The 57671-nt window shown below is 46.1% G+C and carries 40 protein-coding genes (2 of these 40 cut by a window edge); 33 read left to right on the top strand and 7 right to left on the bottom strand.

The window, feature by feature from the left end:
• The 9 genes from ftsA to NF543_RS13305 all read left to right on the top strand — a co-directional run.
• Nucleotides 1-36 carry the end of a cell division protein FtsA gene (ftsA, locus tag NF543_RS13345; RefSeq protein ID WP_257668640.1) on the top strand. It extends 1311 nt beyond the left edge of the window, so the window shows 36 of its 1347 coding nt (coding positions 1312-1347); the start codon falls outside the window, past its left edge; its stop codon occupies nt 34-36.
• A gap of 139 nt (nt 37-175) precedes the next feature.
• On the top strand, nt 176-1870 hold the full coding sequence (ftsZ, locus tag NF543_RS13340; protein WP_257668639.1) for a cell division protein FtsZ: 1695 nt from the start codon (nt 176-178) through the stop codon (nt 1868-1870).
• A gap of 219 nt (nt 1871-2089) precedes the next feature.
• A complete protein-coding gene (locus tag NF543_RS13335) occupies nt 2090-3334 on the top strand; it encodes an aminotransferase class I/II-fold pyridoxal phosphate-dependent enzyme (protein WP_257668638.1) in 1245 nt (414 codons plus the stop codon).
• Between the two features lie 286 nt (nt 3335-3620).
• Nucleotides 3621-3806, top strand: coding sequence for a BF3379 family histone-like protein (locus NF543_RS13330; protein WP_257668637.1), 186 nt, complete (start codon nt 3621-3623; stop codon nt 3804-3806).
• Nucleotides 3807-4209: 403 nt separating this feature from the next.
• Nucleotides 4210-4707, top strand: coding sequence for a T9SS type A sorting domain-containing protein (locus NF543_RS13325; RefSeq protein WP_257668636.1), 498 nt, complete (start codon nt 4210-4212; stop codon nt 4705-4707).
• Nucleotides 4708-4724: 17 nt separating this feature from the next.
• Nucleotides 4725-5891, top strand: coding sequence for a type IX secretion system outer membrane channel protein PorV (gene porV, locus NF543_RS13320; RefSeq protein ID WP_257668635.1), 1167 nt, complete (start codon nt 4725-4727; stop codon nt 5889-5891).
• Between the two features lie 17 nt (nt 5892-5908).
• Nucleotides 5909-6346: a hypothetical protein gene (locus tag NF543_RS13315; RefSeq protein WP_257668634.1), complete on the top strand. Its 438-nt coding sequence runs from the start codon at nt 5909-5911 to the stop codon at nt 6344-6346.
• Nucleotides 6347-6365: 19 nt separating this feature from the next.
• Nucleotides 6366-9431: a beta strand repeat-containing protein gene (locus NF543_RS13310; protein WP_257668633.1), complete on the top strand. Its 3066-nt coding sequence runs from the start codon at nt 6366-6368 to the stop codon at nt 9429-9431.
• A 68-nt stretch (nt 9432-9499) separates the two neighbouring features.
• Nucleotides 9500-10639, top strand: coding sequence for a sugar phosphate isomerase/epimerase family protein (locus NF543_RS13305; RefSeq protein WP_257668632.1), 1140 nt, complete (start codon nt 9500-9502; stop codon nt 10637-10639).
• A gap of 4 nt (nt 10640-10643) precedes the next feature.
• Here NF543_RS13305 and NF543_RS13300 read toward each other — a convergent pair whose 3' ends face one another.
• Complete coding sequence (locus NF543_RS13300; protein WP_257668631.1) at nt 10644-11285, bottom strand: response regulator transcription factor; 642 nt, start codon at nt 11283-11285, stop codon at nt 10644-10646.
• Between the two features lie 303 nt (nt 11286-11588).
• Between NF543_RS13300 and mscL the strand changes: the two genes are divergently transcribed.
• Nucleotides 11589-11996 carry a large-conductance mechanosensitive channel protein MscL gene (gene mscL / locus NF543_RS13295; protein WP_257668630.1) on the top strand — a complete coding sequence of 136 codons (408 nt, stop codon included), beginning with the start codon at nt 11589-11591 and terminating at the stop codon, nt 11994-11996.
• A gap of 28 nt (nt 11997-12024) precedes the next feature.
• Here mscL and NF543_RS13290 read toward each other — a convergent pair whose 3' ends face one another.
• A complete protein-coding gene (locus NF543_RS13290; RefSeq protein WP_257668629.1) occupies nt 12025-12903 on the bottom strand; it encodes a ChaN family lipoprotein in 879 nt (292 codons plus the stop codon).
• A 171-nt stretch (nt 12904-13074) separates the two neighbouring features.
• Here NF543_RS13290 and rpmH point away from each other — a divergent pair, with 171 nt between their 5' ends.
• From rpmH to tsaB, 4 genes are all read left to right on the top strand, one after another.
• Nucleotides 13075-13233: a 50S ribosomal protein L34 gene (gene rpmH, locus NF543_RS13285; protein ID WP_257668628.1), complete on the top strand. Its 159-nt coding sequence runs from the start codon at nt 13075-13077 to the stop codon at nt 13231-13233.
• A gap of 64 nt (nt 13234-13297) precedes the next feature.
• A complete protein-coding gene (locus NF543_RS13280) occupies nt 13298-13699 on the top strand; it encodes a ribonuclease P protein component (protein ID WP_257668627.1) in 402 nt (133 codons plus the stop codon).
• A gap of 46 nt (nt 13700-13745) precedes the next feature.
• Complete coding sequence (gene yidD, locus NF543_RS13275; protein WP_257668626.1) at nt 13746-14000, top strand: membrane protein insertion efficiency factor YidD; 255 nt, start codon at nt 13746-13748, stop codon at nt 13998-14000.
• Between the two features lie 115 nt (nt 14001-14115).
• Nucleotides 14116-14829, top strand: coding sequence for a tRNA (adenosine(37)-N6)-threonylcarbamoyltransferase complex dimerization subunit type 1 TsaB (gene tsaB / locus NF543_RS13270; protein ID WP_257668625.1), 714 nt, complete (start codon nt 14116-14118; stop codon nt 14827-14829).
• On the opposite strand, the gene NF543_RS13265 is transcribed toward tsaB, so the two are convergent.
• The gene (locus NF543_RS13265) at nt 14824-15726 is read right to left on the bottom strand and encodes a magnesium transporter CorA family protein (RefSeq protein ID WP_257668624.1); all 903 of its coding nucleotides are present in this window, start codon (nt 15724-15726) and stop codon (nt 14824-14826) included. The genes tsaB and NF543_RS13265 overlap by 6 nt on opposite strands.
• 245 nt (nt 15727-15971) lie before the next feature.
• Between NF543_RS13265 and NF543_RS13260 the strand changes: the two genes are divergently transcribed.
• Nucleotides 15972-17468 carry a glycoside hydrolase family 130 protein gene (locus NF543_RS13260; RefSeq protein WP_257668623.1) on the top strand — a complete coding sequence of 499 codons (1497 nt, stop codon included), beginning with the start codon at nt 15972-15974 and terminating at the stop codon, nt 17466-17468.
• On the opposite strand, the gene NF543_RS13255 is transcribed toward NF543_RS13260, so the two are convergent.
• From NF543_RS13255 to NF543_RS13245, 3 genes are all read right to left on the bottom strand, one after another.
• On the bottom strand, nt 17457-18467 hold the full coding sequence (locus tag NF543_RS13255) for a glycosyltransferase family 4 protein (protein ID WP_257668622.1): 1011 nt from the start codon (nt 18465-18467) through the stop codon (nt 17457-17459). The genes NF543_RS13260 and NF543_RS13255 overlap by 12 nt on opposite strands.
• Nucleotides 18418-20700, bottom strand: a complete 2283-nt coding sequence (locus NF543_RS13250) for a glycosyltransferase family 4 protein (protein WP_257668621.1) — start codon at nt 20698-20700, stop codon at nt 18418-18420. Before NF543_RS13250 ends, NF543_RS13255 begins: the two co-directional genes overlap by 50 nt.
• A gap of 523 nt (nt 20701-21223) precedes the next feature.
• Nucleotides 21224-21823 carry an OmpH/Skp family outer membrane protein gene (locus NF543_RS13245; RefSeq protein WP_257668620.1) on the bottom strand — a complete coding sequence of 200 codons (600 nt, stop codon included), beginning with the start codon at nt 21821-21823 and terminating at the stop codon, nt 21224-21226.
• 272 nt (nt 21824-22095) lie between these two features.
• On the opposite strand from NF543_RS13245, the gene gyrB reads away from it, so the two are divergent.
• On the top strand, nt 22096-24054 hold the full coding sequence (gyrB, locus tag NF543_RS13240) for a DNA topoisomerase (ATP-hydrolyzing) subunit B (protein ID WP_257668619.1): 1959 nt from the start codon (nt 22096-22098) through the stop codon (nt 24052-24054).
• Nucleotides 24055-24094: 40 nt separating this feature from the next.
• On the opposite strand, the gene NF543_RS13235 is transcribed toward gyrB, so the two are convergent.
• A complete protein-coding gene (locus NF543_RS13235) occupies nt 24095-24982 on the bottom strand; it encodes an AraC family transcriptional regulator (protein WP_257668618.1) in 888 nt (295 codons plus the stop codon).
• Nucleotides 24983-25309: 327 nt separating this feature from the next.
• Here NF543_RS13235 and NF543_RS13230 point away from each other — a divergent pair, with 327 nt between their 5' ends.
• From NF543_RS13230 to NF543_RS13150, 17 genes are all read left to right on the top strand, one after another.
• Nucleotides 25310-26860, top strand: a complete 1551-nt coding sequence (locus NF543_RS13230; RefSeq protein ID WP_257668617.1) for a sodium:solute symporter family protein — start codon at nt 25310-25312, stop codon at nt 26858-26860.
• Nucleotides 26861-27043: 183 nt separating this feature from the next.
• A complete protein-coding gene (locus NF543_RS13225; RefSeq protein ID WP_257668616.1) occupies nt 27044-30463 on the top strand; it encodes a HEAT repeat domain-containing protein in 3420 nt (1139 codons plus the stop codon).
• Between the two features lie 475 nt (nt 30464-30938).
• Nucleotides 30939-31874: a dihydrodipicolinate synthase family protein gene (locus tag NF543_RS13220; protein ID WP_257668615.1), complete on the top strand. Its 936-nt coding sequence runs from the start codon at nt 30939-30941 to the stop codon at nt 31872-31874.
• Nucleotides 31875-31949: 75 nt separating this feature from the next.
• Entirely contained in the window at nt 31950-35156 is a 3207-nt protein-coding gene (locus NF543_RS13215) for a glycosyl hydrolase (RefSeq protein WP_257668614.1), read from the top strand.
• Entirely contained in the window at nt 35143-36156 is a 1014-nt protein-coding gene (locus NF543_RS13210; RefSeq protein WP_257668613.1) for a zinc-binding alcohol dehydrogenase family protein, read from the top strand. The genes NF543_RS13215 and NF543_RS13210 overlap by 14 nt, the downstream gene beginning before the upstream one ends.
• A 119-nt stretch (nt 36157-36275) precedes the next feature.
• Complete coding sequence (locus NF543_RS13205; protein ID WP_257668612.1) at nt 36276-37826, top strand: MGH1-like glycoside hydrolase domain-containing protein; 1551 nt, start codon at nt 36276-36278, stop codon at nt 37824-37826.
• 214 nt (nt 37827-38040) lie between these two features.
• Entirely contained in the window at nt 38041-39621 is a 1581-nt protein-coding gene (locus NF543_RS13200; RefSeq protein ID WP_257668611.1) for a glycoside hydrolase family 28 protein, read from the top strand.
• Nucleotides 39618-42449 (top strand): glycoside hydrolase family 95 protein, encoded by a 2832-nt coding sequence (locus tag NF543_RS13195; protein WP_257668610.1) that lies wholly within the window; start codon nt 39618-39620, stop codon nt 42447-42449. Before NF543_RS13200 ends, NF543_RS13195 begins: the two co-directional genes overlap by 4 nt.
• A gap of 267 nt (nt 42450-42716) precedes the next feature.
• Entirely contained in the window at nt 42717-43388 is a 672-nt protein-coding gene (locus NF543_RS13190; RefSeq protein ID WP_257668609.1) for a DUF3826 domain-containing protein, read from the top strand.
• 198 nt (nt 43389-43586) lie between these two features.
• Nucleotides 43587-43988 (top strand): carboxypeptidase-like regulatory domain-containing protein, encoded by a 402-nt coding sequence (locus NF543_RS13185; RefSeq protein WP_257668608.1) that lies wholly within the window; start codon nt 43587-43589, stop codon nt 43986-43988.
• Between the two features lie 10 nt (nt 43989-43998).
• Nucleotides 43999-47430: a DUF3826 domain-containing protein gene (locus NF543_RS13180; RefSeq protein ID WP_257668607.1), complete on the top strand. Its 3432-nt coding sequence runs from the start codon at nt 43999-44001 to the stop codon at nt 47428-47430.
• 115 nt (nt 47431-47545) lie between these two features.
• On the top strand, nt 47546-49147 hold the full coding sequence (locus tag NF543_RS13175) for a DUF5123 domain-containing protein (protein ID WP_257668606.1): 1602 nt from the start codon (nt 47546-47548) through the stop codon (nt 49145-49147).
• A gap of 148 nt (nt 49148-49295) precedes the next feature.
• Nucleotides 49296-52508, top strand: a complete 3213-nt coding sequence (locus NF543_RS13170) for a SusC/RagA family TonB-linked outer membrane protein (protein ID WP_257668605.1) — start codon at nt 49296-49298, stop codon at nt 52506-52508.
• A gap of 18 nt (nt 52509-52526) precedes the next feature.
• Complete coding sequence (locus NF543_RS13165; protein WP_257668604.1) at nt 52527-54437, top strand: RagB/SusD family nutrient uptake outer membrane protein; 1911 nt, start codon at nt 52527-52529, stop codon at nt 54435-54437.
• A gap of 33 nt (nt 54438-54470) precedes the next feature.
• Nucleotides 54471-55433: a hypothetical protein gene (locus NF543_RS13160; RefSeq protein WP_257668603.1), complete on the top strand. Its 963-nt coding sequence runs from the start codon at nt 54471-54473 to the stop codon at nt 55431-55433.
• A 67-nt stretch (nt 55434-55500) separates the two neighbouring features.
• Nucleotides 55501-55950 (top strand): hypothetical protein, encoded by a 450-nt coding sequence (locus tag NF543_RS13155; protein ID WP_257668602.1) that lies wholly within the window; start codon nt 55501-55503, stop codon nt 55948-55950.
• A 386-nt stretch (nt 55951-56336) separates the two neighbouring features.
• A protein-coding gene (locus NF543_RS13150; protein ID WP_257668601.1) for a pectate lyase family protein crosses the window boundary here: on the top strand, nt 56337-57671 show its 5' portion. The gene runs 156 nt beyond the window's last position; the window shows 1335 of its 1491 coding nt (coding positions 1-1335); the start codon lies at nt 56337-56339; its stop codon lies beyond the right edge, outside the window.

The following is a 57671-nucleotide window of genomic DNA, read 5'->3' as shown; positions in this document are numbered from 1 at the left end:
GAAATCGATGATGAAACCTACTTAGGTAAGAAATAGTTTTCAACAAAAATTAATTTTTCCACATTATTAACACTTGTGGAAAACTATTGTGTAAAAAGTGCTAATATTACCCTACGAATATCGGGACAAAATGGATTTTGTATCACACTCTTTAGGAGTAAAATACGGTTGAGATATGTCATTTAAGTTTGAAATGTTAAAGGAACAATCGGCAATTATCAAGGTAATTGGCGTTGGAGGTGGTGGCGGAAATGCTGTCAACCACATGTATAAGCAAGGGATTAGCGGTGTTGATTTCATCGTTTGCAACACAGATGCACAGGCACTCGAACTGAGTCCAATACCTAATAAAGTGCAGTTGGGTGCAAGCCTCACCGAAGGAATGGGCGCTGGTGCAGATCCGGATGTTGGCGAAAATTCAGCGATTGAGAGTATCGAAGACATTAAACGCATGTTGGGATCCAATACCAAGATGTTGTTTATCACAGCAGGGATGGGAGGCGGTACCGGAACGGGAGCGAGCCCAGTATTGGCCAAGGCCGCTAGGGAATTGGGCATCCTTACCGTAGCAATCATCACCACCCCGTTTGCCTTTGAAGGCAAAAGAAGGCGCATGCAGGCAGAGGATGGGTTAGCTGAACTGAAGAAGTATGTAGACTCTTACTTGGTAATTTCCAATGATAGGCTACGTGATATTTTCGGAAACCTCACCATGACGGCTGCATTTGCCAAAGCAGATGATATCCTAACTACCGCAGCAAAAGGTATCGCCGAAATCATCACCATACCTGGATATGTCAACGTGGATTTTAAGGATGTACGTACCGTCATGAACGATAGCGGTGTGGCCATCATGGGGAATGACGTTGCTGAAGGCGAAGAACGCGCATTGCGTGCGGTGGAAGGTGCCCTTGCTTCACCCTTGCTCAAAGACAATGAAATAGAAGGTGCCCGATATATTTTGCTTAATATCACTTCCGGCAAGCAAGAAGTAACCATGGATGAGGTAACCATTATCACGGATTATATCCAAGATAAAGCAGGGCTGTCGGCAGATTTAATATGGGGCAATTGTATTGATGAATCCTTAGAGAACGAATTGTCGGTGACCATTATTGCCACCGGTTTCCAAACTTCGGAAGAACGTATTAAGGAGAGGGAAAATGAGCGGATTGAGATTCCGCTTACACCAGACGAACCCAAGACTCCTTATGTAAAACCGATCAATCAATTTGTGCAAAAGGAAACTGGAAGTACAGACATTGAACCGGTTGCCAAACCCATTCCTGATGGGATTCCAGAACCCCCTACTGTGCAACAAGCGGATTTGTTCAGTACAGCGTCATCAAAACCCCAATTGAGGAATAATACGCCTGACAAGGACGGCATTATCCGTCATACATTGGCCCCGCAAGGTGAGCAGTCTGGTGAAGAACAGGCCGATGATGGATATGAGGTAAAAACTACACCTTCGGCCTTCCATTTTGAGGTGCCAGCCGCTTCCAATGATAAGATACAAGAAGCTGAGCAGACACACGCTGAGTATGACGCAGGACGAGAAAATGACCCAGAACCTGCTGTCGAAGCGACCCACAGCATAGATGGGCACAAAACGCCTGAATATGTGGAAGAACAACTGTTGAAAACCAAGGAACGCATCCTCCGACTTAAGGAGCTGAGCATGAAATTAAAATCGGCAAATGGCCTTCAGGAACTGGAGACTGAGCCCGCATTTAGGCGCAAACAGATGGCGTTAGATGATGTGCCGCACTCATCGGAATCGCAGGTGTCGAGATTTACACTTTCTACAGAGGAAGGAATTACCGAGATTAAACCAAACAATTCATTTCTACATGACAATGTAGATTAGCGCATCTCCGCATACCTATCCAACAATCCACAACTGTTTGGTGAGGATTCACCGAGATTCCGAACCAAACAGTTTTTTGTTTTATGGGATTCCTTTATGTAAGTATTGCAAACAACATCTGTTTACCATCCTGGTAATGATTAGCGCATGTTGGTACGTTTTGATTTAAAGTTTATCTTTGCAACGATTTTTGTACAATTTAATATTTGAAGGACGATATTGGACTTATTTGATAAAATCGCGAAAAACCTTGGGCCAATAGGTAAGCACTATGAGTGGTCGCATGGCTATTTCTCCTTTCCTAAGCTGGAAGGAGAAATTGCACCTCGGATGCTATTCAATGGAAGAGAACACTTAGTCTGGAGTCTCAACAATTATTTGGGCTTGGCTAACCACCCTGAAGTAAGAGCAGTAGATGCCCAAGCTGCTGCAGAATATGGTATGGCATATCCCATGGGAGCTAGGATGATGTCCGGAAACACAGTATACCATGAAGAATTGGAACAGGATTTGGGTATTTTTGTAGGCAAGGAAGATGCTTTTTTGCTCAATTACGGTTACCAAGGAATGGTGTCCATCATCGATGCGTTGGTAGACCGCAATGATGTGATTGTTTATGATGCAGAATCACATGCATGTATTGTAGATGGGGTGAGGTTACATATGGGTAAACGGTTTGTTTATCAACATAACGACATTGAAAGTTGCGAAAGGCAATTGGTAAGGGCCACTAAACTCGCACGTCTTAATGGAGGCGCTGTTTTGCTGATTACCGAAGGGGTGTTTGGTATGTCAGGTATTCAGGGCCAACTTAGGGAAATCGCCGCCTTGAAAAAACAATATGGATTCAGGATGTTGGTCGATGATGCGCATGGTTTCGGTACAATGGGCGCGACTGGGGCGGGTACACATGAAGCTCAGGGCTGCATGGAAGATATCGATATCTATTTTGGCACATTCGCCAAATCTATGGCGGGAATAGGAGCATTCGTTGCCGCTACCAAGGAAGTGATTACCTACCTGCGATACAACATGCGCTCGCAGACTTTTGCCAAATCCTTACCCATGCCTATGGTATTAGGTCTGAAAAAGCGTTTTGAACTATTAAAAAACAGTCCCGAACTAAGGGAACAATTATGGATTATCGCGCTAGCACTGCAAAATGGATTGCGCGAACGCGGATTTGATATTGGGGCGACCAACACCATGGTGACACCGGTATTCCTTAAAGGCGATCTCAATGAAGCTACTTCATTGACTCGTGACTTGCGGGAAGCACATGGCATATTTTGTTCCATTGTAGTATACCCAGTCATCCCAAAAGGCTTGATTGAATTGCGGCTAATCCCAACTGCGGCGCACACCAAAGAGGACGTAGATTATACGCTGGAAGCCTTTACGGCTATCAGTGAGAAATTAAAAGCAGGGTATTACAAACAAGCCGTTTCTTTACAATCGGAGTAAAAAAGGTGGTTTTGATTCTAAAAAAGGTCAAATAAATGATAGGAAATGCATTTTTTTGGCCTTTTGTTTGTTCTTGGTTATTTCGTTTTATCTAATTGATTTCCAGTATATTAAGGTTTTGGTATAGCTGATATCTGTTTGAACATCTTGTTAAATGTGGAAAAAAAAGTGCGTTTATGGCCTGTTTCGCGTGTTTTAAAGTTTTTTTTTCCAAAAAAAGATTCTACTTTTAACGCACTGTAGATTATTAACTTAATTAAATTTAAACTAAAAAGGAGTATTTATTATGGCAAGTATCACAAAATTTAATGAGCTTAAGAGCTTGATCGAAGGATTAGATGGAGACGCTGACAAATTCTTCAATAAGGGTAACAACGCTGCTGGTACACGTGTAAGAAAAGGCTTGCAAGACGTTAAAAACCTGGCTCAGGCTATCCGCTTAGAAATACAAGATGCAAAAAATGCGAAATAAGCATAAACGTTGACAAATATTTAACGTTTATGAAGCCCTGATACGTCAGGGCTTTTTTATTTTAACCAAAACCGTTTTAGGCTCACAAACATGCCTGCTCGCCGTTGTCCATTTGGATTTAGAAAAATGGACTTGGTCGACTAACTCGCCCATTCGTACAGTCAACTTAGCCATTCGCTCATTCGTGCAATTTCAAGATGTTTTGAATATGTACCTTGGTACAATACAAACTATTTACTTGCTGTTTCCTATTTCCGTTCGACCCATTCCATATCACATATATGTTGTTTTATATGAAAAACGTAATTGTCATTTTGATTTTTTGGGTGCCTAGTTCCAGAAGCACAATAAAGACGATACTGATATATCAGCTGGCGAATGGCCGATAATAAATAAGAGATATATGAAAAGACTATTATTCTTAACCTTAATTATTTTTCATTGTTCTATCATCGTTGTCCGTGCACAAGAACTTGTCCGGCAGGTAGTAGCCAGTACCGGATATAGTGAGACGGTTGGCTATACGATTTTCCAATACACCATTGGCGAAGCGATGGTAAGTACCCTTCAGGCAGGAGACTTGCTACTGACGCAGGGATTCCAACAACCAGAGGTGGTTTTGTCCGCGCCAAATGAAGACAACCACTTTGTGTCAGACTTCATGGTCTATCCCAACCCAGCATCCAACGTCGCCAACCTGGAATTTGACCTGCTTCAAGGAGGCAGGGTTGTTTTCCAGCTTGTCAATAATGCCGGTCAAGTTGTTTTTTCCACTACTGTAAATATGTTAGCTGGACGCATTACCTATACAATACCAGTTAGCATGTATGCTTCCGGTTTGTATTATATTGTTGTAAACGCAGGATACCGTAGGTATACCGAAAAACTGATTATCCAATAACCCATAAGTGGTTTGTCATGATGAAACAAATACAACAACTCGCCTGGATGCTGGTTATTTTTAGTATTCCAGCAACAATAGTCACCGCACAAACCAACTTCCGTACCATCACTACAGGCGCGTCCTTCCTGCTTTTGAGCCCCGATGCCCGAAGCACGGGAGTTGCAGAGGCAGGCACCGGTTTGATGGCCGATGCCAATTCGGTATTCATCAATGCCGCCAAATTATCATTCGCCGGAGAAAAAGGCCTGAGCATATCCTACACACCTTGGATGCGTCAATTGGTCAAGGATGAGCATCTAGGCTATCTCACAGCATTCCACAGACTTAGTTGGCGTGAGGTGTTGGGTGTATCCGCCAAATATCTCGATATGGGGGAAATCAGCTTCAGGGATGAAACCGGTAACCTGACGCAACGGTACAATGCCGGAGAATTTGCTATAGACGCAAGTTATTCCCGCTTGTTGGGCGATCATTTTGCGATGGCCCTTACAGCACGTTACATTCATAGTAACTTGGGATCGGGCACCTACAATGGACTTGATATGGATAGGGCAAACGCTTTTGCAATGGATTTGGGCATATATTCAGAAAAGAGTTACATGAATTCCCGCCAGTTCAGCAAACGCTTTGCTTGGGGTATAAACCTGAGTAATATCGGCACAAAACTCAACTATACCAATTCCAAGGAGAGCTTTTTGCCGATGAACCTAAGAATTGGGGCCGGTTATGCATTGAACAATGATCCTGATAACCGATTGACATTGTTATTAGATATCAATAAACTGACGGTGCCATCGAGGCCCATCTATCGGGTTGATGAAAATGGTAACACAACCACTGAAATCGAAAAGGGAAGAAATCCAGACAGAAGTGTGCCTTCCGCCCTTTTTACCTCTCTTTTCGATGCACCTGGTGGATTCAGTGAAGAATTATCGGAATTTACGGTCTCTGGAGGGTTTGAATTTTGTTATTACAGGCAGTTTTTTATCCGCTCGGGTTATTTCTATGAAGATCCCGACAAGGGTAATCGCCAGCATTTTGCAGCTGGGATTGGATTTAGGGTGAAGTCACTGCAAATAGACATTGGATACTTGGCACCCATGGCCAGGCGGTACACCGTGCGCAACGAACTGAAATTCACCATGAGTTTCCATCCCAACGACATATTAGACAAGGATTAATAAAAAAACATAATTATATGAAAAGGAAAGTAATTTATATCGTGCCAATTAATGTGCTGATAGCGGGCCTAACGATGAACGCAAGTGCCCAATCGACTCAAAAAAAAGAACTGGATCCCAGCAAGAGTATCAAAGAGCAGCTATTCCCAGACTATGGGAAAACGAAAGCCGAGAAGAGTAGTACTGACGACGCAACACGAGAGAAAATGGCGAAATCATCCGAGGAACTGATATTCCAAAACTATAAGCCCGCAGCACCCGGCAATTCGGGGGCGCGTAGCGCAGTAAAGCCGTTGAATTCACCAGCCGGAGCCGAGGGGAAACTACCATCTGAGATTGCCGTGGATGAAGCAAAAAAAGCGCTGCCGCCATCCAATCCACCCATTCAGTTACCGCCTATGCAAGGTGAGCAAACAAAGCCCACATCTCCCACAACCAACGCTAAAATAAAGTAATCATTTAATATACAAGGTTATGAAAAGATGTTTTCCTTATTATTTTATTGCCCTGCTCATATTATCAGTATATGGTGTCGCTCAAGGGCAGTCAGGACTTACAGGCATAAATTACCAAGCCGTTGCGCGTAACCTCGATGGAACAGTTTTAGCCAACAAACCTGTCGACGTCCGGATATCGATTATCAGTGGCTCGCCCGCTGGGACTGTGCAGTACCGCGAAGCGCACAGTGTTAGCACGAATGCGTTGGGGCTGTTTACTTTGCAAATTGGCAAGGGAAACGCATCGTTGGGTACGTTTGCCGAGATTCCCTGGGAAGAAGCCAACCAATTCGCTAAGGTCGAATTGGCAGTCAATAATGGAAGCTATACCGATTTGGGCACAACGGAATTGATGAGTGTACCCTTTGCCTTGTATGCTGCGGGCGGTAATGAAGGTCCACAGGGCCCGGCAGGGCCACTAGGGGTCAAAGGCGATGTAGGCGAAGCTGGTCCACAAGGTCCGGCAGGGGCAACAGGTCCGGTTGGCCCACAAGGCCCTGAAGGTCCGGCAGGGGCACAAGGAGCCAAGGGCGATCCAGGTGACATGGGTCTTCAAGGTGAGCAAGGCCCGATAGGTCCCATGGGGCCTCAGGGCGCTGAAGGGCCAGCTGGCCCTCCCGGTAGTGATGCCACAATTGATGGAGTAGCAGCCGGTGGTGATTTAACAGGCAATTACCCCAATCCTACATTGGCCAACAATGTGGTAACCACCACCAAGATAGCCAATGCTTCCATTACACTGGCCAAACTTGCCCCGGGAATAATTCCTACTTCCTTGCCCCCTAATGGGGCTGCCGGAGGTGACCTTAGCGGCACTTACCCCGATCCTACAGTGGCCCGTATACAAACCACGCCGGTATCTGCCATAGCGCCAGCAGCCGGACAGGTATTGAAATTTGACGGCGCCAATTGGATGCCCGGCACAGACAACGGCGGTGCCCTCACCCTGCCCTATGCTGCCACGGAAAATAGCGCAGCCACACTGTTTTCGATTACAAATGACGGCGATGGTACATCACTTGAAGGCATTAATAATACCACCACAAGTAGTGTTTCTGCAATCAGGGGGCTAGTCAGCAACATCGCTCCAGGCGGGTTTTCAGCCGGAGTTAGGGGTATAAACAATGGCACCGGCGGCTTGGGTATTGGTGTGTGGGGTTCACAAAATGGATCCGGTTGGGGAGTATACGGCCTCTCACCCGATGGTATTGGTGTGTATGGCAATGCGTCTGCGGGGGGCACGGGAGTATTCGCCAACAGCGATAACGGCATAGGGCTTTCCGCCACGTCTAACAATGGGATACCTGCCAGCATTGGGATTTTCAACAATGCTAATAACAATAATGTGCTTAATGCAAACACAATTGGAAACGGCACGGTAATAAATGTGAGTACATCTGGCACAGGCCAAGGGGTTTTCGCTTCCACTGGAGCGGGATTTGCGATTCACGGAACAACGAGCGGCCTAAGTTCTGCGGGCATCCTGGGCGACAATTCAGGAGGAGGGGAAGCAGTAGTGGGGCGAACTATCAGCGATATTGCCGGCGCAGTAGTGGGGCGTAACGATGGCGGTGGCCAGGGAGTGCGGGGATTCATAACCACTAATACTTCGGGAACAGGTATCGGTGTATTCGGACAGGTTGGGCATAATAATAGCACTGGACGGGCAGGTAGGTTTGAAAACGCCAATATGACCAATATTGATGCTAATACACTCGAAGTGGAGACCAACAGCAATGGAAATATTCCAGACAACACCCAGGGCAATGCAGCCTCCTTCTTGGTGGACAATACAAACAGCGTGGCTGCTGCTGTAAGAGGAGAGGTAAAAACCATCTTCGGTAACTTTGGAGCGGCGGGTCTTTTTGGTGTATCTTCTGGCACCGGCGGTTTTGCGGGATTGTTCCATGCTTCCAATGCGAGCGGCAATGGAGCGGCGCTTGTCGCACTCACGGACGGCAACGGCAATGCCATCACCGCCAATGCAGGTAAAAATGGTAATGGCGTCGAAACCAATATCGATGGCGATGGCAATGCGCTCTACGCTTGGGTACCAGTGTTTTCCACGGGTAGGGCCGGCCGGTTTAATAATTATAACGCCGCCAATACCAGTGATGTAATCACAGCTACCACAGTCGGGAATGGTATCGCCGGTAACTTCAAGGTGGACAGGACAACCGGTACTTCTGCGGCTGTAAAAGGAGAAGTAAATTCCATGTTTGCTAATTTCGGAACCGCGGGCATCTATGGGGTGTCTTCTGGCACGGGAGGCTTTGGAGGTCTGTTTTATGCTTCCAATCCTGCAGGCAATGGTCACGCATTGGTTGCCATTGCCGAAGGTAATGGCAACGGCATTACCGCCAATGCGGCCAACGTGGGCGATGGCGTGGAAACCACGGTAGACGGCACTGGACACGCCATTTATGCCTGGACACCTACGTTCAGCAACGGCAGGGCGGCTCGGTTTGTGAACTATAATGCCGCCAATGCAAATCCGGTGTTAACGGTAGAAAATCGTAGCAATGGCAGCATCGCCGTGTTCAGGAGTGGAAACCCATTTGTAAATGTGGCTCGCATTAATGCTGCCGGAAGAGGTTTTTTCAATGGAGGGACCCAAGTCGGTGGAGCTGACCTTGCAGAAGCATTTGATGTCATAGGATCATTTTTATATTATGAACCTGGAGATATTCTAGTGATTGCCACGGACAGGGATCGGGCTGTGGAAAAATCAAGTGAGCCGTATTCGACATTGGTTGCTGGAGTGTATGCCACCAAACCGGGTGTATTGCTTACGGAAGAACACATTGATACCGACATATCGGACAAGGTACCGATGGGCGTAATGGGTGTGATCCCCACGAAAGTATGCCTTGAAGGAGGTGCCATTAAGCGGGGTGACCTATTGGTCACTTCATCCTTGTCTGGTGTGGCCATGAAGGCCGATCCGGATAAGGTAAGGGTTGGACAAGTGATAGGCAAGGCCTTGCAGGAATATGATCAAGATAATGTAGGGAAAATAAACGTGCTGGTGAATGTCAAGTAAGTAAGCGGATTGGGGTTTTTTATATCTCTATCTTTTTTCGTATCATCGCATGAACTATGATATAAGCGATGGATCAAAAAAGGAACAACCCGATATGGGTGATGAGCTCTGCTTTCGACAAATTATCGTTAAGGGAGCTTGTTGCCACAGTGAATCAAATAGGTGCTCAGGGAATAGATTTATGTGTTTTCCGCCGAGATGGTACCCGACAGGACAATACGGCAACGCACGTGGATTATGAAAGCTTTACCCTGGATGCTGCCAAGCGCATGTTAGAAGATTTCAATGCAGCCGATCTGAAGCTGTCATTGGGTGCTTTCGAAAATATGATTGGGGGCGATTTAGCGGAGCGGATCAAAAACCAAAATCATTTGCTAAAGCTCATCCGTATCGCATACCTGTTGGGCGGAAATGCAAACAACGTGAAGGTGGGTACGTTTGTTGGGTATAACCATGAATTGGGGGCAGAGGAGGGAGGTTTCCAGAAAAACCTGGATGAGTATAAACGTGTATTTTCGCCCATCATCAAGTATGCCGAGGACCTAGGTGTCACGATATTATATGAAAATTGCCCGATGGAAGGATGGAGACCGTCCTCGTATACCACAACCTACAACAATTTACCTGCGGTACTCGCCGCTCGAAAACTCATGTATGCGATGATCCCAAGCGAGGCACATGGCGAAATATATGATCCCTCACATGATATCTGGCAAAACACAAATCCTGTGGATGTGATCGCACAAAGTGATATTTCCCGTATTCACCGCATCCATGTAAAGACCACCCGCAACCTCAAAACAAGCGCACGGATAGATTGGGGAGGGATGTATCCGATGCAGGCTGTGGATAAAAACTTAGCGGCAAAAGCAGGGGTGGATATCCCAGCTCATGATTGGGACCGACATCATTATGAGGCGATGCTGCCGGGTTTTGGCGGATCTGATAACATGGATTGGCGTGCCTTTGTAGAACTCCTTAATGAGAAAGGCTTTGATGGTCCTTACGAAATAGAAAACGAAGCAAAAAACTCAAAGGATACGGGTAGTTTGATGGCAACGATACAGGGTTATCAAGCCACGGTCAGATTTTTATGTCCCATGTTGTGGAATTTAGACGGATCTACCGGATATGCCTACCATAAGGCGGGTTCGTTGTCCCTACCAAAGATAAGCGATGTGCCATTAATGACAGTCGATAGGTTATAAGTGGTTAAACACCCGAATGCAGGCGGAACTTTTCAATTAGTTCGGCAATATTATCTACTTGGAGCTTCTCGAAAATACGCGTTTTATACGTGCTTACCGTTGAGGTGCTAAGGTTGAGCGCTTTGGAAACCTCCATGATGCCCATGCCTTGCACTAAATATTTAGCTACATCCACCTCCCTATTGGAAAGTTTGTTCAACGGATTATCAGCTTTCATCACTGATTTGCCCATAGTGAGGGTATTGTAATACATATCCCTTACTTCCGGACTCATGTATTTGCCCCGTTGTATCACGGCCAAGATCGCATCCTTCAAATCGGATTTGGAGGTGTTTTTGTTGAGGTAACCGGCCGCCCCTGCCTGCAGGTAACGTAGCGCGTATAAGCTTTCGTCATACGATGAGAACACGAGAATTTTGATGGTCGGTTGCTTCATCAGAATTTTCTCAACCATTTTGATATTGTTTCCTCCTGGCATGTTGATGTCAAGAAGAAGGAGGTCGTATTGTTGCTCCGATAATAAGGCTATCATTTCATCAAAATTCTCAGCCTGGGTAACCTTTGCCAAAGGCAATGCTTCCTTAACTACAATTGATGTGCCCAGCCTTACGATACCGTGATCATCTGCTATCAATATCTCTGTCATGTCCAAATATTGTTTGTCATAGATGCACCACAACATTGGTGATGCTTGGTTATTCATAAGTGATGTCAATCCACAACTATCACAAATATAGGGTAAATTATTATGTATAATACCATTTAGGTTAAATTTGATGGATTGGCAGTAAAGATATAAAAGAAAAGGATAATCACCAACCTTCTAAAAAAAAATGGATACGAGATAGTAGTGAATATTAACCTTTTTTTTAAAAAATTTGTTTACACGCGAAAAATTCCCATTTTAGGGACGAGAAAATAATTACTTAACGAATTTAACCTTATTCTCATGGGATTTTTCAAAGAATTTAAGGAGTTTGCCATGCGGGGGAGTGTGGTAGACCTTGCTGTCGGTGTAGTTATCGGTGCCGCCTTTGGCAAGATTGTTACATCGTTGGTGAATGATGTAATCATGCCTCCGATTGGATACCTGACAGGGGGCATTGATTTCGCAGAAATGAAATATGTGATTCAACCTGGGGATGAAGCCAACGAAGTGGCTGAAGTGGCGATCACTTATGGCAATTTTATCAATATTGTTATTGGGTTTATCATCGTTGCATTCTTTATTTTCTTAGTGATCAAGGGTATGAATTCGCTTAAACGAAAAGAGGAGGAAGTACCTGCAGCACCGCCTGCACCCACGAAAGAAGAGACCTTATTGACCGAAATCAGGGATTTGTTGAAAGAGAAATAACGATAGTTCCAAGTTAAAAGCGTAGCTGTCAAAACGTTCGAGCTATCGTTGGATCGGTAAGTATGATATAATCACCCAGGTGTACGAATTCGCTCCAGTTTGGCTGAATAAAACCTTCATGTGGAAAGCAAGAGATGTTCATTATTGAAAGTTCAGGAGCATATCGCCGTAATTGTGCAACTGTTCCCAATTTTTCATCGCTGTGGAACCGACCATTGAGATGCATGATTTTCACATCGGGCTTACACTTGGCCAATAAGCTGATACGATAGGCCATGGTTGCATCCCAAAGGCTTTGGCTTTGGTAGATTTTCAGGTTGCCCATTCCTTCATGCCCGCCCATCAGCCCGGCAAATTTATCGTGATAGTTGCCAGTGAGGGTGTCAATGGGTAGGGGGGCGAGCAGCGCTTTGGCAGTTTCACTTAGTGAGTCAAGACTTTCAAGTCCTTCGCGGGTCACCCTATTGGTATATCGGCTCGGGGCATTTGCCGCCAATACGCGCAGCTGACGCTCCTTGGCATATTCCACCATTGGGCGATAGTCGTTGTAGTTGTTCCATAGTACAACATCCTTATTGAGGTTGCGCTCGGTAATGAGCCCCGCAAGATACTCATCCAATATCAATTGGTCATCACTGACGAACATCTCCATGGATAAAGCCACTTCGTGGTAGCGTTCATCCATCGTCTTCAGCAATTCATATTGCAATACGTGGGCTATGGAATCATTATGTTCCTCACCGAAGAATATGACGTCGGTATCATGCAAAGCCTCGGCTAAATCTGCTAGCGTGATTTCCCGTTGTGCACGGGCATCGTATATGCGATATAATATGCTATCCAATGGACTGGAGAAGGCGATCAAAGGCAGGATGCCTACCAAGCAACAAAGCACCAATTTAATCATGCTACGAATATACGGCTTTAATTGCCTCCCATAAAAATTCCATCTGCAAACCCACAAGGTTTCTGCTATCCAAAATAAAATTTATTGAGTGATTAATTTGATATTTGTGGAATTAACCCGTACATTTGCGCTCTCATTTTGAAGTTATAACAAAAACATATACGAAGCGTCATGAAGAGAACATTTCAGCCATCACAGCGCAAGAGAAGGAATAAGCACGGTTTCAGGGAACGCATGAGCACTGCTAATGGCCGTCGGGTGTTGGCCGCCAGAAGAGCAAAAGGTAGGAGACGCCTCTCCGTGTCGGACGAAGGTCGCCACAAAGTGTAGATTCACATTACCGGTGACTGCTTGCATCCGGAGCCTTCAACCGGTTTCGGATAGGTCATCGATAATGGAAAAATATACATTCCCCAAAGGAGAACGATTGTGTAGCAAAAGGTTGATTACTGGCCTTTTCCACCATGGTTCTTCTTTTTTTGTGTATCCCTATCGGATTACCGCGATGGCAGTAGAAACGCAAGGGCCCAAAGTCCAGGTTTTACTGTCGGTACCTAAGCGCCGTTTCCCCCTTGCCGTACACCGCAATCTATTGAAACGCCGTATGCGTGAAGCGTACCGCCTTCAAAAGGCCGAGTTGCTGTATCCCTTTATCGAAAAACAAACCCATGGCTTGGTGTTTGCCATCCAATATGTTGGTCGTGAAATTTTGGACTACCAATTCATGCATACGCGGATGGCCGATGCGCTAATGAGACTTCAGAATGAAACCCTGTGTTTGCACCTAAACATATAAAGACAGAAGTGTTCCATCAGGCCATATAAAGACAGGTTATATGCTAATGAAAGCGCTCAGATTCCTTTGGGAAAAAGTAATTAAAGCCGGGGTGGCTGGCATGTTCCTGATATTCATTAGGGCGTACCAACTTTTATTATCGCCCATGCTTGGAGCCTCATGCCGCTATACGCCCACCTGTTCGCAATATGCGGTAGAGGCCATACGGAAGCACGGACCATTCAAAGGGGGATGGCTTGCCCTGAGGAGGATATCTCGCTGTCATCCCTGGGGGGGGCATGGGCATGATCCGGTACCCTAATCGCAGATCACCGCACCTCCCGGTCTCCGCGTGCTTTGCGAAAAAGACATGGATTGTGGACCCAGTGTCATCCGTGTTCCGTCACTATCCAAAAAAACACTAACTTCGCGGCAGTATGTCCACCCACCATATTCTCCAAATAGAAACCGCCACCCAAGTATGTTCCGTAGCGCTATCGGCCAATGGTGATACCACGGCCTTCCGCGATATCGACGAACCCAATGTGCATGCCGCGCGACTCACGCTGCTGGTGGAAGAGCTATTGCGTGAGTTGGGTCTATCATTCGCCGATTTGGCTGCGGTGGCCGTAAGCAAGGGGCCTGGATCCTATACGGGCTTGCGTATAGGCGTGTCCACAGCCAAGGGATTATGCTATGCAACGGATTTGCCACTTATTGGCATTGATACCCTTGCTGGAATGGCACAAGGCTTCGTTGAAAGGAATATGGGGCATGATGCCGCCAACGCTTGGCTTTGCCCAATGGTGGACGCACGTCGAATGGAAGTATACTCATCCGTTTATGACCAACAACTGCAGCCGATTTTCCCTGTTGCCGCAAATATTATTGACGGACAATCGTTCGACCACCTTGACCCAGACCAGCAGCTTATCTTATTCGGAAGCGGGGCGGATAAATTTGAGGAGCTGTTTGCGGATGAGAAGAACGTCCAGGTCGTGACCGGTTTTAAAAATTCGGCACGTCACCAAAGTCGGCTGGCCTACCAGGCATTCATGGACAAGGCGTTTGTAGACGTCGCCTATTTCGAGCCTTATTACCTCAAGGATTTTGTGGCGACAAAGCCAAAATCACAACCTGGCCCTTTATAGCCATCCCTTTCTTCTGAACCAGAAGTAGATCCCTATGGAAATCAATATCATAAGGAGCATCACGGCCGGATATCCATAATACCAAGCCAGTTCGGGCATGAATTTGAAATTCATGCCATAGATACCCACAATGAACATAAGGGGCATAAAGAATACCGAAAAAATGGTCAGTACACGCATGATTTCGTTGGTGCGTTGTGAGGCGATAGAAAAATAAATCGACAGGAGTTGAGAGGTGTTTTCCGATAGGTTGTCGAAAAATGTCTGCGTACGGATATATAGGTCGCGGAGATCGCGGGTATACACATTACGTTGTTCAGATGAATCGATATTATCTATGATTTCATATGACAATAGCATCACCCGCCTAATGACATCGATTTTACGTTTCACAAAATAGAGTCCACGCAGGATAGGGGCCTTCCGTTGCCTCAAGAAAACCCGCTCTTCATAGTAATCCAACGATTCGGATAGCTCAAAGCCAGGTTGCTCAAATGTCAATATGGATTCCCTGATTAACGAATTGAGCAGATACAACGTATGATCACACTGGCCGGTATCGATACGTTTGGCTTTGACTAGGTCTATCAGGTCGTGTTCGGTCCTATGTATAGTAATGAGATACTCATCATTGAAGAAAATCGCAATTTTGTTGGTCAATTCCTGTATGGTGTCTGCCTCGCGAACCGGGTTAGCAGCCAACACCCTGAAAATGGCAAAGGTATAGTTGTCGAATATTTCGTACTTTGGCAAATGGTCAGGTTGCATGCAGTCTTTGATGGATGCTTCATGCAAGGTGTATTTTTCTGCGACTTCTCTAATTTCCTCATTACTTGGTGATGACAGGTCTACCCAGTTAAATCCATTTATTTCTTTTGATGCCAGCGATTGAATCATGGTGAATGCTCTTTAAAATAATGGAATGTACTATTTTCCGTGTTTAATGCGAAGGTAAAGATTCCTATAAGGAACGATTTATCAAGTGAATAACCGAATGTCTAAAAAAAACTTGGCTTTTTTGATGATTTTTCTCGAAAAAATGCTTTTTTTGTCATCGAAGCGATAGCGGCGTTCGCTGTCGAGCAGTATGGTTTTACCAGTCAATTTATCTTCAAACCAAAAATCAATAAATAACGATACAGATGCCAGTAACAGTAGAGAGGAAAGAGAAGATATTTCAACCGGATTTAAGTAGGGTTATCGCAAGGTATCTGTTTGGTGGGGAAGAGCGGTCAAAGCGACTAATCAAAGCCGTGCTGGCCCTTTCCGATAATAAGCAGCAAGAAGTGCTTAACCAAGTGTTGCGCAAATATTCAAGGCGGCACCGTAGCATCCAGAAAATATTTACTAGCCATTTCAAGCGCCTTCAGCCCTTGATGGAACAAATGGAGATCGATCATGCTAAATTGCCGGAACACTTGAAAATGCTCCTTGGATCGTATTTTACCATGGAATATTCCATAGAGGCCGCCGCCTTTTTCAATCCTTCCATCATTGAGCACCCTGACCAGACTTCAGTCGCGCCAGGGCAGAAGCGCGTAATTATCAGCTTTAGGGCTACCGGAGAAGGGCATATCTCATCGATCGTGTTCAGGCAGGGAATTCTGGGCAAAGATAGGGATATTGATATAGAGCCTCCAGGCAGGATGCTGGAAGTACCGGAACATGTGAAAAACCACACGTACCATAAGAAATCTTTCCTCCGCAAATTGAGGGAGATGTGGAGCGACAGCGGCTATCGCAACGATGAAGCATACGAAATCATTAGCGACCAGCTCCAGAGTACGTTTACTTATGAAGAATTGAAGCATGGCCTCAAGGAAGTACAGATTAAGTTGGAACCCCGACAAGAAAACCTAGCCTTTTTACAAGAGGTAAACTGGTTGGCATCTTCCCATTATGAGATGACGTTTTCGGCCGACACCGCGGTATGCGAACGTGTGATATTCCCCATTGCTGAAACGGAAAAGAATGGAATCGAAGACGCACGGTTTGTACGTTTTGTCGATGATGATGGAGATGTCACCTATTACGCCACCTACACGGCATATGACGGGATTTCCATTCTTCCCAAACTGCTGATGACCGAAGATTTCCGGCACTTTAAGGTTATGCCCATTCATGGCTATATTGCACAGAACAAAGGTATGGCAATGTTTCCACGACGAATCAAAGGACAGTATGCCATGCTTTGCCGGATAGACGGCGTGAACAATTACATTGCCTATTCAGATAATATCAATGTATGGCGGGAAGCCAAGCTGATACAGACCCCTAACCACCCATGGGAATTGGTACAAATGGGCAATTGCGGTTCACCGTTGGAAACGGAAGCTGGATGGTTGGTAATCACGCATGGTGTGGGTCCAATGCGGGAATACGCGCTTGGTGTGTCGTTGCTCGATTTGGAAAACCCTGAACAGGAGATAGGTCGGCTTAAGGAGCCATTGCTCTCGCCCAATAGGAAGGAGCGAGAAGGTTATGTCCCCAACGTGGTGTATTCTTGTGGGGCTTATCTCTACGATGGCGACTTGATCATCCCTTATGCCATGTCTGACTATGCCTCTACATACGCCATTGTCAATGTTGAAGAGCTATTAGCCAAGCTTCTCGATGTCGATACAGTTTCAGGAGGATAACACGCGCTGGTATACATGAATGTAGCGATCTACCATGTTCTCTTGAGAGAACATGGTATGAGCCCATTGGGCGCTATCTGCCCTGGAAAGTTGGGGGATATTTCTAACGGCTTCGATAGCTTCCTCCACGTTGCTGACCAAAAATCCGGTTTTATTGTGCACAATCAATTCGGACATCGCTCCCTTGTTAATCGCCACCACTGGTGTGCCGCAGAGCATCGCTTCAGCCACACTCAATCCAAAGGGTTCATCAAAATTAATGAGATGCAGCAATCCTAACGCATTACCCAATAATTGGTTTCTTTCACTAGGTCCGACGTTGCCTACATATTGGATTTGCTGGTCATCTATCTGAGGCAATACGTGCGTCGTGAAATAATGCTCGTCCTGAACCAAACCTGCCATGACAAGCCGTTTCCCCGATTGTTTGGCCACCTCAATAGCAAGATGTGCCCCTTTCTCTGGGTGTATCCTTCCAAAGTATAATAAGTAATCATCAGGGTTCGATATAAAATCGAATTGGGCGGTAACGATACCGTTATACACCGTTGCGATGTAATCCAATTCGGAGGACCTGTCCGAATCGCTGATGGAAACATAGTGGCAGGTGGCATTGTATTTTTTATATACGGGAATTATTTTTGGTGATGAAAATCCGTGTATAGTGGTCACCATCGGCGTGCTGATCAGCCCGGAATAGGTAAGAGGCAGAAAATCGAAATGGTTATGGATGATATCGAATTCGTCTGCCGCTTCCATCAGTTGGCTAATGTGTAGGCATTCGGCTACTTTCGGGTCTAGTGAGGAATCTTCTGCATATCCGGTAGGACGACAATGCCTCAGCTTACCCTTGGTGATGGAATCTGCTGTAGCAAAAAGGGTTACATCGAACCCTTTTTCTACCAAGCCTTCAGTAAGTGTAGAAGCTACCTGCTCCCATGGGCCATATTTACGAGGTGGCGTGCGCCAAGCTATTGGAGCCAATATCGCTATCTTCATGTTGTACAAGCTCGCTGTAGGGTTTTTCAAACGTATGTTGTATGGCTAAGTATGAAATGATGTAAGCCAATGTGCTTTCTGCTCCCTGATTACGATTGATGCCATCTTTTTCCAATCCATCGCAACAGCCATGTGTTTCGAAATCATAAAGGCTGACATGTAAGTCGTTTTCTCCCAAAAACCACATAAAAGAAGTATACAACAGGTTTAAGTAATGAGAATCCCCTGTATTATTATAGGCCTGAAGGTACATCAATACCGTAGCCATGGCATCAATAGGCTGTTGGTCGTATTGAGATTTAACGCCGGTTTGCCTAAACCAATTTTCGTTTCCAATTAGATTGAGATACCCTTTCTGGAATGTGTGGTGTTCCAGAAAAGCCATGCTTTCAAAGGCCACTTTGCGGATGGCAGCATCATTTAACAATTCAGTGGCACGCAACATAGCAAGAGGCAACAAGGCATTGTCATATGCCAGTAACGATTCATACCAATGCCAATCATCCGTTCGATGTGCTTCGTATTCCTTGAGCAAGCGGACAGCAAGTTTTCGCGTCAATTCCATCATACCTTCATCAGAAGGATTGTCTTTCAAATAGTGGTACAAGCCAAGGATGACATTCGCGATACTTCGAATGGACTGCAATTTTTCAAATTGCGGTAAAGCTTTGAAGAATATCCGACGGGCTACTTGGAAGTAACCATCCATTGGAGCATGGGCCAACGTGTATCCGATAGCCCATATCGCTCTGCCAAACGCATCTTCCGAGCCAACTTCATCTCGAAATTTACGGTCGAATCCCATGAAATTGCGGAATGTGCCATCGGCATTTTGTGCATAATGGATATATGCGAGATAGATGGGGATATATTTCAACGCCGTTTCGTTTTTCGTACGTCGGTATGCCATCAACGCCATCAGCAATGCCCGTGCATTGTCATCGAGGCAATATCCCTCATGATAATTTGGTATGCCATATGTGGCATGCTGAAATATGCCGGTATTATCAGTGAGCCGTTCGATATGGTCGAGTCGCAACGGGGGTAGGATGCTGCGGTCCAGCGCCGGATCCTTTTTGAGGATTGTTTTGCTAGTGGTGTCAATGATATCCTGAACAAGCGAATGATACCGCTCCCCGATTTTAGGCCAAGTGATGGACTTCCCATATTCATGTGCCTTTTGTCGCATGATGTCCAATTTCTGAGGATGACGAAGCAAATCCATCAATACCTCCGCCAAGTGCTTGTCGTCATTGAAATTAAATAACCTGCCCCGCCCCTTGGACAATAACTCCGCAGCATGCCAATAAGGGGTGGATACCACCGCAGAACCGACCCCTACCGCATACGATAGCGTGCCGCTGGTAACCTGTACTTCATTGAGATAGGGGGTAAGGTATATATCGGACGCACTGAGATATTTGAATAGATCATTTTGCGAGGCATATTGATTCATGAAAATTACATGCTCTTCAAGATTGAGCTTTTTAACCAGCCTATGGAGAAACAAGCGGTATTCTTCTCCAGCATGCTTGACAACATTGGGATGAGTCTTGCCTAAGACAATATATACCACCTCGGGATACGCGGACACTACTTCCGGCAAGGCTGATATAACGGTCTCAATACCTTTATTACGCCCGATGAATCCAAAAGTGAATAGTACCTTTTTGTCAGCAAGTCCCAATTCCTCCCGTACCGCCGTGGTATTATACCGAATGTCGGGCACACCATGGGGTACCATCTCAATTTTGGTGGTAGGTGTATCATAAACTTGTTGGAGTAATTCCGCGGCCTTGTCGGCCATCACCACCACTTTCCGGGAAATTTTGATGATTTCTTTCAGGATTAAGAGCTCGTTATAAGATGGTTTTTTCAATACCGTATGGAATGTCGCTATTACCGGTAAAGCTAGGCTGTGCAGTAAGGAAAGGATATATACCCCATTCTGTCCACCAAAAATACCGTATTCATGTTGGACAATGCAAACATCAGCACCACTTTGATTAATAAATTCGGCAGCTTTTAGGTAAGTGTCATGGTCGTCTTGATGGATGACGCATTTTACCTCTGGTGGATAGTCATATTCGCTATCGGGGCCATTGATGGCCACCACCACTCCCTCAATCGCATGATCATCATTCACAGCCGAAATAGCGTCAAATAAGTTCTTCGAAAATGAACCAATACCGCATTGACGCGGTTCATAAGTGCCAATTAGTACAATCTTCATAGCCGGAGTCCTCTTACCATTTTTGTTAATATTTAATTTATATCATAATAAGCAAATCTTTGTGAATTTGTTTGCTTAAGAAGGATACTTGTTCGGGGGGAGTATCCAATCTTAGGAATGCATTGGTGCTAAATATAGTGACTTTCCGGTAGAATTCCAATAATATAGGGGGGAATATTTAACTGTAGCTTTAAACGGTAGGTTGAAACGCGCCAAAAACACCCGGCGAATTTCATGTCTATTAATGAAAAAGTATGAAATATTTCCATTCGGTTGCTGCATTCCGCTAAAAATACCTTATCTTACCAATGAATTTAAGTGTTGTATCATGGCAAAAGACAAAGGATCAAAGAATGATAGCAGTAAGAAAGCTGCTGTAAAGAGCCTCAAAGAAAAAAGGGCAGAGAAGAAAGAGAAACAGGCTGAAAAGCAACGAAGGGATTAAAGCTATGCATGAACGGAAAAGGCGACCTATAGGTCGCCTTTGAAGTATTGCTGCCAGGCATCGTAATGCCCGGATACATTATTTCTTTTCTTTTTTATATTCCGCATTTAATGCGTCAAGCACTTCATTGGTTATCTCCAAGCTATCATCGGCATATAAAACAGTGGGATTTGATGTAGAATAAGTTAGCACCAACTTGTATCCTTTTGATTTCGAGTGTTTTTTGAGATAATCCGTTATTTTTGAATACAGTTTCTCGTTTTCAGAAGCTTCTTCCTGCGCAAATGAAGCACTGGCATTTTGGTTGTGACGTGCGAGTTCGTCCTGCTTACGAGCGAGACGTTCCTCTGTACTTTGCCTGTCAGCAGCGCTCATCGTAGGGGCCTTTTGTTGGTAATCTGCCACTTCTCGCTGGAAAGCCGTACTGCGTGATTGTAAGTCGACCTGGGCTTTCTTTGCTTTTGCCTCAAGATTTGTCCGTATTTCTTTGAAATACTCATATTTTTCAAGTAAGGTGTCGGAGTTCACGTAAACGATCCTTTCGACTTTTGTCTGGATGGAATCCCCGGTTGAAGAAGCTGTGGAAGGGCTAGTCCCCGGATTGCTGCAGGACACCACTATGGTGGCCAATAGCACATATATGCCAGCTTTTGCAATAAATGCGAATGCGTTATTCATATCTTTACTGATCTTTTTCTAATTCAAGGGGCAAACCTAAGATAAAAATCCCACATTTCCTTTAGTAAATTGAGAAAGATAGAACACAGATGACGCAGATCCAGCCGATTTGCGCAGGTTTACCAAGGTCTTATTGTCAGCCAGCGACGAACAAAAAAAACCGACATTTATCCACTCAATCCGTGTCATTCGCGATCTAAAACCCACATATCTACTATTTCATTTTGTCGCACTTTTTTCGTATTTTTGGGCCACCGAATTTAAAAACAATAATGAGCGAAGAAAACAAAGATAGATCAACTTATTCAGCAGATAATATACAGGTACTGGAAGGATTGGAGGCCGTTCGCAAACGGCCTTCCATGTATATCGGTGACACAGGCGTCAAAGGCCTACATCATTTAGTATATGAAGTGATCGATAATTCCATTGATGAAGCCGTGGCTGGTTATTGCGACGATATTCAGGTAGTGATCCATAAAGACAATTCCATCACCGTGGAAGACAATGGCAGGGGTATTCCCACGGGCGTTACCAAGAAAGAAAATAAGTCCGCCTTGGAACTCGTGATGACGGTGCTCCATGCAGGGGGTAAGTTTGATAAGGATACCTATAAGGTGTCGGGTGGTCTGCATGGTGTAGGGGTATCCTGTGTCAATGCGCTGTCTACCTTATTGGTGGCGGAAGTGCACCGCGATGGAAAAGTTTTCAAGCAAGAATATGAGCAGGGTAAACCGATGTATGACGTGAAGACCATTGGTGAGAGCGACCGTACCGGAACGAAAGTGACATTCCACCCCGACCCCACGATATTTACCATGACTACCGTATACAACTACGATACCCTGGCAAGTCGTGTACGCGAATTGGCATTCCTGAACAAGGGAATACGCCTTTCCCTGCTGGATGAGCGTGAGGAACAGGAAGATGGCACACTGCGGAATGATGTTTTTTATTCGGAAGGTGGATTGCGGGAATTTGTGAAATATTTAGATGGCACCCGCCAGCCCCTTATCCCCGAACCCATCTATGTGGAAGGCATAAAACAAGGAATCCCTGTGGAACTTTCCTTGCAGTATAATGAAACCTACTCTGAAAACGTGCACTCCTATGTGAACAACATCAACACCATTGAAGGAGGAACGCATGTGGCCGGTTTCAGGAGGGGGCTTACCCGTACGTTGAAAGCCTATGCAGACAAATCAGGTTTGCTTAAGAATATGAAAGTGGAAATCACGGGTGATGACTTCCGTGAAGGGCTTACCGCCGTCATTTCTGTGAAGGTAGCCGAACCACAGTTCGAGGGGCAGACCAAAACTAAGTTGGGTAACAACGAAGTGATGGGGGCCGTGGATATGGCTGTGGGCGAGATATTGGGCATCTACCTGGAGGAAAACCCCAGGGAAGCCAAAACCATCGTGCAGAAAGTCATCGTCGCAGCGCAAGCCCGTGCAGCGGCCCGCAAGGCTCGCGATATGGTGCAACGCAAAAACGTAATGGGCGGAAGCGGGTTGCCGGGCAAGTTGGCAGACTGCTCCAACAGTGATCCTAAAAAATGTGAAATATACCTCGTGGAAGGTGACTCCGCCGGTGGTACGGCCAAACAAGGTCGCGACCGGGAATTTCAGGCCATATTGCCGCTTAGGGGAAAGATCCTCAACGTGGAGAAGGCCATGGAGCACAAGATTTACGAGAACGAGGAAATAAAGAACATGTTCACCGCACTGGGTGTAAGCATCGGTACAGATGAGGATGCCAAGGCACTTAACCTCGATAAGCTCCGTTATCACCGGGTGATTATCATGACGGATGCCGATGTGGATGGTTCGCATATCACCACATTGATCCTCACCTTCTACTTCCGGTATATGAAGGAGCTCATCGAAAACGGCTATGTCTACATTGCCACACCTCCGTTATACTTGGTCAAAAAGGGCAAAGAACAAGCCTACGCCTGGAATGACGACCAACGGGATACCACCGTACAACGCCTCAAAGGAGCGGGCAAGGAAGATAGCGTGCACATACAACGTTACAAAGGCCTTGGAGAAATGAATGCTGAACAGCTTTGGGACACTACCATGAATCCAGAGACACGTACCTTACGCCAAGTAACAATAGAAAACGCGGCGGAGTGTGATCGGATCTTCTCCATGCTGATGGGCGATGAAGTGGCGCCAAGGCGTGAATTCATTGAACGCAATGCCAAATACGCGAAGATTGATACCTAGTTTGCAAGCATAGGATTTGGCAGTTAACCTTAGTTAACACCTAATAGCTAACTGCTATTTTGCTATACAGGTACTTCTTCTTATATTCTAGCGGTGTCATATCGGTCACTTTCTTGAAATGCCTGTAGAAATTGGAGACGTTATTGAAGCCACATTCAAAACAAATGACCTCGGTCGGCAATAGGTCTTCCACTAGCAATCTACAAGCATGGCTCACCCGTATTTCAATGAGGAAATCATAAAAGGTCTTCTTAGTCATCAATTTAAAATACCGGCAAAAAGAAGTGACGCTGAGGTTGGCTATTGAAGCGATTTCCACTAAGCTGATTTCTTGTTTATAGTTGCTTAAGGTATAAGTACATACTTTATTGAGACGTACCGCATCCATTTCATTGGATTTGTAAAACGCATGTGCGGAAGCTATGGGGACATATTCCTCTGTCTCCGCAAGTGTTTTGAGGATGGCAAGGAGCGTAATCAACCGGTCAAGATCTGTGGCAAGTGTAGCCTTTTGCATCAGTTCTGTCAACTTTGCCCTGCTTCTTCCCATGATTTTCATCCCCCTTCTGGCCTTTTCAAATAACTTCGGAATGAGGTAGGTTTCAGGTAAGTTCAGGAAATCACGACCAAGGCAGTCGGGCAAGAAGTGGATGACAATGGCTTCCACTTTACGTTCCGGATGGTTCTGGTAATATTCTTCATTGCACTGCCACATGTGAGGAAGGCTGCTCCCCAACAACAATACCTCACCCTCCGAGAAGTTGCCGATATTATCACCGATGAAACGCACCCCCTTGCCCCTAATGACATGGTGTAATTCCAATTCTGGATGGTAATGCCATAACGAACCGAAATTCGGCTGTACATCATGGCGTACGCTGAATGATGACTGAATTTGGGTAGGAACCTTATGGAAAAGCGGTTTCATGATATGTAAGCGTTGTTTTTCCTTTCGTTGGCGAATGAAAGGAATAGTTTATAATCGTTTTATACCATATGTGGATTATGCTTTCCACATTGTGGATACTAAGATATGGAATGGAAACACCATTTCCAAGAAAATGGTAAGATTGTATAATAAATCGGCAATAATCTTCAACACACACAATGTTACTGCGACGGAAGGGAAAGACGGCAACATCCTATAAGGAGCAGGAAAAATCCTATATCGTATTATATCCGCATACCCTTATATTTGCCTCTCAAGAATAACCAATACATACCAAATTGAATAACCCAGTCATTCATAGAAACCATGCATAGCCTTCCTCTACTTGATGTAGCCATTATCGTGCTGTACCTGATTGCCATGATCTTGGTAGGCGTATGGTTTTCACGAAAGAACAAGAGTTCAGAACAGTTTACCAAAGCATCAGGCATGATACCCGGTTGGGCAGTAGGAATTTCCCTTTATGCCACTTTCCTCAGCAGCAATACATTCCTTGGTGTTCCCGGCAAGGCGTTTGGGAGCAATTGGAATGCATTGGTGTTTAGCCTTTCCATGCCGCTTGCCGCTTGGGTTGCGGTGAAATATTTCGTGCCGTTTTACCGAACATCAGGGGGCGTGTCCGCCTATAGTCATTTGGAGCATCGTTTCGGAGCCTGGGCACGGACCTATGCCATGGTGTGTTTTCTACTCACTCAATTGGCACGTATGGGATCCATATTTTTTGGGATAGCGCTAAGCCTACAGGCACTTACCGGATACGATATGACCACCATCATGATGGTCACGGGCATCTGTATCGTCGTATACACGGTCATGGGTGGCATCGAAGCCGTGATATGGACTGAGGTGGTACAAGGTGTATTGCTCACATTTGGAGGGCTGCTGATTTTATATTTGATTATAACCAATGTGGATGGAGGTGTTTCAAAGATCATCGACATCGGTATGCGTGATAAGAAATTCAGTTTGGGCACCTTGGATTTGGATTTTGTCAGGCCATCATTTTGGGTGATACTGTTGTATGGTTTTTTCATCAACCTCAACAACTTTGGGATGGACCAGAATTATGTGCAGCGATATCATGCCGCTACGTCTGCCAAGGAAGCGGCAAAATCGGTGTGGCTTTGCGTACGACTTTATATTCCAATTTCCCTTTTGTTTTTCATCATTGGTGCCGGACTATACGCTTATTACGTACAACACCCCGAATTGACGGATACCATCCGTTTGCAAGCCGCGGCGGAACGCCTCCCTTCCGGCGCTAGTCAAGACGAGGTAGTGGCCTTGTCCAACACATTGAAAGCCGAAGATTATGGCGATAAGGTGATGCCGCACTTTATGGTGAGCAAAGTACCTTTGGGTCTGCTAGGATTGGTCATATCAGCAATCATGGCTGCAGCCATGAGTACCATTAGTTCGGGAATGAATGCCTCCGCTACGGTGTTTACGGAAGATATTTACAAGCGTTATATCCACCCAAGTAGTACAAACAAGCAAGCATTGCGCGTACTATTTATTGCAACTGCAGTATTTGGAGTGTTAGGAATCATTACCGGCATTAGCATGATCGGTGTCAAAAGCATCTTAGACGTATGGTGGGAGCTGTCGGGTATTTTTGCTGGGGGCATGCTGGGATTGTTTCTACTGGGCATCATCAGCAAGAAAGCCGGCAACAGCGATGCCGTCATTGCCGTGATTGTAGGTGTACTGGCGATCTTGTGGATGACTTTTTCATACCTCGTACCGGGGGAATATTCCTACCTGCGGTATCCACTCCATGCCAACATGATCATCGTGGTGGGCACGTTGGTCATCTCGTTAGTGGGATCACTCTTAGCGAATTTAAGGAAACGGTGATTTGAAATGGATCTTTCACCGGGGCAAATTCAGTAAAATAAGGGAATATTTTTTTCAGTCTCCAAACAACACACCTAAAAATGCATTCTCATATATCTTTCTCCTACTCCCAATTAAATGTTTAACAAACAATAACTATATTTAGCGCGTCTAAAAGTTGAACATACTAATTCGATTTATCAAATGAAGAAAAATGCCATTTCCGCTGCAGCTGTCAAGATATGTTTGCTTGGCTATTTTATGGCTGTATTGATCTTACAAAGCTGCCAGCGGAAACCTATTGACCTCCGTATAACACAAATGGATTCAACCCAGGTTGCTGAAATAGCGGCAAAAATTGAAGCGACCGTAAGACCCGAACTTGCTGAAGGAATGACATTGAAGCTATGGGGCATTGATTCATTGGTCATTTCACCCATTGCTATTGATGTAGATGACCACGGTAGGGTGTTTTATACCACTACCGATAGGCAGAAGAACTCGGAATTTGATATCCGCGGGCACCGGGATTGGGAAATCCCTTCGATCAGCTTGCAGACAGTGGAAGACCGAAGGGCATTCCTGCGCGAAGAGCTTTCGCCTGAAAACAGCGATCGGAACCTATGGCTTGCGGACTTGAACGGCGATGGCTCGCACGATTGGCGGGACCTGACCGTGGAGCGGGAAAAAGTATACCGTCTTGACGATGTTTCCGGTGGAGGGTTAGCCGATAGGGTACAGTTGGTCGTGGATGATTTCCATGAAGAGATAACAGATGTGGCCGGTGGAGTGTATGCCGATGGGGAAAACCTGTATGTAGCAGTGGCGCCTGATCTTTGGCGGATGACCGATAAGGACAAAGACGGTATCTATGAAGAGAAAACATCGATATCGCATGGATATGGTGTCCATATCGGTTTCGGTGGCCATGGCATGTCAGGTGTAAAGATGGGCCCGGACGGCCGTCTCTATTGGCAGATCGGCGACATTGGTTTCAACGGTAAGGACCAAGACGGAAAGCAATGGGAGCATCCGAATAGCGGGGTCATTGCCCGGGCAAATCCCGATGGAAGCGATTTTGAAATCTTTGCCCACGGGCTCCGCAATACACATCAATTTGTGTTTGATGAGTATGGCAATATCATCAGCGAAGACAATGATGGCGACCACCCCGGCGAGCGGGAACGGCTGGTTTATATTGTAAACGGGTCGGATGCAGGCTGGCGCAGTAATTGGCAGTATGGCAAATATAGGGATCCGAATAACAACAGCTATAAGGTATGGATGGATGAAAAAATGTATGTGCCCCGTTTTGAAGGGCAGGCAGCCTACATCACCCCTTGTATCAGCAATTTCGTAAACGGCCCTGCCGGTATAGTATACAATCCAGGCACGGCATTGAGTCCGGCATATAAAAATACATTCTTCGTTGCCGAATTTGTGGGCAACCCAGCCAGTTCGGGTGTCCATAGTTTTAAGCTGGAACCAAAAGGCGCAAGTTTTGAGTTGGGTGACCACCAAAAGGTGTTGGGCGGCGTGTTGGTCACTGGTCTTGATTTCGGTCCGGACGGCTCCCTGTATGTGGCCGACTGGATAGATGGCTGGGATACTCACGATTATGGTCGTATCTGGAAGCTCGATCACCAAGATGCTGCATCCAATGCGATGCGAGAAAGGGTAAAGTCGTTGTTGGCGGCCGATTTCACGGATTTTCAGACCGCGGAACTTGGTGATTTGCTGAACCATGAAGATATGCGGGTGAGGCAAAAGGCGCAATTTGAACTGGTGAAGCGTGGAGAAAAAGGCGTGGAAACCTTTAAGAAAAGCCTTAGGCAAACCGATCACCAGTTGGCGCGTATACACGCCATTTGGGGCATCAGCCAACTGGCTCGCCAAGATGAGCAATACGGTGCGTTATTGGTTCCCTTGCTCAGCGATGGCGATGCCGAAATCAGGGCCCAGGCCGCCAAATGGCTGGGCGATATCCGGTATGCCGATGCGGGGGACGCATTGATGCCCTTGTTAAAGGATACCAACAGCCGTGCCCGTTTCTTTGCCGCCGAAGCGTTGGGGCGGATAGCTCACCAACCAGCCGTACAGCCGCTTATTGCCATGTTGGAAGCCAATAACGACGAAGATGCGTATCTCAGGCATGCAGGTAGCTTGGCCCTTGCGCGCATAGGTAAGGTCGAGCCTGTACTGGCATTAGCCACTCACTCGTCGCGTGCGCTTCGGATAGCGGCAGTGGTCGCACTCAGAAGAATGGGAAATCCGGATATTGCTGCTTTCCTGAATGATTCCGATGAATTTATTGTTACCGAGGCCGCACGGGCAATCAATGATGACCTTTCCATTCCGGGAGCGCTACCTGCCCTTGCCGACGTTTTGGTTACCACAACGTTCACCAACGAAGCCTTGGTACGGCGTGCTATCAATGCCAACCTACGGGTTGGTAAGGAAAGCAATCTTCAACAGTTGATTGATTATGCCAAACGGGTAGGTGGCCCCGCGCCGATGCGGGCAGAAGCGGTTGACGCGATAAGTGTATGGGCCAAGCCCTCGGTGCTCGACCGCGTAGATGGACGCTACAGAGGGGTGGTAGAACGAGACGCTGATGTGCTTACCCGTCATGCAGCAGACGCATTGATCGCATTACTTACCGATCGGGAACTACCTGTACGGCTCAGCGCGGCAAAAGCGACCGCTAAGCTGCGTATCAAGGAAGCATCGGCTGGACTCTTGGCGGGTTTAAAAGGCGATCGTGACGGAACCATGCGGGTGGCAAGTCTCAATGCACTGGTAGCGTTGGGAGATCCCAAGCAAGAGGAAGCGATCAAGTTGGCTCTGGCAGATCGCGAAATTACGGTACGCGTTGCTGCACTCGACTTACTCGAACACATGAGCATATCTCCTGATGTGATGGTCAATTTGTTGGCCGATGTGATAGCCAACAGAACCCTTGCGGAGCAACAGGCAGCCATCGTTACGTTAGGAAGATTACCTGTTGCCCAAACGGAAGAGGTATTCGGAAAGCTGCTGGATAAAATGAAGCAAGGTACGCTAAGTTCGGCGATCTACTTAGAATTGGGTGAAGCATTGGATAGTGCGCGTTCAGAACAGTTAATCAGCCGGTATAAAAGTATCAGCGGCAACATCTCGCCCGATGAATTGATGGCTTCCTACGCAAGCAGTTTAGAAGGAGGGGACCCAGACCGCGGAAGGCGGGTTTTTTTCCAACATGGGCAGGCGCAATGTATGAAGTGCCATGCATATGACGACCGTGGGGGCAATGCAGGGCCACGCCTTAATGGGGTTGCTAACCGGTTATCGCGCGAACAGTTGCTGGAGTCGCTTATCGACCCTGGCAAACGCATGGCGCCGGGGTATGGTGTGGTCATTTTGGAGTTGAAGGATAGCACGACCGTTTCCGGTATTTTCCAAGGGGAAAACGAGCAGCATGTACGAATCAAAAAAGGACAAGGTCCCGACCAAGTTATTCCTCAGGACCAAATTCTGAAAAAGACGTTTTCCCCGTCGAGTATGTTGGACATGAAGGACATCCTTTCAAAACGGGAGATACGTGATGTGGTTAGCTTTTTGGCCACGCTTACGCACGACGATTGATAGGGTAAATATTCTTAAAACGGTCTATACGCGGCCATGAGTGTGGGATAGTGAGGCCGGCAGCCTAATCATTTAGTTTGTGTTTGACCATTTTTTCCTTGAACCGCCGGATTTTCCTGAGGGTATCGTTCACCTTATACCCGAAAGTACCTGCTTGGGTATATCGTATGCATTGTCATTCTCTAGAAAGAATATGATGTTTCTTTAACGTCTGTCCACAAAATAATCAAAAATAGGCGATTATCTGCTTAATCTGCGTCATCCGTATACCAACTTCCAATATTATAGATAAAACCCTATTTAGATGATTATTCAAATATAAACTGTTGTAAAGAATTTTGCAAATTTAACTTCAAACATCGACTTCGATAACATCCTATAATACCCCGCCAATTTGATATAGAATAGCCAATATACACCATCCTATCTTTGTTTAAAATCAATTATAAGGCAATTACTGTATAAAACACACTTAATGAGCAAAAAACGAAAAGGATTCATCCCCGTGATGCTTACTCCTTTTAAAGAAGACGGAGCGGTGGACTATAATGGGCTGACACGGTTGACGGAACTGTATTTAAATGCCGGCGCCGCTGGACTGTTTGCCAATTGCCTTTCCAGTGAAATGTTTGAGATGAACGAAGAAGAGCGTTTGGCCGTGACCAAACATGTGGTAGATGTGGTTAAGGGGACAGTTCCGGTAGTAGCTACGGCCACTTTTGGGGGTAACATCCGAGAACAGGCCGATTTTGTGAAACGGATGTACGATACCGGTATTGAGGCGGCCATTGTCATCACCAACATGTTGGCTACCGAAATAGAAATGAACGATGTTTTTGAAGAACGGGTCTATCGACTTTTGGAGCACACGGATGATATTCCTCTTGGTTTTTATGAATGCCCCGACCCATTTAAACGGATATTGCCGGCAGGACAACTCCGTAACTTCGTAGATACCGGACGCGTCATTTATCACAAGGACACCTGCTTAGACATCGATTTGGTCAAAGCTAAACTGGAATCGACTAGACACATGCCCAGATTTGGGCTGTATGATGCATATATGGTGCACGCCGTGGAATCACTGAAAGCCGGATCGGCGGGACTCTCCTGTATCCAGGGGAATTATTTCCCGGAATTAGTCGTATGGTTGTGTAATCATTATGATGATCCCACACAGCAGGATCAGGTCAGTCGGGTGCAGCAATTTTTCATTGACCATATGGATGTGATGCATGACGTGTATCCTGTGGTAGCCAAATATTTTTTGCAGAAGCGGGGCCTGGCAATATCCACGTTTACCAGACGGTTCATGGGCGTGTTTGACCAAGAAGTAAAAACAAAAATGGATATATTGGCTGGCGCTTATGAAACATTGTATCAAGATATTAACATTCAATTAGCCGTTTAGCGAATTATCAAAAAGAAAAAATGTTAATTTTACGCTTGATTGAAACCATATTTTATATTTACTAACCCTCGTTCGATGGAACATGCTAAGATTTGGAATTGCTTTTCCACCGTATTATTGGCATGCATAGTTAGTGCTTGCCAGCATGGTGATGGGAACCGTCATGAATTGACATATATTCGAGAAACCTTGGATTTCGCAACCGTTGCCAAGGCTTTTGAAGATCCACCAGCGGCATACAGGACCATGCCCTTTTGGGTATGGAATGATGAGGTGACCAAGGAAAAGATTGATCGCGACCTAAAGCATTTCAAAGAAGCAGGCTTGGGAGGGGTTTTTATACATCCAAGAATGGGGTTGATCACGCCCTACCTATCCGAGCAATGGCATGAATTGTACGCATACGCGGTAGACCAGTCGAAGAGCCTTGGCCTGAAGATCAATATTTATGATGAAAATTCGTTTCCCAGTGGGTTCGCCGGGGGCCATGTACCTGTCGAATATCCGGCATCGATTGAACATGGTAATGGATATCAACAGGAGAAGGCAAACAAGCTGCCGGACAATGCATTTGAGGAATACGAATTTATTGTCCAGCATAAAGACAACGCGTTTGAAATCGTCAATAAAGGGGATGTCGAATTGGGGCAGACAGGAGCGTACTACCTCTTTAGTAAAACGTATTATGAATCAAACGATCCCTGGTATGGTGGGCAGGCTTATGTAGACCTATTGCATGAAGGGGTTACAGATAAATTTTTAGAAATCACTTACCAAGGGTACAAAGAACGCCTTGGACATGAATTTGGTAAAACCATCTCGGCGGCCTTTTCAGATGAGACGCGTATCCGCCCAACGGAACCCAATAGCGTGCGTTGGACACCGGACCTTTTTCCGCTTTTTGAAAAAAGATGGGGGTATGACCTTAAACCCAGGCTACCCCAGCTGTTGGCTGAATTGGGGGATGAATGGCAGCAGGTAAGGCACAACTACTATACCTTGCTGGGCGAAATGTTCGTTGACCGTTGGGCCAAACCCTATTATGAATTTGCAGAAGCTAATGCTTTGATGTGGACAGGGCATTATTTTGAGCACGGTTGGCCGAGCCCCCGTAACGGGGGAGATTGGGTGGCGTTGGCCGCTTGGCAGCATATACCAGGCATAGACATCCTCTTCAACCGTTATGATGAGCAGGCCGTAGGCACGGTGGGATCGCAATTTGGGAGCGCAAGAGCCGTAAGAGAATTAAGTAGCATCGCCAACCAGATGGGCCGTAGACGTGCGATCAGTGAGAGTTACGGTGCGGCGGGGTGGAATGTAACCTTTAAGGACTTGAAGCGCATAGGAGATTGGCAGTATGTGCTGGGGGTCAATTTTTTAAACCAACACCATTCGCTGATGACCATTGCGGGGGCGCGGAAACGGGATTATCCCCAGTCGTTCAGTTACCATGAACCATGGTGGCAGCATTACAAAGTTTTAGGGGATTATTATGGAAGATTGTCGTGGGTGCTGTCTGCCGGTGAGCAAATCAATAACACACTGGTGCTAGCCCCTACAAGTGCGGCTTGGATGTACCACGCCCCGACAGGCAATCATGATGGTTTCGCGCGCATAGCCCGTGCTTTCCAGCAATTTACGCTTCAATTGGAAAAGGCACATGTCGAATATGATATTGGAAGTGAAAAAGTGCTCGCGGCTTTCGGGGATATTAAAAATGGGCAACTGGTGGTTTCACAACGGAGCTATAGCCGCTTGGTCATCCCTCCGGGTATGGAAAGCATGGATAGGTCAACCGTAGTGCTTCTCCAGCGTTATTTGGAACAAGGTGGTGAAGTGATCCTCGCTGGTGAAATACCTGATTATGTGGATGGGAAGCAGTCGACCGAAGTTATTGAATTGAAGAACTCGACTGAAGCTTCATGGAAAAGACTGACTGACCAACCGTTGATTGAGTACCTGTCTTCCGAGGAATTTGTTGTTACCAAATCAGCGACCGGAAACTTATTTCACCGAAGAATGCAACTGCAGGATGGAGAAATTATTTTCCTTGTCAATACAGACGATTCATTGTCGGCCGAAGCGACCATAACATTAAAAGGGGAGGAGGTCGTCTTATTGGATGCTTTTACTGGTAAAATCAGCCGTTATCCAGTAACATACCAAGGAGAAGGTAAGCTGTCCTTTCATGCTGACATACCACCGATAGGTGAAATGCTCCTATTCGTAAGCCACAATAAATTAAAAGAAGCGCTGATTGACCAAGAAAGCATCGATACCATCCCCTATAGCGAAGCAACTCCCATAGGCGAGATGCAGGTTGTCCGGGATACATCCAATGTACTGACGCTCGATTATGCGGAATTACTATTGGATGGGCGGCAAGTATCGTCAGAACAATACGCCGTAAGGGCTGGAATGGAAAGCTATAAACACTATGGCTTCTCGCACGGCAACCCTTGGCATAGAGCGGTCCAATACAAAACAAATATTTTAGACAAAGGCGATTTTCCTTCGAACTCAAAATTGGAAGCTGTTTTCAGGTTCGAACTTGGAGAGGTCAAGCAAGAGGTCAAAAATTCATTAAAACTTGCTATCGAAAGGCCCCAACTTTGGAATGTTAAAATCAATGGAAATTCCGTCAAACCCATTGAGGGGAGATGGTGGTTGGATGAGGAAATCGGTGTATTTGATATTGGGGAATGGGTGAAGGAAGGCACGAATGCCATCAGCCTGGAAGTTTCACCCATGCATATCCATGCTGAACTTGAATCGGTGTACCTTTTGGGGGCGTTTTCATTGAGCCCGCTGGAAAAGGGCTGGCGAATCGAAGACCAAAAGCCCTTGACATTGGGAAGCTGGCACAGCCAGGGATTGCCATTTTATTCCTATGGCGTTTCCTACTCCCAAACGTATTATATTGACCGTAACATGAAGAATGGAAATCCCAAAGCCCGAGTCAAGTTAGATGCATGGGATGGAACCGTTGCAACCGTTTCCGTTAACGGAAATGAAGTTGGTATTATCGCTTGGCCGCCATATGAGCTGGATATCAATGGGGCATTGAAGCAAGGCGAAAATGTCGTGAAGGTAACGGTTTTGGGAAGTCACAAGAATTTATTGGGACCGCATCACAATAATCCATCCCATTGGCAAGCGCAACCTGCCATGTTTATGGCAGCACCAGATAAGCAACCACCGGGTCTGTCCTATGATGTCCTGGATTATGGGCTATACACCAACTTTACATTATTACTGGAGAATGACGATGAAACAACTTAGCTGTATAAATCCGGGAACATTTAGTTACATCGATACCCCGATGCCCCTATGGAAGGCAGGGCATACCCTACTGAAGATACGGCAGATCGGTGTATGTGGTACGGATATCCATGCCTTCGAAGGCACGCAGCCCTATTTTAACTATCCACGTGTTTTGGGACATGAGGTCTCTGCTGAAATCGTTGAAACCGCCGCGCAGGGCTTTCGCCGAGGAGATCGGGTAACGATCGTGCCATACCTTTCTTGTGGATCATGTATTGCCTGCCGTAATGGAAAACCCAATTGCTGCACGGATATTAAGGTATGTGGCGTCCATGTCGATGGGGCCTTGTCGACTCATTTTCTAGTGCCAGACGCTTACTTGGTGGCCGGAAACGGATTTTCCGATGATGAGTTGGCGCTGGTCGAACCATTGGCCATAGGCGCCCATGGTGTGCGCAGGGCATCCATATCACCTGGAGAGTACGTGCTGGTTGTCGGTGCGGGGCCAATTGGCTTGGGTACCATGGAAATGGCAAGGATTGCTGGTGCAGAAATTATTGCCATGGATGTCAACCCCAAACGATTGGAGTTTTGCCGCGATAAGCTTTCAATAGCACACACCATCGATGGCCGGGATGACAAGGTGCTGGAACAGTTGAGCGAACTTACAAATGGCGATATGCCTACTGTTATCATCGATTGTACTGGAAATCAATATGCCATCAATCAATCATTTTCGTATTTATCGCATGGTGGAAGGTATGTCCTGATTGGATTGCAAAAAAACGCGATTCTGGTAAACCATCCGGAATTTCACAAACGGGAAGCGACATTGATGAGCAGTAGAAATGCAACCGTCGCAGATTTTGAACATGTACTGACTTGTCTTCGGGAAAAACGGATTGTTCCCGACTTGTATGTGACAGACAAAATTCCCTTTGAGGAAATCGCCGATTTTTTTCCGAATCTTTTGGACCCACAAAGCAAGACGATAAAAGCCATGATTACCTTTTCTTAGCTTTTAATTCTTGGCTTGGAAACGATTGCGAGGATTTATTTTGGGTTTTCTTTGAATGCCCGAGGTTAAAATGTTAGCATTGCAATAGCTAACCAATAGCTTATGTTATCAATATAAACATGAAGAGTGTAGTTTTTTTTGCGTTGATGTACCTGATAGTAGGATTTTCCTTGTCCGCTAACGCACAAGAAAATCCCTATATATTGAATGTGGAAATTTTGCAATCGCATGTTGAATCGTTCAACGTGGATGATGCAGAGCATGTGGTAAACCTGATTTCAAACGATCAATCTTTGGATTGGCTAGCATCAAACATACCGCTTTTTGAATGCCCGGATGATAAACTGACGGAAGTTTATTACTACAGGTGGTGGAGTTTCAGAAAACATTTGAAAGAGACCCCACAGGGTTTCATTTTTACGGAATTCATCACACCGGTAAAACATGATGGGCCATTCAATTCCATCAGTTGCGCGTTAGGGCATCACATCTACGAGGGGCGTTGGTTGAAAAACACAGTCTACATCGATCAGTATATTGACTTTTGGCTTAAATACGAACAAAAACAGCCGGATTCCAAATTCCACAATTTCAGCAACTGGTTGTCTGATGCCGTGTATAACTATTACTTAGTCAAAAGAGATACGGCGCAGTTAACCGCTTTATTGCCCTTGCTGGATACGGAATACCAGCATTGGGTCGATACCCGTTCGCTGGATAATGGGTTGTTCTGGCAGCATGACGTCAAGGATGGCATGGAAGAGTCCGTTAGTGGCGGAAGACGTGAAAAAAATGCACGACCCACGATTAATAGTTACATGTATGGCAATGCGGTGGCATTGCAGCGTATGGCGGCAATCGTAGGCAACCAACCACTTGCACAAAAGTATAAAGATGAAGCCAATCGAATTAAACGTTTGGTGGACGAAAACCTATGGGATTCAGCGGGAAAGTCCTATCGGACAAAACTGGCTGCGGATAGCAGTTTGGCACCCCGGGAAGCGATTGGCTTTATACCCTGGTATTTTAATATGGTGGATGACCGAGGAGAATTTGCCAAAGCATGGAGTCAAGTTATGGACACCATGGGATTTAAGGCTCCATGGGGATTGACCACAGCCGAACGTAGGGAGCCTACATTCCGCACACGAGGTTCGGGCCATGGATGTGAATGGGATGGGGCATTGTGGCCTTTTGCCTCTACGCAAACCCTCAAGGCACTTGCCAATCTATTGTCATCCTATAAGCATCATGGGGACATGACCAAGGCCCTATATTATGAAGAATTGCGCAAATATGCCGAATCCCACCAAAAGGATGGCAAATTATATTTGGGAGAATACCAGGATGAGGTGACCGGTGAATGGCTTAAGGGTGACAATCCCAGAAGTGAATTTTACAACCATTCTGGATTTATCGATTTGATCATCAACGACCTTATCGGGCTAAAACCAAACGATGAAGGGAAATTGGTCTTGAAACCGTTGGTTCCGAAGGGCAAATGGAAATGGTTCTGCCTGGACCAAGTTCCATATCAAGGGAAGCTACTGACGGTGTTGTGGGATGAGCATGGAAATAAATATGGAAAAGGTAAGGGGCTGCGGGTATTCGCAGATGGCAAACAAGTTGCGTTTAGCGAGAAATTAACACCCATATCGGTTGATTGGTGAATCCCATTTTAAGCTGGTTTACCAAAATAAGAATTACTTGAGGNGCGAGAAATTAACACCCATATCGGTTGATTGGTGAATCCCATTTTAAGCTGGTTTACCAAAATAAGAATTACTTGAGGTATGAAACCGAGATGTAAATAATAATATTGACGCACAGGGCAACAATTATTTACATCGAGCTCTCATCAACCGATAAAAGAAAAATAATTAGATGAAAACAGCAGTATTGATCTTATGGATTATCATATGGTTTACCGCATCTCACGCCGATAATCACAATCCGTATAATGTATTAGACTATGGTGCCAAGAATGATAGCACCATGATCGCCTCAGACGCGATTAGGCGGGCTATCAACGAGGCTTTTGTTGCCGGAGGAGGAACGGTCTATTTCCCTGCTGGGAAATATTTGACCGGGCCAATCCACCTCCAAAGCAATATTACCCTGCACTTAGAAGCTGGTGCCGAATTACATTTCAGCGATGATTTTGACCATTACCTGCCTATGGTGCCCAGCAGATGGGAAGGAACCGATGTCGTCAATTTTTCCCCACTCATCTATGCCAATGGTGCAGAAAATATCGCCATAACAGGGCGGGGGAGTTTGAATGGGAATGGCAAAAAATGGTGGCAGTATTTCTTCGAGCGCATTTATGGCACGGATGCTTCCGAACCATTGTCCCATTGGCAAGAAGAATTTTTCAGGAACAATAAAGATGTCCTGCATCCGGATGTCCCCGGATGGATTGAAAAGGGGTTTTTAAGACCGCCATTTATTCAATTTATGCACTGCAAGAATGTATTGGTGGAGGGTATTACCATTACGAATTCCCCTTTCTGGACACTGAATCCCCAATATTGCGAAAATGTCAACATCCATGGTGTCACCATTTACAATCCACCATCTCCCAATACCGATGGTATCAATCCGGAATCCTGCCGCAACGTGCGCATTGCGAACTGCCATATTTCCGTCGGGGACGACTGCATCACCATTAAATCGGGGAAGGACCGATCGGGAAGGCATGCGGCCGCTCCAGCCGAAAACTACACCATTACGAACTGCACCATGCTTCGTGGGCACGGCGGGGTGGTCATCGGAAGTGAAATGTCAGGTGGCGTAAAAAATATTGTTATTGACAACTGCATATTTGATGGGACACACCGGGGGCTACGGATCAAAACCGCGAGGGGACGTGGTGGTGTGGTAGCGGGTATACGGATGAGCAACATCATAATGCGGGATATCAAAGAACAGGTTATCGTGCTGAGTATGCAATATGCTGAAACCGAGCCTGAGCCTATTTCGGAGCGTACGCCGGTATTCCGGAATATCCATTTCAGTAATATCACCGCACAGGGAAACGAAGCCATTGTATTGGATGGATTGGAGGAGATGCCGATAGCCGATGTATCCTTTTATGATGTCAATATCCAAGCGAAAACGGGCGCATTCATCCGCCATGCTATCCAAGTGGATCTGATTGGTGTACGCATTACCACCGAAGAGGGTCCGTCGGTGACGGCCAGTTCGGTGAGGGGTATGGAGATTTCCGGAGTCAAGACACCAGTGGCCCATCCATCTACGCCGGTATTGCAGCTTACGGATGTGCAAGATGTGTTTATCCATGGGGCGTCGGCAGCGAATGGCACTTCAATTTATTTGCAGGTGGAAGGATCCACCACCAAGGGCGTGGTGCTGAAGAATAATAACTTGGGCCATGCCTCCGAAAAAATAGTGATAATGGATGGTGCTGAAGTATTGGACTACGATCAAGATAAAGCTAAATGAACCGGATAAGCATAGTCATTGGAGTGTATATATTTCTTGGTGTGGCTAGCGCTTTGGCTCAATCAGGGTCGACACCGCAACGGGTGCTATGGTATGACAGTCCTGCCGATAATTGGAATGAGGCCCTTCCAATAGGTAATGGTCGGATTGGGGCCATGGTATTTGGGGGTGTAGCTAACGAGCGGATACAGTTTAACGAAGAGACCCTGTGGAGTGGGGGACCAAGGGATTACAACCACCCTGGTGCCAGCACTTACCTGCCCAAAATCAGGAAGCTTCTGCAAGAAGGTAAACAGCGGGAAGCAGAAAAAATGGCATCCAACCACTTTATGGGGCAGCTATCAGCTGAAGGCGATCGTATGGCTTGGTTCAATCAAGTGAGACAGTTAGGGCCGGAACTAAGAGAACGATTCCAACCGGAGTTTGATGATTCCCATTGGCGCGAAATGGTACTGCCCACACACGGTGGATGGGAGGTGAGTGGAATACAGGGGATAGAAGGGTTGGATGGTGCCGTTTGGTTCCGAAACAGTTTCCAGCTTACAGCTGAATTGGTCAAACAAGACCTTATACTTGATTTAGGGAAAATTCGCGACCGTGATTTTACCTACCTCAACGGTGAGTTGATTGGTTCGATGGAGGGAGCCAATGAAGGCAGGAAGTACCACATACCGGCAGGTACCCTTAATGTGGGGACGAATTACCTAGCGGTACAGGTCATCAATTATTACGATAAAGGGGGCTTCGTAGGGTATAATGATGCCACTGTTCCATTGGCAATCTATCCAGTAGGAACCTCAGCTAAACAAGGTGTGGCACTGCCGACCCGTTGGACGTATGTTATCCAGGATGAGAACCCTCCGCAAGTGGGGCGATTCCAGGCAGACTACCAACCCTTTTCGGACTTGCTTCTCGATTTCGGTGAACCTAAAGATGTCCAGGATTATCGGAGAGTATTGGATATCAACAATGCGATTTCCACGGTTTTCTATCGCTCAGAAGGAATCCAGTATACCCGGGAGTATTTTGTAAGCCATCCAGCCAACGTACTGGTGGTAAGGTTGACAGCTGACAAGCCTGCGGCCATTTCATGCAATGCTTCCCTGTACAGTCCCCATGTTAATTCACATACCACCAAGATTGACAACCATACGTTGGGATTATCACTGCAAGTAAAGCATGGCGCCTTACGAGGAACAAGTATGCTTTCGGTGTATACCAAAAAGGGTAAACAACAGGTAACCGATGGTCAGATTGAGGTATCGGGTGCAGATGAAGTGATCATTTATCTCGCCGCTGCAACCAATTTTGTGACCTATGAGGATACTTCCGGCGACCCACATGCCCGTTGTCGAGAAACGTTGATGAGCTTGACTGGCGATATGTTTCCCGAGGTCCGCCAAGGACATATCACTGATTACCAACATTATTTCAATACCTTTTCCATACGGTTTGGGAATGGTGCGTCGAATGACTTGCCAACCGATGAGCGGATTGAACGTTTTGCAGCACATGGCGACCCAGATTTGGTTGCCTTATATGCACAATACGGCCGGTATCTCTTGATTTCCTGTTCACGGCCGGGAACCCAAGCAGCCAATCTACAGGGGATATGGAATGAATTAATGACTCCCCCTTGGGGAAGTAAATACACGACAAATATCAATGCGGAAATGAATTACTGGCCGGCTGAATTGACAGGGTTATCCCAGTTGCATGAACCGTTCTTTGACTTGATCGATGATGCTGCAAGTCAAGGGAGAAAAACAGCCGCCATCCATTACGATGCGCCGGGATGGGTAATCCATCACAATACCGATCTATGGCGGGGCACAGCGCCCATAAACCATGCAAACCATGGGATTTGGTTGGGAGCCCCGGCCTGGTTCTGCTTCCATTTATGGGAGCGGTATCGATTTACCAATGACACCGCTTTTCTCCGGGAACGAGCCTACCCATTGATGAAGGAGGCAGCTCGGTTTTACCAAGCTGTTTTGGTGGAAGATCCCAAGACGGGTTATTTGATCAGCACACCATCAAACTCCCCGGAAAACGGTGGATTGGTAGCAGGGCCTGCCATGGATCATCAACTGATTCGGTCATTGTTTACCAATTGTATCAGATCAGCACAATTATTGGAAAAGGACCAGAAATGGGCTGCCGATTTACAAATTCTTTTGAGCAAGGTAGCACCCGATCATATTGGACAATATGGGCAGCTTCAGGAATGGCTGGAAGATGTGGATGACCCTGAAAATACACACCGGCATGTATCGCATTTGTGGGCAGTTCACCCGGGAGATGAGATTAATTGGGAGGACAACTCAACCCTGATGGAGGCCGCACGAAAATCGTTGCTGATGCGAGGAGATGAAGGTACCGGATGGAGCCTAGCATGGAAGATAAACCTCTGGGCACGGTTTAAAGATGCTGATAGAACCTATAAATTAATCAGCATGCTCATGGCGCCTGCCCACGAGGGTGGAGGATCTTATCCCAATATGCTGGATGCTCATCCACCATTTCAGATCGATGGTAATTTTGGAGGGACAGCGGGTATTGTGGAAATGCTTTTGCAGAGCCACACGAGATACCTAGCGATATTACCTGCTTTGCCAACACAATTGGCTACAGGTCAGGTAAGTGGAATCCGCGCACGAGGGGGATTTATCGTCGATTTGGAATGGGAAGCGACCAAATTGACTAAGTTGGTTGTCAATTCCATCAGTGGGCATCCCGTATCCATCAAGTACGGGGATAAAATGGTCCGGCTTGAAACGGAAAAAGGAAAGACCTATGTACTGGATGCCAAATTGAACTTGCAGTAGGATGACGTGAAGTTTTGAGCAAAATTTTCAATTGGGTAGTAATGCTAGGTAATGGCGATGGTAATATCCTATATGATGAAGGTAAAAAAATATAGAAATAACAGAGACTGACCAAGTAACTTTGTGATACAATCGTATGGTTGACAATTATAAGCTATTACAGCTAGTTTAAATTTTATTGGATATTGGTGATATCTGTGTCTGCATACTTTTTTAAGTGTTAAAACGACATCATATTTCTTTATATCTATAATAAGAACAAATGGCATGAATAATTTACGTTCTTCTTTTCATGGTATACTATTTTTTCTGATTATCCTGTCAGGTAGCTTGCAGGCCCAAGACAACCAGGTAACGGATGAATATACCCGTGTGGTAAACGAGCGCGCAAAAAAAATTGTGGATAGTTTAGCCATAAACGATAGCGCAGAAGCCCGTGCAGTGCAGCAGATTATTGCCAATCAATATATACAACTCAATCAGGTCCATGACCACAGAGACCAAGAAAAAGCACAGCTTCGAGAACGTTACAGTGAAGATAAGAAAGTGCTTGAAAAGAAAATCGAGGAACTTGAAAGCCACACCGAAAAAAGGGTTTCCGAACTACACCACAGCTTTTTAAATAAGTTGGCCAAGCAAATTGACGAACAGAAAATAGATAGAGTGAAAGATGGGCTAACCTATTATGTGATGCCGATAACGTACCGAAATTACTTGGAGATGTTGCCTACGCTTACGGAACGTCAAAAATTGCAGCTATGGGAATACCTGAAAGAGGCTAGAGAAATAGCCATGGATAAAGGTTCGTCAAAAGAAAAACATGCGGTTTTTGGAAAGTATAAAGGAAAAATAAACAACTATTTATCGGCAGAGGGGATGGAGACAGAAGAAGCCCGGCGGGTTTGGGAGGCCAAATTGAGGGGGCGGCAGAAAGGGTAGCGTTAGGTGGAATTTCCACCGGTAAACTGGAATTATGAAGACCAAAATAGCCAATTAATAACCGTAAAAAGGGGAGGATCATGATAATACTTTACAGGTAATGAAAAACCGTATAGTTGTACAGTGAATGTCCATCTGGGCTGTACATCTGCGTTTTTGGGGCCAGATGGGATTATAAACCAAATTTATCTAAAGTTTATGTCAATTTTTAACAATAAGGCTTTATATGGGGCTATCAAGCGGGCAGTCGGCTTAATATGCATGCTTGCCTTGATACTGAACCCGCCACCAGCCCTAGCGAAAGCAAATGATTCGCGGACGCTGTTTGTCAACATTACGGGTACGGTAAAAAATGAACGAGGCGAACCGTTGGCTGGGGTTACCGTAACGATCAAGGGGACAAATACGTGTACGGCCACAGATGAAAATGGAGTATTTCGGATCAAGTGGTTTGCCCAAACCGGCAATCCCGAAGCAAGCGGCTCCAACGCCTTTGAGTACAGCACAACGGACTTTATGGACGTACGAGGTGGTTGCTTTTTTATGTTGAATGCGTTTGGTCCTGTTGACGCGGCTTGTGGAAATATGGTAGCCGTTTAATGAAAATAAAATGAAAAATGCAGGATATTTGCTCTTGTTTTTTATAACCGAAATCTGGCTGGTTGGCGGTCTTTATGCCCAGGATGCGTTGCCTGTGGTGAAGGTAGACTTTAACATGAGCGGTAGACCGCGACAAGAGGTCGAGTTCGAATTCCCAAATCCCACCTATGTTCAGTGGGTAGTGGGTAGACCCACCGCCGACACCGTCATGTACAATGGGATTACTTTTATTGTGAGGAAGGGATCCGAGGGAGAACAGCTCGCACCGACTTACTACAAGGCATCTGTACAGGCTGGTCATGACGAAGCAAAGTTTACGAATGATGGGATTTCGGTGAACCATGAAGATGTTGTAGGACGGGTGTCTATCGACCTCATTATAAAAGGGTTGCCGGCCGGACAACATTCCTTGAGGACATTTCATAACATGACCGATAATCTTATCCCGGAGAATGTCTGCCCGATGGATATCTATGTCAATAATCAACTTGCCGTGGATGGTCTGGTGCCTACGGTCCGTCTGGAAAAGATTACCGAAATTGCAAACACGGAACTGCAATTAGACGTAGCGGGGGGTGAGGATGTCGTCATTTCGTTCAGCGCGGAGCTATCGGGGGAACAGCCGGTAAAGAAGGTAATCATCAATGGATTTCACCTCAATGCCGTAGATGTGTCGAATCTTGCCCGGGCGGTCGATCCGGTAACGGGAGATGAATACCTTGATGTGCCGCTTGGAGGAGACTATACACTGACCTGGCAGGGGGCACCGATAGCGAATTCGCACGATATTTATTTTGGAACGGACTCGATGGGTATCACGACGGCCGACCGTAATTCGCCATTCTTTGTGGGGAATCAATCCAGATCGGATACGACCTATACCGCAACAGATCTCCATAGTATGGATAGTTATTATTGGCGGATAGACGAAGTGGTCAGTGATAATGAGGTACATAAAGGAAGCACATGGAAGTTCAGGACCGCACAATTGGCTTTTCCGGATGCGGAAGGTTTTGGAAGATTCGCAAGAGGAGGACGGGGAGGAAAAGTGGTCTATGTAGATAATCTCAACGATAGTGGCCCGGGTAGCTTGAGAGCGGCAGTAACCAACGAGGTGGGACCAAGGACGATTGTGTTTAACGTGGGTGGGGTAATACACCTCGAATCCAGGTTGGTATTGAGCGACCGATATGTGACGATTGCCGGTCAGACCGCCCCGGGTAAAGGAATCTGTATCCGTTCAGCTCCATTTGGAATCGGTGCGGATGACGCGATCGTTCGATTTATAAGATTAAGGTTGGGCGCTGGACCTACTGCCGATGGTATGGGCATGAACGGCGATCACTCCATCATGGATCATTGTTCAATCAGTTGGACGATTGATGAGGCTTTCAGTTCAAGGGGTGCGAAAAACATTACCCTGCAACGCACGCTGATCTCGGAGGCATTAAATTCAGCGAACCATAAAAATTATCCCGAAGGGAACGAACACGGCTATGCGGCCACCATTGGCGGTAACATGGGTAGCTTCCATCACAATTTACTGGCGCATTGCTATGGACGGAATTGGAGTTTGGGTGGACAACTTGACGCGAATAATAACCTGGCAGGTAAACTGGATATCCGAAACAATGTGGTTTATAACTGGGGTAGCAGGGCAACAGACGGAGGAGCCCACGAAGTGAACTTTGTGAATAATTATTATAAACCTGGTGCGGGAACCAAGCGGCTCCCGGAGATTTTTACCATGCAGCATGAAAATATCGGCCACGGTACCCAGCAGTGTTATTTTACTGGAAATGTGGTTCCCGGTGTGTTTGATGAAACCAACCAAGAGGTAGGTCGACGCGCGCAATATAGCAACGGCGCTACCAAAAAATATGAAACATTCGTCGACGCGCCATTTTTTGAGGCGCCGGTGACGACGCAACCTGCCGCACATGCGTATAAAATGGTGCTTTCGGATGTCGGCGCCAACCAGCCTTTCTTTGATGCGCACGATACCCGAATAGTTCATGAAACGTTGACCGGCACGTTTTCCTTACGGGGAAGCAAGACCAATAAGGCAGGATTCCCAGATGATGAGGCAGATTCCGGAGGCTTTGAAACATACCCCGAGGTCGCTCGAGAAGAAAACTGGGACAGTGACCGGGACGGGTTGCCCGATTGGTGGGAAGAAATGCATGGCTTGAATCCGAATTCGGCACCGGGAGATTTCGTCGATGCAAATGGAGATCCCGATGGAGACGGGTTTACAAACCTAGAGGACTACCTGGAATGGATGGCAATGCCACATTATCGTTCAGCGAATGGTGATACGGTATATATTAATGTCAGGGAGCTCGCCCGTGGATTTGGTGACCATGCGTCCTTTTCGGTTGCTAATTTCATTAACGGTTCGGGATCAGTAACTGACGGGGTTGTTGAGTTTACGCCGGCTGGAAAGGGGTTGTGTTCCTTCGAATTCAATGTTTCTGACAGTGCGGGACATGATATGACGCGAACGGTTAATATCGCTAGTTGGGTTGACCAGAATCCGGAACAGAATCACTTGCAGGTTGATCCTGCCTATGAAGAAGTTGCCCGTGGGCGCGCGGCAAAGATCGTAAATCAAATGGGAATTAATGACGAGGGGAAAGCACAGCGGGTAACGGATCTTGTGGCCGACCAGTATATCGGCCTGAACCGTATCCACACCAAGCGGGATAACGCCCTGGAGCGCAGACCCGATAACGCGGATCGCATAAAACGCGACGCAGAAAGCGCGGTATCACAACTTCATCAAACCTTCTTGGATAAGCTTGCGGTTGAACTTGATGAATCACAGATTGAATCGGTCAAAGATGGCATAACCTATCGCGTGGTGCCGCTCACATTTGAAAACTATCAGTTGATGATACCCTACCTCACAGAGCGGCAAAAAGATACCATGCTGTTTTTATTGAAAGAGGCTAGGGAGCTGGCCATGGATGGGGGTTCGTCTGATGAGAAACATGCCTGGTTCGGGAAATACAAAGGTAAAATTGCGAATTATTTGTCGAAAGAAGGATACGATCTGAAACAGCTGGGTAATGACTGGGCCGAGCGACGCAAGAAGGACGACACCACGCTTGCTATCGAGGCCTCCAACCGGATTGTAGCAACCTTAGCCCTTGAAAACAGCGCGGTGAAAGAAAGGGTGAGAAATTTAATTGCACACCAGTATCAGCGAATCGAAGGCATTCAGGTCGAACGGGACAGCCTATTGGCGATCGCAAACGCTTCCGGACCTGAAAACGGCCAAGTGGATGAACGAGTTGCCGCATTGGAGACAACGAGCAAGGCGAAGTTCGAGGCGCAACAAGCTCGGTACCTAAGCAAACTATCCGAATGGCTTAGTGAGCGACAGATCGGGATCGTGAAAAAAGGAATGGCCGATATGGTGCAACAAAGTGGATCGTAGCGAATGAAAGTGGTTGCCGCTATACCAGGTATATCAGGTCAGTGATAATATAAACAAACAACGTGTTACCAGTAAACTTAAACAGTAGTAGTTTGAATTAAAAAAAACCTAAGAAATGATGAGATTAAAAAAGTTTGTAAGCCATAGGATTCCGTTTTGCCGAATAGGGATTTTGGCACTTTTGATAACGTCGATTTATTCGTGTAAGAAAGACGCGACGCATCAGCCTTCGAGTATTACGAAAATGGTTGGTGCAATCGAATTTGTCAATTTAGATACCGCCATCACCCTGACATGGCGCAAAGCCCTAACCGGTTGGGAAGGGGAAAATAAACCTGCCGTACGGTATGAGGTTAACGTTTCCTTAGACCCCACGTATGAGGATCAAAGCAAAGAGGTATTGACCTTAGAAACAGATTCATCATTTGTCCATTTTAATGAAGAACAATTGGTTCCCCTGCAGGTTTATTTTGCGCGGGTCCGATCTATTGCTGGATCGAACGAAGCACGTTCCGCCTGGATGGAAAGTGCCGAGTTTTTTATCCTGGACGAAGTGCCGGAAATCTCAATATTGCGAACGGTCAAAAACCATGAAGTAACCGATAAAAGCGCCATCCTGCGTTGGGGGACTGACGGAGAGCATGAAGTTACCCACTTGATATGGAAGGAAGCTGGTGAATTGGAAGGGCAGGAGGTCAGTCTGGCAGGCAATACGAGCAGGACTATAACCTTAGAGGAATTGACGTCTAACCAGGCTTACGAGTTACAGCTCTTTGCCGGCGAACGGAGCATGGGGACCGCGTCGTTTAGAACCAAGCGGGGCATCAATGACCTCAGCATGGTTGTCGATTTACGGGCATCCAGCGGAGATCCCGCAGCATTACGAAATACCCTGAACACCATACCGAACGGAAGTACCGTAGTATTGGCACGTGGGTCAGTCTATACGTTCCCGGACCTGTTCGCGTTAAATCGTTCCGTAACGATCATAAGTGAACCTGGTTTCAGTGCACCGGCGCGCCTCGAGTTCGCGTCATCACTGGATATTGAGGAAGGAAGCGATATCGACTCCATCGTGTTCAATGATTTGGAGATGATCGGAGATGTCTCGTCGACTTATGTATTGAATGTCGGAAATGGCGGGAATATTGGTAAACTCGTCCTTGAGAATTGTTTGATTTCTGACCATCGAGGGGCAGTGCGAGTTAAAAGTAGCAATACGGTTCTTATTGACGAAATTACGATAAACAACAGTATCGTGCAAAATATCGGCAACTATGGCGTAATCAATGTGGATAATACCGCGGCTACCGCAAGTCACCTCCGATTGACCAATAGCACCGTCAACAACGCGGAGTTGGTGCTGAGAAGTAGAACAAACGGACAATCCATTACGATTGAAAACGTAACTTTCTACGGCGCTCCTCGAGGCGGATATATTTTTGACTACAATAACGTTTCAATAGGAGGAGGTGTGACTATCCAGAATAGCTTGTTTGGGGCAACCTCGGGAGCCAGATCTTTCCGCGCAAGTGGAACGCCGCTCCGTGGAATTTCCAACACCTTTGCGACCAACGACTACGACGGTGATTTGATTTCCGGTGTGAGTTCCTATTCTAAATCTTCCGCCCAGGTCTTTGCGGCGCCAGACAACGGAGACTTTACCGTTAAAGATGAAGAATTGTATACCGTGGGCGATCCGCGTTGGAGATATTAAAAACAAAGGGGTATACGTTTTTTTAGGGTTAATTAGTTAAATGAAGCCTGTTTTCGCAGTGCAGGCAGGCTTCTTAAACCATTTTTAAAACAGAGGGAGACCCCTTATAAAACCTATTTTTTGAATGTATAAACTTAATATGAACTATATGAAAAGTCGTGCTGAATTGCCTGTTGCTTTTCTGCGAGGGGCACGAAATATAATTGTCGCTTCCATGCTTGCGGTTCCCGTGACAGGGTTTGCTTCAATTGAAAAGGAAATGTTGGTGTTGAACAAAGTCGACGCACTTGTTAATGTTACAGGAAAAGTCCTGGATCAGGACGGCAAGCCCGTGGTGGGTGCTACGGTGTTGATAAAAGGAACGAAATCGGGTGTACAAACTGATGTAGACGGAGTCTTCCGCATTAATGTACCACCGGGAAACCCCTACATAATCGTTAGTTATGTAGGCTATCAAGTGTATGAAGTAAACGTAGCCGGAATGACAGGTATTACTATCGAACTGAAGCCCAGCGATGCGATTGACGAAGTCATTGTAACAGGATACGGCACCCAGAAGCGTTCTGAAATTGTGGGTTCCGTGGCGACAATTACAGGAGAGGAGCTGATGGATATCCCGGCGCCAAATATTGCTGGTGCTTTGCGGAACCAGATTGCCGGAGTAGGGGTAAGTGAAGCCTCCGGCCGACCTGGCGCACGGATTTCTCTGAATATCCGAGGCGCATCTACCAGTCAGCAAGGCGCAAACATCGGATCAACATCCGAACCTCTTTATATTGTGGATGGAATCACGGTGTCTAGCGATGTGTTTGATGGGCTGGACCCATCCATGGTGGAAAATATTACCTTCCTGAAAGATGCTTCGGCGGCTATTTATGGTGCAGCTGGTGCGAAAGGAGTTGTGCTTGTTACTACCAAGCGCGGGAAGCAAGGAAAACCTAGTATTTCCTACAATGGTTATCTCGGCCTTACCGATGCGGCTCGTAGACCGGATTTTCTTTCGGCTTATGAGCTGGCGGAATTCCTGAACGAAAGCTATTTCGTAGGCAATGCCCCAGCGAGCAATATGTTTTCGGAAGAGGATTTGGCGTATATCCGAGGACTGGATGTGGATAGCTGGTACGATCAGCTCTGGAAACCGGCGATTATGCAGCGGCACAACCTGAGCATCTCCGGCGGAGGCGAGCGAACGACCTTCTTTGTCGGTGGAAGTTTTCAAAATCAAAATGCCAACTATGCCGGAATGAAAAATGATAAGTACTCCTTGCGGAGTGGCTTGACGACGACCATTGTGGATGGATTGAAAGCGGATATCGCTTTTAACATCAATCATAATTTACGGGAAAGTCAGAATCAACTGGGCAACGAAACGGATGCCGATTTTTATTCGACAATGATATCGACTCCCGACTGGGTGCCTATATATATTGACGGTCTTCCGGTGAATATCGCCGGTAGAGGAAGCAATCCTTTGGCCATTCTGAATTCCGGATACCTGGAAAGCCGAAAATCGCAGGATTATAGCATTAATGCCAGTTTAACCTGGGAGCCTTCTTTTCTGAAGGGCTTTAATGCGAAATTTCAGGTCTCGCAACGTGGAGGGAACTACAGCGGAGAACAATATACCGCTCCTTATCAACTATGGAACTTCGTCCGGATGGGGAATAACAATCAACTATTTTCGAGCTCCCTAGAGGACGGAGATACACCATATACATGGGTAGTGCCGGAAGCTAGTGCTAATTTAACCTCAACTTTGTCAAACAACGGAGGATATCAAGGCTTCGTTACCTTATCTTACAACAATACCTTCGCCGATCATACTTTAGGCGTAGTTGTCGGGGGGGAACAAACGGTATCGAATAATGAACTCTTAGGTGTACGTTGGGATAACCAATTGATTCCCGGCAATACGGATTTTTGGGCGTTTGATGCAAACCTCATGCAATTGAATGGTCGTACAATTGGAAAAACTACCAAACGATCTGGTTTCGGACGGTTGAGTTATGACTATAAGAAAAAATACATGCTGCAGGTGGTGGCACGTCTGGATGCCTCTTCTAACTTTGCCCGAGGGGATCGTTGGGGCTGGTCGCCAAGTGTAGGTGCGGGCTGGATTGTCAGTCAGGAGAATTTCTTCAGGGATAATATTTCCTTTGTGAATCATCTAAAGCTGAAAGTAAATTGGGGGATTACAGGGGATGACCGGGTGAATGAACGCCTTTGGCAGGAACGCTATGCCATAGACCTCAACAATGGCTATATGTTCGGAGATAATAACTATGGTGTTGGCATGAATCCTCAATCTTATCCAAACCTAAATATCACTTGGGAGAAAAGGCGCTCTTTTAACTTCGGAATAGAATCCACCATGTGGAATAATAAACTGAACATCGGGATGGAGTTCTTCCAGAACAAAACGTTCGATGGTTTCGATCGGGGCGCAAATGAAACCAACCCGCTGTATTCCGGCTTAATCGCGCCGGTCATCAATTATCGGGAAGCTTATAACTGGGGCTCAGAGTTCACTATCGGCTATAATACAAAAATAGCCGAAGACTGGAGCATCAATGCGGGGATGAACTTCGGCTGGGGAAATTCCGTCGTTACGAAAATGCTCTACAATGAAAACAACCTCATTGAAACGGATCGCTCTAGTGGTAATTGGTTGGGAACCAGTTTTGGGGTGGATCCTCGAAAATATATCAACAGTAATGTTGGATTCCGTACCCAGGGAATGTTCCGTACGCAGGAACAGGTAGACGCTTTTCTTGCGGAGAATCCAAACTATACGATTAACGGAAACGTGCCGCAAGTGGGTTGGATGATCTATGAAGACACGAATGGTGATGGCGTGGTTAACTTTAACGATAACGTAGTATTATTCGATCGCATATCCCCAAGGTTTTCTACAGGAATTAACCTAGGTGTGGGGTATAAAAACTTTAGTCTCAGAACCAATATTATGGCACGTTTCGGGGGTAAGGTCTTCGTGGATAGCCGAGCGCGGTCGAAGCCGGAGCCGGATACGAATGTGCCAATTTTTTGGCGGGATCGCTGGACACCGGAGGATCCGATGAATGGGAAATATCCGCGGGCAGATGATCCTTTGATTAACGACAATGCCGATATATGGGCGCTAAATGGAACAACCATCCGGGTGAACAACGTGACCTTAAGCTACTCGATTCCGTCGAACGTCGCTCGTCGTATAGGTTTGGGTAGTGGGCGTATCCTCTTGACGGGTAATAACCTCTGGACCTTAGTGAACCCTTTTAGCTATAAGGATCCATACTCGTCTGGAGTATATAATTACCCAACGATCAGAACAATTTCAGTGGGTTTAAGTGCGAGTTTATAAGATTTAATAAGAATAGACATGAAAAAGAATTTATATAACAGGCTAAGAAAAGGCTTTTTGGTGACCTTGTCGGCTACTTTCTTGTTTTCCTGTAATAACGACGATTTCTTTATCCTGCCCGATAGGGGAGGATTGGATGCCGAGGGGTTATGGAATACAGAAGGTGCTGTGAATATGCATCTGAATAAAGCTTATGAGTTGATTATTCCTCGGTTTCCTTGGCAGACGGTACCTTCCCGTTTCGATATACACCTGGTTAGCGACGAACATTTTTTCGCATCGAACGGAAGCTTTGGTGCTCAGGCTCTAGGGATTGCTGGCAACGCCCTGATTAATCACGATGTGCGATATACAGGGAATAGTTATAATCAAAATTATCTAGATAATCGCTATATGGATATAGCCCGTTGTAATAATGGGATAAAATACCTGCCTGAAAGTACCATCCCTGATGAGACGAAGTTTCCATTGCTGGGGCAGTACTATGCCTTGCGTGCTATGGTCTATCTGGAATTGGTCAAGGTGTATGGTGGTGTGCCCTTGGTGCTGGAGCCGCAGGACCCTGATGCTGTCATGACCGACGGCCGTTCCAGTGCTAGAGCCTGTTTCGCACAAATCGTGGATGACCTGAATCATGCGATGCAGTACCTGGAAGGCGTAACTTGGGGTGGAGATGATTGGGGACGGATTACTTATGCTGCAGCTGCGGCACTAAAAGGAAAAGCCTTATTGTACTGGGCAAGTCCTCAGTTCAATCCGTTGGACGATCCGAAGCATCCCTACGACGTGTCGCGTTGGCAGGAGGCGCTGACGGCGAATAAAGACGCTTATGATATTGGCTTAGCTGCTGGGAAGCGTCTTATCGAGGACTATGCGGAGATCTTTCGCATTCAGGGCTCCGCAAATACGGAAACCTTGATTTCCCGCCCTTATTCGAGTACGCGTCAACGTCGTGGACATGATGAAGAACGGAGATCACGTCCGCGTTCTGAGAACCAGAATTCCGGGCCGCATAATGGGTACCGCGCCACAGTGAAATTGCTCCGCGCCTACCCGATGAAAGATGGTAATCGCATTGATGAAGCGGGTAATTATGGCTATGATGATGTGTTGTTTTGGAGAGATCGCGATCCTCGTTTTGAGGCTACGATGGCATATAACGGCAGTGTTTGGGTATTGAGCAATAAGCAAGGACGCAGACAATGGAATTACGAGGGAGCAACGAATAATGGTCGTGCGGAAAGTGCAAATTGGGCTGTTTATTGTAAGAAGTTTACCACGCCGGGCTTAGCGGAAGCGTCTGTGCCTTATTCCGATGGAATTGGTGGTAGCGGTATGGACTGGATCGAAATGCGTTTTGCAGAAGTGATGTTGAACTTGGCGGATTGTGCGAATGAAACCGGTGATATGGCCACGGCTAAGGATATGGTGCGTCAAATTCGCCAACGCGCCGGTATTGAGCAGGGAAGTAATGATTACGGTTTGGGGAATATTGCCAGTATTGAGCAAATGCGGGACTTATTACTTAACGAACGTATGGTGGAATTTGCCTTTGAAAATAAACGCAATGCCGATCTGCGACGTACGCGAAACTGGCATAAGCTAACCGGGGAATTCTTAGAGGTTTATCAAGTGCAAGTAGCGGGTGAAACTGGTGCTGATCGGACGGCAAAGATTAACGAGTTGGAGGCAATTGATCCGGAAACAGGCGAACCATTTCGCGACGGCTTGGATTTGAATGACCGGGATTTGTATTTGGAATATTTTCAACCGCATTACATTGTGCCTCAACAAACGGGTTTCCGGGCGATGAATATTCCAGAGTATCATAATTTCTACACTTTCCACAATGACTTTGTCCGTAGGGGGGTGAATATCGAAACGACTATCGGCTGGGAAGGTGGAACCTTTGACCCCCTAGATGATTAAGAGGATGTTGATAATTGATTTAAATAATTAATGATGAAGAAGATAAATATTAAAAGAATCCTTCCGTTTTTTTGCGCACTACTGGCCTTTAGCACCTGTAAAGTGGAGTCGGATAGTATATTTACGATGTTTGATGATGTTAAGGTAACCTTTCACAATCACAGCCAGTACGCTATTGTGGAAGATGCGGTCGTCAATGATGGTGATAGTGTACATATTTATTTTACGATCACCTCGGCACATGAAGACATGATGGCGATCGTTGTGGATAGCACGAACGGTACCGGAACCTATTCGCAGCGAGAAATACTAACAACCGAATCAGAGCGTCGCTCCTATTCCGGGGTTCGGAAGTTTAAGATGCAGCGCGATGGGAAGATGACTTTCCGTTTTTATGCCAAGAATGATAAGAATGTGTATATAGGTGACGGGTATACGTCGATCACGGTGGATGGAGCGCCTAGCTATACGCTTTTCGCGGACAGAAAGTTATATGCACCTGTGGAGGGAGAAGATAGTCCGAGTTTCTTGTCCTTTAGTACTGGGCAGACATATAGCTATAATGAAGCTGCTGCTTTTTCTGATCAGATTGACTTCGGAATTGATACGATATTTGATAACAGGCCACAATACTCTACTTTTTTGGTGTATAATTTATACGCGTTGACTGTGGATGAGTATCCGGTACCGTACTACGATGTTTCTGGCTGGACCAAACGAGAAACTAAATTTAGCGCTCCCATAACAGCTTCGAATGCATATACCACGTTTACCCGTACGTTGGTGTCGTCAAGTAGGATCGGAGAACAGGCTTCAAATCAAGCTATTAACCGGGAACAAACCGATGGGATACAATACACGCAAGGGCTTGCTGCAGCAAGTATGATGTATTTCCAAACCCCGGAAGGGAAATACGGAGCAATGTACGTCAACCAGGCGACACGAGATCAGCAAGGTCGGCATTACGTGAGTGTAGATATAAAAATTCAGAAGTAGATGACTGGAAAAGAAGTATGTATCATATTGTAAATAGTTTAATTCATAAATCTAAAATCAATCAATAATGAAAAAATCAACAATCTTTTTGACACTGGCAGTCGTGTTTGCAGTGTTTTCATTTACTGGAAAAGTTAAAGCACAGAGTGATCCTAATGGTGTCCCAGTATGGTTGACCTATGGGGGATATCTCAGCTACGTAACATTCAACGTGGAGTTTTATAACAAGGATATTAGTGAAGATTATTTTTTCGACACAATAAATCCCCAGTATGATGAGCCCAATACATACAGGCTAGGTAAAGTACCTCCGGGTAATTATCGGGTCTCGATATCTTTATGGCCGTCTCACTCCATTCCTCATTATGGTCTATACTTTAACTGGTCGGCAGGAACCCAATCGGGCAATTATGTTCATGTTGATTCTCAATATTATACTATATTGACTGAGGATATAGAGATTGAAGAACCCTCTTCAAGTGGTCCAGCCTTACATCTTTACATTACTGATTATTAAACCATGCACTACTCAATTGTGTTACAGATTTGGTGTAGGCATTGGCAATGTTGCGGGTTATTAAAGAGTTGCCAATATACACACATCTGGCGAACCGCAAAATTAACAGAACAATAAGATCAGGTTTCATCCGAGCCTGTCAACAACAGGCTCGGATTTTTTGTGTCATTCGCCCCCCCGTCCCCTCGGGCTAACATGATACAAAAGCTAGAGAAAATACTATAAACACAGAAGGATTTTTTTGCCGATATTTATGTAAGCCCGGATGCGATACTTGATCGCTGTATTATAAATCTTTATTGTCGTTTAAATAAAAATCAAAAATGAAAACATTCCATAAAATTTCCGTAACAAGTTTGTGTTTGCTCGCTTTGTTAAACCCGAATATGGACGCAAAAGCACAACAGGGAGCTTCTGCAGGACACCCGGAACCCGGACAGATACCTCCACATCCGCCAAGACTCCCCGAAGCTGCTATTCCCGCATTTCCAGGAGCATGGGGAGGAGGGATGTTTACTACCGGGGGCCGTGGAGGTAAGGTGATCGCCGTGACCAACCTAAACGATAGCGGAGAGGGAAGCCTCCGTGCAGCGTTAGCAGCAAAAGGACCACGTATAGTGGTGTTTCGCGTTGCGGGCATGATAAAAGTGAAGGGCGACCTCAATATCGATAATCCAGATATTACTATCGCAGGTCAATCCGCTCCTGGTGATGGGATCTGTATTGCCAGTACACTGAACATCAACACGCACAATGTCATTATCCGGCACCTGCGCGTACGCCGCGGCGTACCCGTCGGAGGACAGGGCGATGATAATATCGGCGGTAATCCAGACCATCACATCATCATTGACCATTGTTCTACAAGCTGGGGCATGGACGAGAACATTTCACTTTACCGACACATGAGACCCTCTTTGGATGGAAGTACACAAATCAAGGATCCCGCGAAGAATATCACCATTCAATGGACGATTTCCAGTGAGGCGCTGGATGCCAGAGGACATGCATTCGGTGGCACTTGGGGAGGAAATCCATCGACGTTTCATCATAATCTTTTTGCCAGCAATACGGCACGGAATCCTTCTATAGGGATGTCGGGACCATTCGATTTTCGAAACAACGTCATCTTTAACTGGCGCCATCGGTCGATAGACGGTGGGGACGAAACGTCGGAAATCAATCTCATCAATAATTATTTTAAACCGGGACCGGCAACGAACGATAATATACGCGACGTATTTGCTCGCATCGAACAGCGTAGCATGTACTCGCCTGGTAGCGCATGGGCCGACGGCGATTGGTATAAGAAAGAAGCAGACCGGCCCGGCAAGTGGTATGTTGCCGGAAACATAATGTATGGTAACGAAGCCTTGACCAACAACAACTGGCTCGGAATGCGCTTGAAGGATGCACGCGCTGTAGGAGAAGAATCCAAAGAAGCAGCAGGTGTCAATACGCCTTTTGTAGGCTGGCCAGTAGCGCCGCACCATACCGCTGAAGAAGCTTTTGAAGCGGTATTGGCGAATGCCGGCGCGACCTTACCAAAACGTGATGCCGTGGATGCCCGTGTGGTAGAAATGGTGCGCACCGGAAAGCCAACAACCAAAACAGGTATCATTAAAGATATTGCCGAAGTGGGCGGTTATCCAACCCTGACTTACGACCGCGCACAGATACCCGTGGATAACGACGGCGACGGTATGCCGGACGAATGGGAA

Source organism: Parapedobacter tibetensis, from assembly GCF_024704835.1.
In the GTDB taxonomy this organism is placed as follows: Bacteria; Bacteroidota; Bacteroidia; order Sphingobacteriales; family Sphingobacteriaceae; genus Parapedobacter; species Parapedobacter tibetensis.
Note: the sequence above shows the minus strand (reverse complement) of the source record. Positions and strands in the feature narration are given on the sequence as shown.

Coding starts and splice junctions, on each gene's coding strand:
- NF543_RS13160 (WP_257668603.1), top strand. CDS start 54,471: ATGAAGAAGATAAATATTAAAAGAATCCTTCCGTTTTTTTGCGCACTA.
- NF543_RS13185 (WP_257668608.1), top strand. CDS start 43,587: ATGTCAATTTTTAACAATAAGGCTTTATATGGGGCTATCAAGCGGGCA.
- NF543_RS13330 (WP_257668637.1), top strand. CDS start 3,621: ATGGCAAGTATCACAAAATTTAATGAGCTTAAGAGCTTGATCGAAGGA.
- NF543_RS13255 (WP_257668622.1), bottom strand. CDS start 18,467: ATGAAGATAGCGATATTGGCTCCAATAGCTTGGCGCACGCCACCTCGT.
- NF543_RS13250 (WP_257668621.1), bottom strand. CDS start 20,700: ATGAAGATTGTACTAATTGGCACTTATGAACCGCGTCAATGCGGTATT.
- NF543_RS13215 (WP_257668614.1), top strand. CDS start 31,950: ATGGAACATGCTAAGATTTGGAATTGCTTTTCCACCGTATTATTGGCA.
- NF543_RS13180 (WP_257668607.1), top strand. CDS start 43,999: ATGAAAAATGCAGGATATTTGCTCTTGTTTTTTATAACCGAAATCTGG.
- NF543_RS13205 (WP_257668612.1), top strand. CDS start 36,276: ATGAAGAGTGTAGTTTTTTTTGCGTTGATGTACCTGATAGTAGGATTT.
- NF543_RS13305 (WP_257668632.1), top strand. CDS start 9,500: ATGGATCAAAAAAGGAACAACCCGATATGGGTGATGAGCTCTGCTTTC.
- tsaB (WP_257668625.1), top strand. CDS start 14,116: ATGTCCACCCACCATATTCTCCAAATAGAAACCGCCACCCAAGTATGT.
- yidD (WP_257668626.1), top strand. CDS start 13,746: ATGAAAGCGCTCAGATTCCTTTGGGAAAAAGTAATTAAAGCCGGGGTG.
- NF543_RS13210 (WP_257668613.1), top strand. CDS start 35,143: ATGAAACAACTTAGCTGTATAAATCCGGGAACATTTAGTTACATCGAT.
- NF543_RS13300 (WP_257668631.1), bottom strand. CDS start 11,285: ATGACAGAGATATTGATAGCAGATGATCACGGTATCGTAAGGCTGGGC.
- NF543_RS13230 (WP_257668617.1), top strand. CDS start 25,310: ATGCATAGCCTTCCTCTACTTGATGTAGCCATTATCGTGCTGTACCTG.
- NF543_RS13315 (WP_257668634.1), top strand. CDS start 5,909: ATGAAAAGGAAAGTAATTTATATCGTGCCAATTAATGTGCTGATAGCG.
- mscL (WP_257668630.1), top strand. CDS start 11,589: ATGGGATTTTTCAAAGAATTTAAGGAGTTTGCCATGCGGGGGAGTGTG.
- NF543_RS13200 (WP_257668611.1), top strand. CDS start 38,041: ATGAAAACAGCAGTATTGATCTTATGGATTATCATATGGTTTACCGCA.
- ftsZ (WP_257668639.1), top strand. CDS start 176: ATGTCATTTAAGTTTGAAATGTTAAAGGAACAATCGGCAATTATCAAG.
- NF543_RS13170 (WP_257668605.1), top strand. CDS start 49,296: ATGAAAAGTCGTGCTGAATTGCCTGTTGCTTTTCTGCGAGGGGCACGA.
- NF543_RS13190 (WP_257668609.1), top strand. CDS start 42,717: ATGAATAATTTACGTTCTTCTTTTCATGGTATACTATTTTTTCTGATT.
- rpmH (WP_257668628.1), top strand. CDS start 13,075: ATGAAGAGAACATTTCAGCCATCACAGCGCAAGAGAAGGAATAAGCAC.
- porV (WP_257668635.1), top strand. CDS start 4,725: ATGATGAAACAAATACAACAACTCGCCTGGATGCTGGTTATTTTTAGT.
- NF543_RS13235 (WP_257668618.1), bottom strand. CDS start 24,982: ATGAAACCGCTTTTCCATAAGGTTCCTACCCAAATTCAGTCATCATTC.
- NF543_RS13310 (WP_257668633.1), top strand. CDS start 6,366: ATGAAAAGATGTTTTCCTTATTATTTTATTGCCCTGCTCATATTATCA.
- NF543_RS13325 (WP_257668636.1), top strand. CDS start 4,210: ATGAAAAGACTATTATTCTTAACCTTAATTATTTTTCATTGTTCTATC.
- NF543_RS13175 (WP_257668606.1), top strand. CDS start 47,546: ATGATGAGATTAAAAAAGTTTGTAAGCCATAGGATTCCGTTTTGCCGA.
- NF543_RS13260 (WP_257668623.1), top strand. CDS start 15,972: ATGCCAGTAACAGTAGAGAGGAAAGAGAAGATATTTCAACCGGATTTA.
- NF543_RS13265 (WP_257668624.1), bottom strand. CDS start 15,726: ATGATTCAATCGCTGGCATCAAAAGAAATAAATGGATTTAACTGGGTA.
- NF543_RS13290 (WP_257668629.1), bottom strand. CDS start 12,903: ATGATTAAATTGGTGCTTTGTTGCTTGGTAGGCATCCTGCCTTTGATC.
- gyrB (WP_257668619.1), top strand. CDS start 22,096: ATGAGCGAAGAAAACAAAGATAGATCAACTTATTCAGCAGATAATATA.
- NF543_RS13195 (WP_257668610.1), top strand. CDS start 39,618: ATGAACCGGATAAGCATAGTCATTGGAGTGTATATATTTCTTGGTGTG.
- NF543_RS13155 (WP_257668602.1), top strand. CDS start 55,501: ATGAAAAAATCAACAATCTTTTTGACACTGGCAGTCGTGTTTGCAGTG.
- NF543_RS13280 (WP_257668627.1), top strand. CDS start 13,298: ATGGAAAAATATACATTCCCCAAAGGAGAACGATTGTGTAGCAAAAGG.
- NF543_RS13225 (WP_257668616.1), top strand. CDS start 27,044: ATGAAGAAAAATGCCATTTCCGCTGCAGCTGTCAAGATATGTTTGCTT.
- NF543_RS13165 (WP_257668604.1), top strand. CDS start 52,527: ATGAAAAAGAATTTATATAACAGGCTAAGAAAAGGCTTTTTGGTGACC.
- NF543_RS13220 (WP_257668615.1), top strand. CDS start 30,939: ATGAGCAAAAAACGAAAAGGATTCATCCCCGTGATGCTTACTCCTTTT.
- NF543_RS13245 (WP_257668620.1), bottom strand. CDS start 21,823: ATGAATAACGCATTCGCATTTATTGCAAAAGCTGGCATATATGTGCTA.